General features: G+C 56.4%; 44 protein-coding genes (1 of these 44 only partly in view). 18 read left to right on the top strand and 26 right to left on the bottom strand.

Going from position 1 to position 54,116, the window contains the following annotated elements:
- The 9 genes from ACOVRA_RS12605 to ACOVRA_RS12645 form a co-directional block, all read left to right on the top strand.
- Positions 1 to 419, top strand: partial view of a MurR/RpiR family transcriptional regulator gene (locus tag ACOVRA_RS12605; RefSeq protein ID WP_421720596.1) — the 3' portion only. Its footprint begins 451 nt before the window's first position; the window shows 419 of its 870 coding nt (coding positions 452-870); its start codon lies off the left edge, out of view; the stop codon is at positions 417 to 419.
- Entirely contained in the window at positions 419 to 2,680 is a 2,262-nt protein-coding gene (glgB, locus tag ACOVRA_RS12610) for a 1,4-alpha-glucan branching protein GlgB (RefSeq protein ID WP_421720597.1), read from the top strand. The genes ACOVRA_RS12605 and glgB overlap by 1 nt, the downstream gene beginning before the upstream one ends.
- Positions 2,681 to 2,694: 14 nt before the next feature.
- The gene (gene glgX, locus ACOVRA_RS12615; protein WP_421720598.1) at positions 2,695 to 4,794 is read left to right on the top strand and encodes a glycogen debranching protein GlgX; all 2,100 of its coding nucleotides are present in this window, start codon (positions 2,695 to 2,697) and stop codon (positions 4,792 to 4,794) included.
- The gene (malQ, locus tag ACOVRA_RS12620) at positions 4,784 to 6,307 is read left to right on the top strand and encodes a 4-alpha-glucanotransferase (protein WP_421720599.1); all 1,524 of its coding nucleotides are present in this window, start codon (positions 4,784 to 4,786) and stop codon (positions 6,305 to 6,307) included. The genes glgX and malQ overlap by 11 nt, the downstream gene beginning before the upstream one ends.
- 5 nt (positions 6,308 to 6,312) lie before the next feature.
- Positions 6,313 to 9,261, top strand: a complete 2,949-nt coding sequence (locus tag ACOVRA_RS12625) for a glycoside hydrolase family 15 protein (protein WP_421720600.1) — start codon at positions 6,313 to 6,315, stop codon at positions 9,259 to 9,261.
- Between the two features lie 755 nt (positions 9,262 to 10,016).
- Positions 10,017 to 10,664: an AAA family ATPase gene (locus ACOVRA_RS12630; RefSeq protein ID WP_421720601.1), complete on the top strand. Its 648-nt coding sequence runs from the start codon at positions 10,017 to 10,019 to the stop codon at positions 10,662 to 10,664.
- A 34-nt stretch (positions 10,665 to 10,698) separates the two neighbouring features.
- On the top strand, positions 10,699 to 11,085 hold the full coding sequence (locus ACOVRA_RS12635; RefSeq protein WP_290806900.1) for a ribbon-helix-helix domain-containing protein: 387 nt from the start codon (positions 10,699 to 10,701) through the stop codon (positions 11,083 to 11,085).
- Between the two features lie 294 nt (positions 11,086 to 11,379).
- A complete protein-coding gene (locus ACOVRA_RS12640; protein WP_290806899.1) occupies positions 11,380 to 12,297 on the top strand; it encodes a replication initiator protein A in 918 nt (305 codons plus the stop codon).
- An 84-nt stretch (positions 12,298 to 12,381) separates the two neighbouring features.
- A complete protein-coding gene (locus tag ACOVRA_RS12645) occupies positions 12,382 to 12,858 on the top strand; it encodes a hypothetical protein (protein ID WP_421720602.1) in 477 nt (158 codons plus the stop codon).
- A 328-nt stretch (positions 12,859 to 13,186) separates the two neighbouring features.
- On the opposite strand, the gene ACOVRA_RS12650 is transcribed toward ACOVRA_RS12645, so the two are convergent.
- Together ACOVRA_RS12650 and ACOVRA_RS12655 are read right to left on the bottom strand one after the other, a co-directional pair.
- A complete protein-coding gene (locus ACOVRA_RS12650) occupies positions 13,187 to 14,188 on the bottom strand; it encodes a WD40 repeat domain-containing protein (protein ID WP_421720603.1) in 1,002 nt (333 codons plus the stop codon).
- Between the two features lie 200 nt (positions 14,189 to 14,388).
- On the bottom strand, positions 14,389 to 16,191 hold the full coding sequence (locus ACOVRA_RS12655) for a hypothetical protein (protein ID WP_421720604.1): 1,803 nt from the start codon (positions 16,189 to 16,191) through the stop codon (positions 14,389 to 14,391).
- A 214-nt stretch (positions 16,192 to 16,405) separates the two neighbouring features.
- Between ACOVRA_RS12655 and ACOVRA_RS12660 the strand changes: the two genes are divergently transcribed.
- Positions 16,406 to 16,813 (top strand): GtrA family protein, encoded by a 408-nt coding sequence (locus tag ACOVRA_RS12660; protein ID WP_421720605.1) that lies wholly within the window; start codon positions 16,406 to 16,408, stop codon positions 16,811 to 16,813.
- Here the strand turns inward: ACOVRA_RS12660 and ACOVRA_RS12665 are convergent.
- Positions 16,810 to 17,211 (bottom strand): EVE domain-containing protein, encoded by a 402-nt coding sequence (locus tag ACOVRA_RS12665; RefSeq protein ID WP_421720606.1) that lies wholly within the window; start codon positions 17,209 to 17,211, stop codon positions 16,810 to 16,812. The genes ACOVRA_RS12660 and ACOVRA_RS12665 overlap by 4 nt on opposite strands.
- A gap of 104 nt (positions 17,212 to 17,315) precedes the next feature.
- Here ACOVRA_RS12665 and ACOVRA_RS12670 point away from each other — a divergent pair, with 104 nt between their 5' ends.
- Both ACOVRA_RS12670 and nagA read left to right on the top strand, forming a co-directional pair.
- Positions 17,316 to 18,350 (top strand): SIS domain-containing protein, encoded by a 1,035-nt coding sequence (locus ACOVRA_RS12670; protein ID WP_421720607.1) that lies wholly within the window; start codon positions 17,316 to 17,318, stop codon positions 18,348 to 18,350.
- Positions 18,347 to 19,486 (top strand): N-acetylglucosamine-6-phosphate deacetylase, encoded by a 1,140-nt coding sequence (gene nagA / locus ACOVRA_RS12675; protein ID WP_421720608.1) that lies wholly within the window; start codon positions 18,347 to 18,349, stop codon positions 19,484 to 19,486. Before ACOVRA_RS12670 ends, nagA begins: the two co-directional genes overlap by 4 nt.
- Here the strand turns inward: nagA and ACOVRA_RS12680 are convergent.
- The 4 genes from ACOVRA_RS12680 to ACOVRA_RS12695 all read right to left on the bottom strand — a co-directional run bounded on the left by ACOVRA_RS12680 (position 19,483) and on the right by ACOVRA_RS12695 (position 24,332).
- Positions 19,483 to 20,724, bottom strand: a complete 1,242-nt coding sequence (locus ACOVRA_RS12680) for an NAD(P)/FAD-dependent oxidoreductase (protein ID WP_421720609.1) — start codon at positions 20,722 to 20,724, stop codon at positions 19,483 to 19,485. The two genes, nagA and ACOVRA_RS12680, sit on opposite strands and share 4 nt — an antisense overlap.
- A 57-nt stretch (positions 20,725 to 20,781) precedes the next feature.
- The gene (locus ACOVRA_RS12685) at positions 20,782 to 22,242 is read right to left on the bottom strand and encodes a flavin-containing monooxygenase (RefSeq protein WP_421720610.1); all 1,461 of its coding nucleotides are present in this window, start codon (positions 22,240 to 22,242) and stop codon (positions 20,782 to 20,784) included.
- 98 nt (positions 22,243 to 22,340) lie between these two features.
- Entirely contained in the window at positions 22,341 to 22,895 is a 555-nt protein-coding gene (locus ACOVRA_RS12690) for an ActR/PrrA/RegA family redox response regulator transcription factor (protein WP_290806863.1), read from the bottom strand.
- A gap of 69 nt (positions 22,896 to 22,964) precedes the next feature.
- Complete coding sequence (locus ACOVRA_RS12695; protein WP_421720611.1) at positions 22,965 to 24,332, bottom strand: ActS/PrrB/RegB family redox-sensitive histidine kinase; 1,368 nt, start codon at positions 24,330 to 24,332, stop codon at positions 22,965 to 22,967.
- 192 nt (positions 24,333 to 24,524) lie between these two features.
- Here ACOVRA_RS12695 and ACOVRA_RS12700 point away from each other — a divergent pair, with 192 nt between their 5' ends.
- Positions 24,525 to 27,620 (top strand): M16 family metallopeptidase, encoded by a 3,096-nt coding sequence (locus ACOVRA_RS12700; RefSeq protein ID WP_421720612.1) that lies wholly within the window; start codon positions 24,525 to 24,527, stop codon positions 27,618 to 27,620.
- Positions 27,621 to 27,666: 46 nt separating this feature from the next.
- Here ACOVRA_RS12700 and ACOVRA_RS12705 read toward each other — a convergent pair whose 3' ends face one another.
- The 3 genes from ACOVRA_RS12705 to ACOVRA_RS12715 form a co-directional block, all read right to left on the bottom strand.
- Entirely contained in the window at positions 27,667 to 28,098 is a 432-nt protein-coding gene (locus ACOVRA_RS12705) for a hypothetical protein (RefSeq protein WP_421720613.1), read from the bottom strand.
- Positions 28,099 to 28,136: 38 nt separating this feature from the next.
- Complete coding sequence (locus tag ACOVRA_RS12710) at positions 28,137 to 30,128, bottom strand: alkyl/aryl-sulfatase (RefSeq protein ID WP_421720614.1); 1,992 nt, start codon at positions 30,126 to 30,128, stop codon at positions 28,137 to 28,139.
- A gap of 121 nt (positions 30,129 to 30,249) precedes the next feature.
- A complete protein-coding gene (locus ACOVRA_RS12715; protein WP_421720615.1) occupies positions 30,250 to 31,137 on the bottom strand; it encodes a LysR substrate-binding domain-containing protein in 888 nt (295 codons plus the stop codon).
- Between the two features lie 120 nt (positions 31,138 to 31,257).
- On the opposite strand from ACOVRA_RS12715, the gene ACOVRA_RS12720 reads away from it, so the two are divergent.
- Together ACOVRA_RS12720 and fghA are read left to right on the top strand one after the other, a co-directional pair.
- Positions 31,258 to 32,367, top strand: a complete 1,110-nt coding sequence (locus ACOVRA_RS12720; RefSeq protein WP_421720616.1) for an S-(hydroxymethyl)glutathione dehydrogenase/class III alcohol dehydrogenase — start codon at positions 31,258 to 31,260, stop codon at positions 32,365 to 32,367.
- A gap of 26 nt (positions 32,368 to 32,393) precedes the next feature.
- A complete protein-coding gene (fghA, locus tag ACOVRA_RS12725) occupies positions 32,394 to 33,239 on the top strand; it encodes an S-formylglutathione hydrolase (RefSeq protein WP_421720617.1) in 846 nt (281 codons plus the stop codon).
- A 15-nt stretch (positions 33,240 to 33,254) separates the two neighbouring features.
- Here the strand turns inward: fghA and ACOVRA_RS12730 are convergent, their stop codons facing one another.
- From ACOVRA_RS12730 to ACOVRA_RS12765, 8 genes are all read right to left on the bottom strand, one after another.
- Positions 33,255 to 33,989 carry a hypothetical protein gene (locus ACOVRA_RS12730; RefSeq protein ID WP_421720618.1) on the bottom strand — a complete coding sequence of 245 codons (735 nt, stop codon included), beginning with the start codon at positions 33,987 to 33,989 and terminating at the stop codon, positions 33,255 to 33,257.
- Positions 33,990 to 34,326: 337 nt separating this feature from the next.
- Complete coding sequence (locus ACOVRA_RS12735; protein WP_421720619.1) at positions 34,327 to 34,761, bottom strand: DUF1330 domain-containing protein; 435 nt, start codon at positions 34,759 to 34,761, stop codon at positions 34,327 to 34,329.
- 28 nt (positions 34,762 to 34,789) lie between these two features.
- Entirely contained in the window at positions 34,790 to 35,758 is a 969-nt protein-coding gene (locus tag ACOVRA_RS12740) for a DUF1838 family protein (RefSeq protein WP_421720620.1), read from the bottom strand.
- 24 nt (positions 35,759 to 35,782) lie between these two features.
- On the bottom strand, positions 35,783 to 36,985 hold the full coding sequence (locus tag ACOVRA_RS12745) for a serine hydrolase domain-containing protein (RefSeq protein ID WP_421720621.1): 1,203 nt from the start codon (positions 36,983 to 36,985) through the stop codon (positions 35,783 to 35,785).
- The gene (locus ACOVRA_RS12750) at positions 36,985 to 39,165 is read right to left on the bottom strand and encodes a TonB-dependent receptor (RefSeq protein WP_421720622.1); all 2,181 of its coding nucleotides are present in this window, start codon (positions 39,163 to 39,165) and stop codon (positions 36,985 to 36,987) included. The genes ACOVRA_RS12745 and ACOVRA_RS12750 overlap by 1 nt, the downstream gene beginning before the upstream one ends.
- A gap of 147 nt (positions 39,166 to 39,312) precedes the next feature.
- A complete protein-coding gene (locus ACOVRA_RS12755; protein WP_421720623.1) occupies positions 39,313 to 40,134 on the bottom strand; it encodes a LytTR family DNA-binding domain-containing protein in 822 nt (273 codons plus the stop codon).
- Positions 40,135 to 40,379: 245 nt separating this feature from the next.
- Entirely contained in the window at positions 40,380 to 40,787 is a 408-nt protein-coding gene (locus ACOVRA_RS12760) for a c-type cytochrome (RefSeq protein WP_421720624.1), read from the bottom strand.
- Positions 40,784 to 41,731 carry a DUF1838 family protein gene (locus tag ACOVRA_RS12765; RefSeq protein ID WP_421720625.1) on the bottom strand — a complete coding sequence of 316 codons (948 nt, stop codon included), beginning with the start codon at positions 41,729 to 41,731 and terminating at the stop codon, positions 40,784 to 40,786. Before ACOVRA_RS12765 ends, ACOVRA_RS12760 begins: the two co-directional genes overlap by 4 nt.
- Before the next feature lie 255 nt (positions 41,732 to 41,986).
- Here ACOVRA_RS12765 and ACOVRA_RS12770 point away from each other — a divergent pair, with 255 nt between their 5' ends.
- Positions 41,987 to 43,429 (top strand): flavin monoamine oxidase family protein, encoded by a 1,443-nt coding sequence (locus tag ACOVRA_RS12770; protein ID WP_421720626.1) that lies wholly within the window; start codon positions 41,987 to 41,989, stop codon positions 43,427 to 43,429.
- Positions 43,430 to 43,441: 12 nt separating this feature from the next.
- On the opposite strand, the gene ACOVRA_RS12775 is transcribed toward ACOVRA_RS12770, so the two are convergent.
- Entirely contained in the window at positions 43,442 to 44,545 is a 1,104-nt protein-coding gene (locus tag ACOVRA_RS12775; RefSeq protein WP_421720627.1) for a hypothetical protein, read from the bottom strand.
- The gene (locus ACOVRA_RS12780; RefSeq protein WP_421720628.1) at positions 44,545 to 45,675 is read right to left on the bottom strand and encodes a glycosyltransferase family 2 protein; all 1,131 of its coding nucleotides are present in this window, start codon (positions 45,673 to 45,675) and stop codon (positions 44,545 to 44,547) included. Before ACOVRA_RS12780 ends, ACOVRA_RS12775 begins: the two co-directional genes overlap by 1 nt.
- A gap of 283 nt (positions 45,676 to 45,958) precedes the next feature.
- Here ACOVRA_RS12780 and ACOVRA_RS12785 point away from each other — a divergent pair, with 283 nt between their 5' ends.
- On the top strand, positions 45,959 to 47,155 hold the full coding sequence (locus ACOVRA_RS12785; RefSeq protein ID WP_421720629.1) for an acetyl-CoA C-acetyltransferase: 1,197 nt from the start codon (positions 45,959 to 45,961) through the stop codon (positions 47,153 to 47,155).
- A 16-nt stretch (positions 47,156 to 47,171) separates the two neighbouring features.
- Here the strand turns inward: ACOVRA_RS12785 and ACOVRA_RS12790 are convergent, their stop codons facing one another.
- The 5 genes from ACOVRA_RS12790 to ACOVRA_RS12810 are packed head-to-tail and all read right to left on the bottom strand — an operon-like array spanning position 47,172 to position 52,042.
- Positions 47,172 to 47,939 carry an SDR family NAD(P)-dependent oxidoreductase gene (locus ACOVRA_RS12790; RefSeq protein WP_421720630.1) on the bottom strand — a complete coding sequence of 256 codons (768 nt, stop codon included), beginning with the start codon at positions 47,937 to 47,939 and terminating at the stop codon, positions 47,172 to 47,174.
- Positions 47,940 to 47,960: 21 nt separating this feature from the next.
- Complete coding sequence (locus ACOVRA_RS12795; protein ID WP_421720631.1) at positions 47,961 to 48,746, bottom strand: SDR family NAD(P)-dependent oxidoreductase; 786 nt, start codon at positions 48,744 to 48,746, stop codon at positions 47,961 to 47,963.
- Positions 48,739 to 49,668, bottom strand: coding sequence for an alpha/beta fold hydrolase (locus tag ACOVRA_RS12800; protein WP_421720632.1), 930 nt, complete (start codon positions 49,666 to 49,668; stop codon positions 48,739 to 48,741). The genes ACOVRA_RS12795 and ACOVRA_RS12800 overlap by 8 nt, the downstream gene beginning before the upstream one ends.
- Complete coding sequence (locus ACOVRA_RS12805; protein WP_421720633.1) at positions 49,668 to 50,645, bottom strand: VOC family protein; 978 nt, start codon at positions 50,643 to 50,645, stop codon at positions 49,668 to 49,670. Before ACOVRA_RS12805 ends, ACOVRA_RS12800 begins: the two co-directional genes overlap by 1 nt.
- Complete coding sequence (locus ACOVRA_RS12810; RefSeq protein WP_421720634.1) at positions 50,642 to 52,042, bottom strand: MFS transporter; 1,401 nt, start codon at positions 52,040 to 52,042, stop codon at positions 50,642 to 50,644. Before ACOVRA_RS12810 ends, ACOVRA_RS12805 begins: the two co-directional genes overlap by 4 nt.
- A 113-nt stretch (positions 52,043 to 52,155) precedes the next feature.
- On the opposite strand from ACOVRA_RS12810, the gene ACOVRA_RS12815 reads away from it, so the two are divergent.
- Entirely contained in the window at positions 52,156 to 52,908 is a 753-nt protein-coding gene (locus tag ACOVRA_RS12815; protein WP_421720635.1) for a Coq4 family protein, read from the top strand.
- Between the two features lie 954 nt (positions 52,909 to 53,862).
- On the opposite strand, the gene ACOVRA_RS12820 is transcribed toward ACOVRA_RS12815, so the two are convergent.
- A partial coding sequence (locus tag ACOVRA_RS12820; RefSeq protein WP_421720636.1) for an aminotransferase class III-fold pyridoxal phosphate-dependent enzyme occupies positions 53,863 to 54,116 on the bottom strand: 254 nt, incomplete at its 5' end.

Below are 54,116 nucleotides of genomic sequence, written 5' to 3' on the forward strand. Positions count from 1 at the left end.
GCTGCGGGCTAGAAGTGTGCGATCAAACCACAGCCGATATCAGTGGGCGACGCGACAGCATCTTGGTCATCGCCTTGAAGTCGAGCGTGCGAATCCCTCAGATAGAGCAAAACTTGCAAGATGTTTGCGCGCAGGGCGGACGGGTCGCCCTCATCGGCCATTCGGGCTTGCCCGCCACCCTTTCACTCGGCCAATTTGATACTGGCTTGTCTGACTATATTGCTTATGCGGCAGTCATCGAGGCCATTCGTTTAGGGATTGAGGCGCGCCTCTCCAAAAGCGGTCATTTTTCACAAGCAGATTCCGAGATGCTGCAGTCGCAGCGCGAGAATGCCTATGCCGACGCGCGTCGTCGCGATCGGCAAAGCGCGCAGAAGGCAAACTCGGACGACACGACTTTTTATGAGGATGCGCGTTAATGGCCCCTAAGACGACCCGGGCAAAGCCGGCAAAGGCCGCAGTGAATGGCGCAACAGCCTTGGGGCCTGCGCTGGCCGATCAGAGCGAAGTGTTGGCCTTGGTCGCCGGCACGCATACCAACCCGTTTGCCTTCTTGGGCCCCCATGTGGATGAGGGGACACGCGAAGTGACGGTGCGCTGTTTCCTGCCCGCTGCCGATTCAGTCACGCTGATCAGTGAAGGTCAAAAGCTTTCCGTAAACATGACCAAAGTGCATCCAGACGGTCTGTTTGTCGCCAAACTAACCCAAACAAAGCAGCCGCTTTCTTATCATTATCTGGCAAGCTGGGATAGGGAAGAAGTTCGCCTCGAAGACCCGTATCGGTTTGCCGGCATCTTGAGCACGAAGGAAATCTTGCGCTTCCGCCAAGGCCAGCTTTGGCGGGCTTGGGAGTGTTTGGGTGCTCGGCCGATCACTTTGGATCATGTCGAGGGCTTTGCCTTTGCCGTTTGGGCACCTGCCGCCCAACGGGTTTCCGTGGTGGGTCCTTTCAATAATTGGGACGGGCGTCGCCACATCATGCGCAAGCTGCATGATGCAGGCATTTGGGAGATTTTTATCCCCGGCCTTTCGGCGAACGATATTTATAAATACGAGATCATTGGCGCAAACGGGGACCTCCAGCCCTTAAAATCTGACCCGTTTGGCCAAGCGGCAGAGCTTCGTCCCGCCAATGCCAGCCGCTTGGTAGACCCGCCCAAACAAATCGATAGCGACCAAGCGTGGCTGAAAACACGCCATGGCCGTCATGGGCTAGACGCCCCCATTTCCGTTTATGAAGTTCATGCGGGATCTTTCCGGCGCAAGCCCGAAGAGGGTAATCGCCCGCTGACCTATGGGGAGCTTGGCGATTGGTTGATCCCCTATGTCCGCGACATGGGCTTCACCCATGTGCAATTCATGCCACTGACGGAATATCCGTTTGATGGCTCTTGGGGCTATCAGCCAGTTGGCCTGTTTGCCACCACCAGCCGTTATGGCACGCCCGATGAGTTCCGCGAGTTGGTGGCGCGTTTGCATGAGGCAGAAATTGGCGTCCTGTGCGACTTTGTGCCTGCCCACTTCCCAATTGACGGTCACGGCTTGAACCGATTTGACGGCACCGCCCTTTATGAGCATGCCGACCCACGCCTTGGCTTCCACCCCGATTGGAAGACCAATATTTATGACTTCACCAAACCCGAAGTCGTCAATTTTCTGGTGTCCTCAGCCTTGTTCTGGCTCGACCGCTTTAAAATTGATGGCCTGCGCGTCGATGCTGTCAGTTCGATGCTCTATCTCGATTATTCCCGCGCGGACGGCGAATGGATACCCAACATATATGGCGGCAATATCAATTTAGAAGCCGTCCAATTCATGCGTCGCCTCAATGAGATGTGCTATGGCGAGGCCGATGGCATCATGATGGTGGCTGAAGAATCCACCGCTTGGGCCGGCGTCTGCAAGCCAACTTATGACGGTGGACTCGGCTTTGGATTCAAATGGAACCTCGGCTGGATGCATGACACGCTCCAATATATGAGCCGGGACCCCATCCACCGCGCGTGGCACCATGGCGAAATCACTTTTGGACTTGCCTATGCTTGGTCTGAGAATTTCATGCTGGCACTCAGCCATGATGAGGTCGTCCATGGTAAGGGCTCAATCTTCTCGCGTATGCCCGGCGATGACTGGCAGCGCTATGCCAACTTACGCGCCTATTACGCCTTGATGTGGGCCCATCCCGGCAAGAAGCTCTTGTTCATGGGGGCAGAGTTTGGCCAAGTCGCCGAATGGAATCATGAAGGCAGCCTCGATTGGCACTTATTGGATCAGCCCAGCCATAAGGGTGTTCAGTCGCTGGTTCGGGATCTGAACAAGCTTTATCGCGCGACCTCGGCCCTGCACCAGCGCGATTGCGACCCCTCGGGCTTTGAGTGGGTGCAGGCTGATGCGGCTGACGTATCGGTCTACGGCTTCCTGCGCTGGAACCATGATCGCACAGAGAAAGTGCTCGCCCTGATCAACATGACCCCAGTCCCGCGTGTCGAGTACCGCGTGGGCGTTCCCCATGATGGGGCGTGGCAGGTGATTTTGAATACGGACTCCTCTGCCTATGACGGGTCCAATTTCGACGGCCCGACACGGGTTGAAGCCGAAGCCGTGCCGTTTAATGGCCAGCCTGCTTCCATTGTCCTGACCTTACCGCCGCTTGCTGGCCTTTATCTCGTTCCGGCATAGGAAGCCTAGTCTGAATGTTGCTGCGACTGGAACCAGGCAACCCAAACCAATTAGGGGCGACGCTCGGTGAGGGTGGCGTCAACTTTGCGCTATTCAGCGCCCATGGGGTGCGCGTTGAGCTGGTCTTGTTCTCGAGCGATGGCCAACACGAGATTGCGCGCGCAGACCTTCCGGCTCGCAAAGGCGATATCTGGCACGGCTTTGCGCCAAAGCTTGGGGCGGGCACGGTTTACGGGTACCGCGTCCATGGGCCTTATCGACCAGATCAAGGCCATCTCTTCAACCCGCATAAAGTCCTGCTTGACCCCTATGCCAAAGCTATGGCGGGCAAGTTCCAATGGGGGCCTGAGCATTTTGGCTATTTCTATGAAGGCCATCATCCTGACGCGATGCCAGATAATCGCGATAATGCTGCAACTTGCTGGAAAGCTGTTGTCGTAGACCCCGCCGCCATCGCGCCCCTGCCCCGCCATACAGCAAAGCCTTGGCGCGAGACCCTGATTTATGAGTTGCATGCGAAGGGCTTTACGATGCAGCTGCCTGGCCTATCCGAAAAGGAACGCGGCACGTTCGCGGGCCTCGGCAGTCCGGCAGCCCTCGACTATCTGAGTGCGCTGGGCATTACGACGATCGAGCTCTTGCCCATACATCAGTTTGTCCACGACAAGTTTCTCGTCGATCAGGGCCTGAAGAATTATTGGGGCTATAGCACCCTCAATTACTTCGTGCCGCACGTTGAATATGCCGCTGGCGATCCAATCGCGGAGATGCGGGGGTTTGTTCAAAACGCCCATGCGCGCAATCTCGATGTCTGGATGGATGTGGTTTATAATCATACCTGCGAAGGCAATCGGCACGGTCCAACGCTGTCCTATCGCGGGATCGACAACGCCTCTTACTACCGCCTGAACCCGCAAGACTTAAGCCACTATGCGGATATTAGCGGCTGCGGTGCGACGCTGAATGCTGCCCATCCCCAAGTCCAGAATTTGATCGTGGAATCGCTGGCACATTGGGTGCAATGTTACGGCCTTGATGGCTTCCGCTTTGACATTGCCCCTTCCCTCGCCATTGACGAGGCTGGCCATTTCAGCCGCGAGGCACCTTTCTTTGACGCGGTCCGCCAAGATCCTCGTCTAAAAGATGTCAAACTCATTGCCGAAGCCTGGGATGCAGCAGGGGGCTATTATGTCGGGGACTTTCCGCCGGACTGGGCGGACTGGAACGGTAAAGCCCGCGATTCCATCCGGCAGTTCTGGCGCGGCGACCCAGACAGAGTGCGCGACTTTGCCAAGGCTCTGGCGGGCACCCCTGATCTGTTTCGAAATAAGGGCAAGCCGATTGAAGCCAGCATCAATTTTGTTGCTTGCCATGACGGTTTCCCGCTTCTGGATCTCACCCGCTACGCCCATAAGCATAACCACGCTAATGGCGAGAATAATCGCGACGGTGGTGACCACGATTTCTCATCCAATTACGGCGTCGAAGGCGAAACATCTGACCGCGAGATTGAGGAATTACGCGAGCGCCAAGCCCGCAACATGCTGGCCAGCGTCTTCTTAAGTTTCGGCACACCCATGCTGTTGGCAGGCGATGAGATGGGCCGTACGCAAGGTGGCAACAATAATGCCTATGCCCAAGACAATGCGATCAGCTGGCTGGACTGGCGTCTACCGAGCTCGCGCCTCGGCGCCCAACGCCTGACTTTTACCAAGCAGCTGATTGCGCTGCGCAAAGAGATGTTTGCGGGCTTCCCGGACGGTCATCCCAATGGACCTGGCGAGCGTGAGCCTACCATTGCGTGGTGGAGTGTGTGGGGCAATCTGATGACCCACAAGGATTGGATGGACGACAAGACCCAGTGCTTTGCCGCTGTTTATGAGCCGCGCGGCTGGCTGATCCTGTTCAATGCCAGCCTTGACGATGCGGCCTTCATCCTACCCCCTACCGGGACAGGGGTCTGGCGCATGGCGCTGACGACGGCGGACCCGATCCGTCCAACCCAAGACCAAGTGGCCGCTGGCGGCCAAACCATTCAACTTCCTGCACGAACCCTGATCGTGTTTTCGCGTGATACCTCTCGAACAATTGGAAAGACCGGACATGGCTTTTGAACGCATTAGTGGCATTTTGCTCCATCCCACCAGCTTGCCTGGCCCCTATGGCATTGGCGAAATCGGCGATGAGGCAATGGCCTTTCTGGATGCCTTGGCAGAGTCTGGGCAGAAGTTGTGGCAAATCCTGCCCATCAATGCGACCGGCAATAATGCGAGTCCCTATTCGGCCACCACGACCTTTGCCGCCAACCCACTTCTGATCGACATCGACGGCTTGGTTGAAGCCAAGCTATTGACCACAGTTGAAGTGGCACATCTGAAAGCGCTTCCCCAAGTCAAAGTCGATTATGACGTCACGGTCCCTGCCCGTCTGGAAGTGCTGCGTCTGGCAGGCAGTCGCTTGGCGGCACAAGCCGATCATCCGCTCGCAGCCGGGCTTACAGCTTTCAAGGCCAAGCACGGCGCTGCTTGGCTAGATGATTATGCTTTGTTTGAAGCCATTTCGGTTTCACGCCAGCGCCAAGGCTGGATGCATTGGCCCGATGATCTGCGCCGGAGAGACCCTGCAGCCTTGGCCGAAGCCCGCAAAAGCTTGGCAGATGAGATTGCCGCGATTGAGGCCCTGCAATTCCTGTTTGATCTACGCTGGCAACGTTTGCGCGCGCATGCTGCCTCAAAAGGCATCATGATCATTGGCGATATGGCGATCTTTGTCGCCCACGATTCAGCCGACGTGTGGGCAAGGCCCGATCTCTTCAAGCTGGACGCAGATTTCAACACACGTGTTGGGGCGGGCGTTCCCCCGGACTATTTCAGCGCCACAGGTCAGCTCTGGGGCAATCCCATTTATGAATGGGATAAGATGGCGGAAGATGGCTTCTCTTGGTGGGTAGCGCGCATGCGCCGCTTGCTCGATTTCGCTGATGCCGTGCGGATCGACCATTTCCGTGGCTTTGCCTCGTGCTGGGAGACCCCTGCTGGCGAGACCACCGCGATCAATGGCCAATGGGTTGATGTGCCAGGTGATGCCTTGTTTACCGCCATCATGACGGCCCTACCCGACTTGAAGGTTATCGCGGAGGATTTGGGTCACATCACCGAAGACGTCATCACCCTGCGCGACAAGTTCGCGTTTCCCGGTCTCAAAATCCTTGAGTTCGAGTTTGGCGATGGTGCCCCGCGCGACGACCGCCACCCCTACCATTATCCTGCAGCAACCGTCTGCTATCCCAGCACGCACGACAATAATACCGTGATTGGCTGGTTCAAGAATGACGGCCGTGAAGCCGCCGAGCGCGCCAATGATGCGCCCCGTGAAGCAGCGGCCGCGTTAGAGCTTCTCGGTGGAGACGGCAGCGACCTGCATTGGCGTTTCATTGAGTTGGCCATGCAATCTGGATCAAACCTTGCCATCATTGCGTTACAGGATGTCTTCGGACTTGATGGCAATGGCCGGATGAATACACCTGGCACGATTGAGGACAATTGGAACTGGCGCTTTGAAGCGGCTGACTTCACGCCAGCAGCCCGCAAGAAACTGCTTGATCTCGCGAAAGAATACGGACGCTAAGCCACATGAATGCACAGACCCCGGACATAGAAGCGCGCCTCGGTCATTGGTATGACCATATTGACGCGATCTTTCTGAAGCGTTTGAGCGCTGAGGCCGGCCTTTTGCCGGCCAGTACAGCCAAGACAGTCCATGGGGATTATGCGCACGCATGGGTGCGCGACAACGTCTATTCCATACTTGGCGCTTGGGGCCTTGCTTGCGCCTATAAGCGTTTGGACCCGGGGTCAGAGCGCACCAGCCTGTTGGAGGCCAATGTCGTTCGTTTAATGCGCGGCCTGTTGTCGGCCATGATGGGGCAAGCCGACAAAGTTGAGCGGTTCAAATATACCCAAGACCCGCTCGACGGGTTGCACGCCAAATATGATGCCGCGACGGGCAAGCCAGTGGTGGGCGATGCCCATTGGGGCCATCTTCAAATTGATGCGACTTCCCTCTTCTTGTTGTTTTTGGCGCAAATGACCGCCGGTGGTCTCACAATCGTAGAAACCGCCGATGAAGTCGATTTCGTGCAAAACCTCGTCCATTATATTGGTCCAGCTTACCGTATTGCCGATTATGGAATTTGGGAACGTGGCCGCAAATCCAATGACGGCGTTGTTGAGATCAATGCCAGTTCTGTTGGCATCGCCAAAGCCGCACTGGAAGCCATGGACGGGCTAGAGTTTGGCTGTCAGGCTCGTGGCCCGATCCGCGTGCCCGCCGATGATATCGCACGCGCTCGGGAGACCTTGCAGGTCCTCTTGCCGGGCGAGTCCGCTTCCAAGGAGACCGATGCCGCCCTGTTGGCGGTGGTTGGCTGGCCAGCCTTTGCGGTCGACGACAAGGTGATGATTGCCCACACGCGCGGTCGCATCTTGGATCGGCTGGCGGGGCGCTATGGCTGTAAGCGCTTCTTGCGCGATGGCCATCAGACCACAGTGGAAGACGAACACCGCTTGCACTATCACGCTGGCGAACTCTCGAAATTCGCCAATATCGAATCCGAATGGCCGCTCTTCTTTACTTACCTTCTCGTTGACTCAGAGATGACTGGCGACAAGCGCGGCGCGGGTGCTTGGTCTGATCGGCTGGAACCTTTGTTCCAAATGCGAGACGGCCTGCCCCTTTTGCCCGAGCTTTATTATGTCGAGGCCGATGCTGTTGAAGCAGAAGCCGCAGAACCGGGCAGTCAAGATCGCGTCGCAAATGCCAATTTGCCGCTGCTATGGGCGCAGTCACTTTGGGCACTCGGGGCCATGCTGCAAGAGGGCCTACTCGCGCCCGAAGACATAGACCCCTTGGGTCGTCGCCATCACTTGAATCGGACGCATCAGCCTGAAATCGCCTTTGCTATCGTCGCCGAAGACGAAGAAACCGCAGCCAAGCTGCAAGCCTTGGGCCTCCTATGTGACCAAATGACCAAACTTGGTCCCGACGTGATCATTCGCCCGGCGGGGGATTTGGTCAGCGTTTGGACCCAAATTGGCAAGAATGAACATCTGCGCCTAACTGGTCGTCCGGAAAAGCGCCTTGGGCCACTGGCCAATGCCTATATCTATCAGGCGGATGGCCGACATGCGTTATTCTCAGCCACTTTGTTAGAGGCGCATGACCACCATATCCGTTATGATGCCGCCGCGCGGGCCCGCCGTCTACGCGGCGACTTACGCTATGTCGCCCGCCATTGGCGCGGGCAGGACAATCCAGTCTTTATCCTATGTGTCGACGCAACAGCCATGCAGGGTACGGGCGTGGACCGCTTGATTGATTTGCTCCATGAGGTGCAGCGAGGTCAGGTCGACTTTGCCCGTACGAAGTTGGTCCAGATTGACGAAATCCTGCGCGCCCAGACGAAGCCAAAGTCGATCAGCGCGCTCTTGCCATCAGAATCGAGCACGGATGGCAACCAAGGCTTGCCCGAACCCGTGGCCAACGGGTTTGGCAGAGGTCTGGATGAGGCGATCGCGTCGGGCGACCAGGCCGAGGTCGAGCGCACCTATGAGGCTGCCGGAAGAGCTGGGGATTGGGCGACAGCACGACGGGGCGCGGCGTGGCTAAAGCGCACCGATCCACGTCTGCAAGATTCCGCCAAGGACATTGTGGTGCGTCTGCGGCGCTTGGGTCTTGGCGAAGGGCGCGTCATCACGCGTCCGGTGCCGGAAGGTGAGCTCGTCACCATGATTGAAGAGGGCCTGCATTCCAAACTGCATGCGGTGATCGCCCAAGAAGTGCTCCAAGCTTTGGGGCTATTTTCAAAGTCTGACTCCAATGCCGTGCGCGGAATGCGCACCATTCGCTTGACCGAGATTGTTGGTCGGCTTGGCCAGGAAGAAATAGGCGGCATGGAAAATCTGGTGGCAGAACCCCCGAGTGTTCTTTTTGACCGCGTCAAGGCGATCCTGCTCGAAACGCCGTCGGTGCGGGCGGTCGTCTCCCCTGCCCCGACCTTTGCTTTGACCCCGTCCGCGCAAGCAATTGGCGGTGACTGGGAACAATGGCGTGAGCGTCTGGGCGTTCTGACCCGCGTGGGTAGCGACTTTTTCGCGCGGCTCTGGTCCCTCCTCCATGTTTGCCCGGGGATTGTGTTTGGCGCAAATAATCGACTGGATGCGGCAGTCGCCCGATCGGACCTAACCGCCTGGGAGAAGGATTTCGCGCTGGAGATTGAGGTGCGTCTCGAGACCATCCCCGACCCAGCATATCGTACCTTCTGCCTCGAAGCGCTTAATGTCCTCGCCAACCGCCATGAGCGTGATCCGGACTACCGCGTTGATCAGGACATTATTCTCGATGATCTGATCCATGACGCCGTGGCTTGGATATGGCGCCAAGCGGGAAATGGCGAGCCAGTTTGGAACCAAGCTGACCCCGTCTGGGCTATGGCACGCAATGCCGATGCTCAAACGATGGCGCTGGCGCTTTATGCCAGTTGCGAGAAGTACAAAGCCACTTCTGAACCCGCTTTTTGCTGACGCCACCACCGCATCGGTCACCTTCCTTGTGTGTGTGATCCCCCGACCAGCTAAGGACGCCAATTGAGCGTTGCGTGCGCCGCGTCTTGCCTTTTGTTTGGTGACTGCGGGTCGCTAAACGGGGCTGCGACGCCAGATCTGCGCATGCCCCCTCCCCGATCAGCCGATTTTCTTGCCAACGCGTCCACATGGCGTGCAGGCGGGCGCGTGGACACTTTCAGGACGTTGAGGTGTCGAGGCGTCCGCTTGTGCGCACCTCCGCAATTCGACAATCGGACAGGCCCACAAACCCACGACTCCGCGCGCGGATATGCCTGCGTGTGGACACGTCCGCGATCTGACAATTGACCAACTTCTGGCCTCCAAAAGGGCGCTAGAGCCTCAAAAAGCCCTTCCACTCGCGCGAACGCACGACTCAAGCACAGCCAAGCCCCTCACCTGCCCCTGCTCGGCTCAGAAATCGACCACCAGCCCCCTGTTCGCCCAAAGACGACCCGACAACCGTCCCGCGGCTTAAGTCGTCTCAGGGGCGAATTTTCAGATGGCCGATAAGGAATCGTTAAGGTTTAAAGTCTAGGGCTTCAACATGTGGACACGGGGAGGAAGCGACTTTTCAACAAGTCCAACCTCGGACAGGGCGACACCTCGCCATGTCTCCAATGCCCACTTGTGGGGGCCTCCAAATGTGGGCGCTCCCAAATGACGACGCGCCGAACTTACCACATGGCCGCATGTGGACACGAGGAGGTAGGAAGATGCATGTAGTAGCCATAGTCAGCCAAAAAGGTGGGGCAGGTAAGACCACTTTATCGGTTCACCTCGCCGTAGCAGCCGCTCGGAACGGTCTCTCGGTGGCTTTGATCGACCTCGACCCTCAAGCCACGGCCGCGCAATGGGGCGACTGGCGGGGAGGGGATAATCCCGCCGTCGTCGCCACCCCTTACACCCGCCTTGAGGCAACCTTGCAGGAAGCGGCCCAAGCGGGCGTCGATCTCTGCATCCTCGACAGCCCGCCAGCGGCAGATGCGGCCGCCGTTTCTGCCGCACGTGCCGCAGACCTCGTTTTGGTGCCCACCCGGGTCAGCGCCTTCGACCTGCACGCCATTAAGACAACAGGCGAATTGATGCGCATTGCACAAAAGCCCGCTTACACAATTTTCAATGCCGTCCCACCGCGCGCGGCGAGCTTGGTCGAAGATGCAGCTGCTGTTGTGCGTGGCATAGGCATGCCTTTGGCCCCTGTCTGCCTGACAGAGCGCGCGGCCTTCCGCCATGCGGTGGTCGATGGCCATACCGCCAGTGAATATGAGCCAGGCTGTAAAGCAGCCAGCGAAGTGGATGCGGTCTTTGAATGGATGATGGGCCGCCTCACCAAAACCCAAACCGTCGCCCAAGCGGCTTAACCTAAAAATTCAACCAAGAGGGAAGGGGAGATAGATGGCCAAAGCACCAAGCCTCGCAGCGCGCCTCGCCGCCGTAGCCGCACAGCCCAATACAAGCCCATATCAGATGACCGCGCCTGCCAACCAGGACAGCCAGCAAGTGGCCGAGCCGCAGTTTGCTGCAGCACCAGCCCCCGTCAAGGCCGCTGAGCCTATCGCACCCGCGCCGGTCTTCGCGCCGCCTAATTTTGCGATGCCAGTGGCTCAGAAAGCGAAAGCCCGCGATGGACGCGTAATGGTGGCCGGCTATTTCAGCCCAGAACTTTCGCGTTCGCTGCGAATCTTGGCTGCAGAGCGCGATGTCACGGTGCAGCATCTGGTGGGTGAGGGCCTTGATTTCGTCCTGCGCCATTATGGCAAGCACCCGATGGGTGAGCGATAGTCCAAGACCCGCATCAGGGCAGAGGCGCCGTCACGACCACGTGGCGACTTGAAGACGTGTCCACACGCAGACAGGTCGACGGTTCCACCTGTCTGACAGCGCAAGCCTGATTTATCCTGCACAGCCGCAGAATCAGATAGGATTGTCCAAACACGATCCAAATAGCCCGATTGGCTTGGTCAAAGCTCAGAATCGGGACACGCCTAATGTGCACCCTTTGGTGCGTCACCGGGGATAAGCTTTTGCCCTCTCGCGTGCGAGCACTGTGGCAATATTCGAAAGAGAGAGACAGCTATGTCCGCGCGACGCAAAGATGATCCTCAGTTCGATTTCTTTATCCCGATGGTGCACGACATCCCGTTGAAGGATCAGCGGGAGACGATGGAGCGGCCCTTCTTCTCGCTGCAAAAGCGCAAGCGCCTCAAGCCCATCGATTACCGCAGCCCCGATGGCGAAGTTTGGGTCAAGGTCGAAGCTGTGCCTGCCTATGGCATGGCGAGCATTTGGGACGCTGATATTCTGATCTGGGCCGCCAGCGCCCTCAATCGCCTCAAGCAACAAGGCGTCAATGATCTGCCACGTACCTTGCGCACCACCGCCTATGATTTGTTGCGCGCCATCAAGCGCGACACTGGTGGCAAGGGCTATCAAGAACTGCGCGCCGCACTCGACCGTTTGGCCTCGACCACCATCTTCACGTCGCTCCGCGCCAAGCGGGGCAGGGACCGTCGCTTCTCCTGGATTGATGAGTGGGACATTGAAGTCGACCCCATCACCGAACAGCCGCGCGCGCTTCGCATCACCTTGTCCAATTGGATCTACGAAGGGGTGACGCAGGAAAAGCAATTGCTGACCATGCACCCCGACTATTTCAGCCTGACCGGTGGGCTGGAACGCGCCCTCTATCGGATTGCCCGCAAGCATGCAGGCGATCAAAAGAAGGGCTGGCTCTGCCGCTTTTCGGTTCTCAAAGACAAAACAGGTTCCGATTCCGAGCCCAAGGAATTTGCCCGCATGATGCGAAAGATCGCGCTGCGCGATGAATTACCCGAATATAGTATGACCATTGTAAAAGCCGCCGACGGCTCCCCCGCCGCCCACTTTATTCGTCGCGACGCTGGTGAACGCACCGCCATTTCCGACGCCATCATTGAATTTGACCAATTATACGCCGACACCATCGCCAAAAAGCAGGGCGACCTCCTTCTCTAGGCAGACGGGGTATCACCCACTATGGGGGCGATGAAGTCAGTGAAAAGTATCCTTAGCCAATCATAGGAGGATCAAATACGCGCCATGTCCCAAGCACGCTTGAAAACTTTTATCTGCTCCGCGTTCTCTCTGATTGCGTGGAGTTCCCACGCTTGGTCACAGACACCCACGTCGTTAAAGCCAAATTGCCCACATGCACTTGAAGCGGTCCCAGTTGAAAAACTCTCGGTTGCCGAGATTTCTAAGCTTGGACCGGAACTGATTGTCTCAAAGGGCAATTACACCATGACATTTTGGCCCGTTGATCCTGAAGAGCGGGCGGAAAAGCTCGGCAAAAACCCGATTGGCTTTTCGCTCATTCAAACGCGGGACATGGATACCCCGCCCATCGGCCTCCTCATCCGCTCTACTCAAACCGATGAACTCGGCTTTGTGAAAGATGGCCACCAAATCATGATCGGCAGCCAGTCACAAAGCAGTTGCCCTATCCGCGCGATCCTATCGGTCACCGAAACCGGCGGAGTGGTACTTAGAGAGTTGGCTTCTGAGAAAGCTCGTTGAGCGTGCTTGGCAATAGCCGACCTGAGTGATTTAGCAATTACTTCCAAATCGGAATCTTAGTCTCCCAAACAAACGGGGGAACGCCCACTTTTTGTCGGGGGAACGGGCGCCGGACTGGCGGTGGAACACCCACAGGGGCTTCGGGGTATCGGACGCTCATCCACGGGGGAACACCCGCATAGGGTCTCTGCAACCTTTTGAAGATACAACCTAAAAAGGCACTTTTCAGGCGCTTAACTCTTTAACTCTTCTATTAAGAGTCTTTCTAAGTGGGCTATTGGGCACACATTGAAATGTGCCCAAGCCCAGATTAAGCCGCTTGTCCTAGTTATTGAAGCCATTGATGACCAAAGCTGCCATCTTCGCCCACATAAGCAAAGCGCTTGCCCGATGCATGAAAAGCAAGACTGAGGATGGAGCGGCGCATCTTGCGGGGATCATCGAGCAACTCAGTTCGAGGGCGAGGGCCTGCCAGAAAGCCTGTCTTTCCCGAAGACAGATCAACCTGATCCACCCCACCATCGGACCATCCAACCAAAGCGCGGCCTTCATGGATGGCGACCGCCGTCACCAATCCTAGGCGAGGCCGATAGACACCAGCAGATTGGCCCATCGGACCTTTCCCGGCCACAATCGGCCAAGCGAGTAGGGCAGGACCGCCAGAGGTCATAAGAACTGAGCCCGTCTTGTTCTGGACAAGGTGGCGCGGCTTGGCCGGATAGCCACCCATTTTAAAGGCCTGCCCATCATGAAGCCGCCATCCTGCTAAAGCGGGTTCAGAGAGGCCGACGAACAAAAACGCATCCTCTGCACCATAGGCCACAGAGATCGGCCCACCGGCGCAAGGAATTTCTTGGACCAGATCTCCAGACGACAGCTCAAACAGGCTCACGCCCCCGCTATGGGTGACGGCGAGCTCTTGCCCATCCTGAGCGAAGGCCAGCGCCGTAGGTCCTTTCGGTGGGCGCAATTCTTGGGGACTGCCATCTGGCCCAAGAACATGCACTGTTTGCCCCGCCGCGACGGCGACCAAGCTGCCATCAGCAGAGATCGCTAGCGAGTCGAGCCATTTGCGCGGCACATGAAGACGTTCGTGAACTTGTCCTTGGCTGTCGACCTGTACAAGTCTGCCATCATCGCCTGACGTCCAGATGGATTGACCGTCCGAGCTTGCCTGCATGGCGAGCATCCCACCGTCATGGCAGCGAACCATCGCCTCGCCCAGCTTCATCATGCCATCGCCAAAGCCAAAGGCGGCGCTGTCGCCCAGCCAAGCGGCACCAATTCCGGGGGCGGGATAGGGCAGGGGCCCTTTCTGGCGCTTTGACACAGACTTCTCCAATTCTGAGAGGCTCTTCAACCACGATAGGGCGGCGGTGTGCAATACCCCGAATCAAAACCGCTCACATCCCGATGGTCATATGCTCAGTTGCCCAAGAAAACCTATAGAATCAACGATTTTCTGAAATTAGGCTTATCCCGCAGTGGCCCAGCCTGTGCAATGACGGGGGATCAACCACCGATTCCCAATTAGTCAAGATTGACCTTATAGGCTTGGACGTCAGAGCCTTTGGGCTTTTCAATCGGGGTCAGCCAAGCGGGGATGCGCCCATCGCGCAATTCCACCATCAGGCCTTTGGGGCTTTCCCGCGACAAAATAGCGACCTCGGCCGACTTGGTACAAATAGCGACATAGCTCGCGCCCAAATCCTTAGCCATGGCCTTGGCGACATCGGGCCTTGCCAGAAAGAGGCGGTAGGCAGCCAAATTGCCTGTATTGTTGCGATGATAGGGGACTGCCAAGACCCGATGCGGTGTTGTCAACAAAATGCGTGCGCCCATATCAATAGGGGCGACAACTAGGCCGGGGACTTGGACTTTAAGGGCGCTAAAGGCTCGCTCGGTATAACAGCCTGCGCCGCCTCCGGTCGTAAACTTGCTGTTTTTTGGCTCAAAATATTCGGCGACCTTGGATCCAACGAGGCCGGGGATGATCGGATTAACAATGACGGCTACGATAAGTGCTGTCCTCAAATTGACTTGCTCGATCAGCTTGCCGATTAGGGCAGCGGTCATGATGCCAGAAACCGTGGTCGCAAGGCCAGCCGAACGCCCTTGCCAGAAGACGGCGAGCGCGGCCGAAATGAAAATCGTCAGCGCCGCCAGAATCCATAAGTCCCGCTCTTTATCCTTCGCCCACAAAAGCGCGACAACGCTGGCAATGCCCGCCAAGATTGGAAATAGCGCAAAGGCAAGAATCCCGCTCAACTTGGCCTTCATCATCGGTGCCGCTTCGGTGACATTATTCAGCCATAGGCGCTTCAATAGCGGGTCAATCTGGTTGTAAGGCGGCACAATCACTTCTGGGAAAACACGCACACCAGAAAGAACGACGCCAGCAATAACCGTCAAGAGCACGAGACGCGCGACGATGCCGGCTTTTGGACCCAGACGAGCTGTCGGCAAGAATGTCGCCAAAGCCAGTAGCACGCCCCCAAGCAAGCCCAAAGCGGCATGGCCGCGGCCGATGGCATCATTGACGGGTGCCGCCCATTTCGCCTCTGGGACCGTGGCGACAAAGCAAAGCGCTAAACCTATACCGAGGCTGGCAGCAAACCAGCGCGTTTCACGCTGGACTATCTCGCCGCGCAAGGCCCAGCGCATCGCCACCCAACCAATTAAGACAATCTGCAGCGGCAACGCCTCTAAACCGACGCCAATGCCTAATGCGATTGCGATCCCGCTCACCGCCGCCATTTTGTGGCTACCGGCCACCAATCCCCACAAGGCGGTTGCGAGGAAGATGAGTTGCAGTCCGTGGTGATCGACGCGCCCAGGCAAGAAATAGGTCAAGACGGCGGGCGCACAGGTGATCAAAAAGATCGCTGGCAAGAATGCCTTCTTTCCGCCCAAGCCGACCGACGCCTTTGTCCCGATGATGACATAGATCACCCCCAACCACATGGGGGTCAGAAAGGCTGCAACCTTCTCGCCTAGTGGTTGGCCAAGCATGAGATTGGTGATCAACATGGTCACCGCAAGCGGTAAGTCCGCAATGCGCGACCAATGAATGTTGCTAATTGGATGTTCGGTGAAGCGATGTTGGGAGACGTCAAACCAAGCTTGGCCCGCCAGCCAGTCACGGACCTGAAGAACGCGCATGGCATCATCATTATCCGTCAAGTTCCAAGCAGAAACTCGCGTCCAATAAGGGCCTAGCAACTGATAGGTCGCAAACAGGATCGCGCCGATAAGAATGAGCCGAAATAAAAGCCGGACTGGTGAAGTCTTGGGGGCTGGTTCAGTCGGATTTGAAGATTCAGCAAGAGACATCGACTTGAGACACCGTAAGTTACGTCGGGCCAGAACTGCATAAAGTGTGCTGCGGTCTATGAACAGAACCCAGCATGTGGGAATTCCATCTGACACAGAAGCCTGAATCTGCGATGAAGAACGCAGGGGGCAATACAGTCCGATCCATCTTGAGCTTTACCTCATCCCAAATCCTTCGGCCCAATGATGACCCAAATCATAAGGAAGACCCTGCGTGAAGCTATCTGACCTTTTGCATGCGTCTTCAATTTGGGCGCGCGTCTTCCGCTTTGTGGTGGTGGGTGGCTTGGCGTTTGTTTTGGACGCGGGACTGGTCTTTTCGATGGTCCATCTTGGCTTGGATAAATATCTAAGCCGGGCTTTGTCCCTGTTTGTGGTGGTGCTCTTCACCTTTGTTTTGAACCGGCAAGCAACCTTTGCGGCGAAGGGCTGGCCCAGCGTTCAGGAAGTGGCCGCCTATATTGGGGCAAGCCTCATTGGCCTTTTGATCAACTATTTGGTGTTTGTCGGAGCCAGTTGGATGAAGTTCCCGCTGCTGTTGGCGATGGCAGCCGGCACGATCATTGCCTCGGCTTTCAATTTCCTCGCCTATGGGCGAATCTTTAAAGGCAAACCCGATTAGCCTCGGCTCAAAAGATACTGCCAGTGCGCGTCCGATACGGGCTGGACAGAGAGGCGAGGCGATTTCACCAAGGCAAGCTCTGCTAGGTTTGGATCGGCCTTAATCGTGGTGAGTGAGATGGGCTTAGCCAAAGGCTCGCGCGCCATGACGTCGACGGCAAACCACGCCGGGTCAGTTGGGTCTGGATAGGCGGTCTGGATCACTTCGACGACACCGACGATTTGTTTCTCATCGCCTGTATGATAAAAGAAGGCCAAATCCCCAATCGCCATTTGTTTCAGAAAATTCTTGGCCTGATGGTTGCGCACCCCGGTCCAAGGCTCGCCTTTCGCCCCACGTGCCAGTTGGTCGGCCCACGAGAAACTGTCGGGTTCGCTTTTCAAAAGCCAATAGGCCATACTTACAGCTCCATAGTTCAAAAAACTTTTATCAAGACCATCTAAGAGATAGCTGTGCGCCTGCGTCGAGTCACGTCACATCAGGCCACCTTAGGAGAATCCCCTTGAATCATTCCAGCACCTTGATGTGGTCTGAGGCTCATGAAGCCGGTCAGGTTGTTCGTCGCCAATATCAAGAGAATAAAGTCCTGATGCGGGATTTGGGTGCCCGCTTGCGCGCGCAAAGGCCCCGCCTTGTTTTGACCTGCGCGCGGGGATCTTCCGACCATGCAGCAGGCTTTGCCAAATATGCGATTGAAACAAGGCTTGGCGTGCTGGTTGCTTCGCATGCGCCCTCGACATCCTCAATCTTTGGCAAACCGCTCAGCGACCTAGATGGTGCGCTATTTGTTGTCATTTCTCAGTCTGGCAAAAGCCCTGACATTCTGACGTCCATTGCTTTCGCAAAGGAGGCGGGGGCGTTTGTTGTGGCGATGGTCAATGATGCAAGCTCACCTGCCGCCAAAGCCGCGGACGTGTTCGTGCCACTCTATGCTGGTCCCGAACTGGCTGTGGCCGCGACCAAATCCTACATCGCTTCTTTGTCGGCGATCGTGCATTTAGTGGCTGAGTGGAGCGAAGATACAGGGTTGCTTGCGGCACTAGAAGGAGCCGGCGATCACATCAGCGACGCTTTCGCGCGGGATTGGTCCAAACTGGGTGACGCACTTTTGCAGGCCAAGAGCCTATTTGTGATCGGCCGGGGTCTGACCTTTGGGATTGCCCATGAGATGGCCCTCAAGCTGAAAGAGACCAGTGCGCTGCACGCTGAAGCCTTCTCGGCTGCCGAAGTTCGCCATGGGCCGATGGCAATTGTCGAAGCGGGTTTTCCTGTGATCATGATTGCCCCGATGGATGAAGCAGCGGCGAGTTTCCCAGCCTTGAGTGAAGAGTTCTCAGCGCGTCATGCCCGCGTATTTGCCTCGGGCGGGCCATTTCCCGGTGCCATCGACTTACCAACGCAGGCGGGGCTTCATCCACTCATTGCGCCATTATGCCAGGTTTCTTCCTTTTACGCCTGCGCGGAGGCATTGGCCCGTGCGCGTGGGAGAAACCCCGATGCGCCGCCTTGGCTCAATAAAGTCACAGAAACACAATGACCTCCATTGCTTTTCTGAATGGAAGCTTTGCGCTTGGCGAGCAAATCGTTTCAGGCCAAACCTTACTTGTCTCGCGCGGCACGATTGAAGCAATCGGGCCCGACTTGGCCATACCAGCGCACTATGACCGTTATGATTTAAGTGGGGACATCCTCTCCCCGGGCTTTGTCGACATACAGGTCAATGGTGGTGGTGGCGCGCTCTTCAATGATGCGCCAACCGTTGAAACCATCGCGACCATTGCGAAGGCCCATGCGAAATTTGGTACGACTTCGCTTCTGCCCACATTGATCTCTGACGACCTAGACAAGGTGGCCCAAGCCATCGCGGCTGTTGATGCCGCCATCGAAGCTGGGGTGCCAGGCATTCTGGGTATTCATCTTGAGGGGCCGTTTCTGAATGCCAGTCGCAAGGGTGTGCATGACGCGTCGAAATTCAAAGTCCTTGACCCGAATGCCATCGAACTCCTGACAAGCCTTAAGCGCGGCAAGACCCTGATTACCTTGGCACCAGAAACCGCGCCGCCGGGGGCGATTGCGGAGCTTGTCCGTCGCGGTGCCGTGGTTTTTGCCGGCCATACCGAGGCGAGCTATGAGCAGATCATCGCGGCAGAGGCAGAAGGGCTTCGGGGTTTCACCCACATCTTCAATGCCATGAGCCAGCTTTCCAGCCGTGCCCCGGGTGTGGTGGGGGCCGCCCTTTCAAGCCCAAATTCTTTTTCAGGCTTGATAGCCGATGGTGTTCATGTCCATGCCGCCAATCTGGCTTTGGTGGCGCGCTTGCTTGGGCCACAGCGCACTGTTCTGGTCAGTGACGCCATGCCAACCCTAGGCTCGGATCAAGATTGGTTTGAGCTGAAGGGCGAGAGGATTTTTGCGCGCGGGCTGACCTGCTACACGCCCGATGGGGTCTTGGCGGGCTCTAATCTGTCCATGCATGATGCGCTTGGTGTCATGATGCAGCAGACCGGGATCCAACTGGCTGAGGTTCTACAAATGGCCAGTCATGCCCCGGCACTCGCCATGGGCCTTGAGGTCCAAGTTGGTCAGTTGGCAGTTGGTGCGCAGGCTGACTTTTTACAATTGGATGCCCAAGCCAATCTGGTGAAGGTCTGGCAGAACGGCCGTCAGCTCTAATTGGCAGCGGGACGGACCCAAGCGTCGATGCCCTTGGCGGCATGTTGGGCACTGGAGAAACTGGCCTGCAAAAGATAGCCACCAGTCGGCGCATCCCAGTTGAGCATTTCACCGGCCACAAATACGCCCGGACATGCCGTCAGCATGAGTTGTTGATTGACCGCGTCCTGATTGATCCCGCCAGCAGTTGAAATCGCGCGCTCTAGGCCTGCAAGGCCAGTCAACTCGATCGGTACGGACTTGATCAATCGCGCGAGCCCCATGGCGGTGGTAGGCAGTTTGTTGCCTGTCGCTTCGCGCATCAGAGCAATGGCAGGAGGGGCCAGCTTCAGGTGGCTTTTGAGCGCTGTGGAGATTGACTGACCTGCTTTGGCCTTAACCAGTCGCTGAGCAAGCGCTTCGGTGTCAACGTCAGGTCGTAGATCAATCTGGATCTGACAAGAACCAGTTTTTTGAGCCGCCCGCAGAACAGGCGACAAGGCGTAAATGGGACCACCTTCGAGGCCGGTACTGGTGATAACTAGGTCACCGCGTGAACGCGTATCACCTAGGCGGACCTCTGCATTCTTGATGATTGCGCCGCCAAAACCAGCTTTCAGCGTCTCCGTCCAAGCGGCATGCACACCAACATTGGAGGCTTCCAACGGGGTAATGCCCACACCCAGCTTGCCCAGCAAATTCGTCCAAGCGCCATCTGCGCCAAGCTTGGGCCAAGACGCCCCGCCCAAAGCTAACAAGGTAGCGGCACCGACTTGCTCACTGGTCGATCCGTCCTTGTGGGAAAATTGTGCGGCGCCCGTGTCCGAAAAACCTGTCCAGCGGGCACCCGTTGTGATGGTGACGCCCAAATCTTGCAGCCGCCTGAGCCATGCCCGCAGTAAGGGGGAGGCTTTGAGGCTTCGGGGGAACACCCGCCCACTAGACCCAACAAACAGAGCTTGCCCTAGATCTTCTGCCCAAGCTCTTAGATCATCGGGTGTAAACGCATCCAGCCAAGTCTCTGCCCAATCCTTTGATGCACCATAACGTGGCTTAAACTCGGCAAGCGCTTCGCTGTGGGTGAGGTTCAGGCCGCCGCGTCCGGCCAAAAGAAACTTTCGGCCCACCGATGCCATGCCGTCATAGACATGCACCTTGTGGCCAGCTTTTGCCAAATATTCAGCCGCGAACAGACCGGCTGGCCCTGCACCTATGATGATAACGGGCAGGGGAGGGACTTCGACTGTGGGCTCGATCATGGGACAATCATGACAGGTGTTGGCTGGCCCTGTCCATCCAGACGCCGCTAATAGCCCTTAGGCGGCTTTTGGCTTGGAGAAGTGCATGACATCATCTTCCAACTTTCCGAACCGGAACGCCATCAGATCAAGCGCATAATTTTGATGCACTTTCCACGGGGCGACATGACCTTGCTTTGGGAAGTTTTCCATCGCGCGGGTGACATAGCCCGACGTAAAGTCCAGCCAAGGTGCGGGTTCTAAGACTTCGCTGCCTTTTTCTGGCAGGCATGTCGTCTGACCCGTGGCGTCCAAATGCTTGAGCAAACGGCACATATATTCGGCCGTCAGATCAGCTTTGAGGGTCCAAGATGCATTGGTATAGCCGAATGCAGAAGCCAAATTCGGCACCCCACTATACATCATGCCCTTATAGGAGAAGGTCTTGGAGAAATCGACCGCGGTGCCGTCCACCTGAAACGGTACACCGCTCAAGACTTGCAGTTGTAGGCCCGTCGCTGTCACGATGATGTCCGCATCGATCCGCTCACCGGATTTCAAGACAATGCCAGCGTCGTCAAACCGCTCAATATGATCGGTCACCACACTGGCCTTACCGGCCTTGATGGCGGTGAACAGGTCAGCATCGGGCACCAAACACAGACGCTGGTCCCATGGGTTGTAGCTTGGCGTGAAATGTTTGGCCATGTCGAAATCGGCGGGCAATTCTTCTTTCAATAGGCCCAATAGGCGTTCCTTGACCTGTGCTGGGTGCTTGCGCGCCATGGTGTAGAAATACATTTGGAACAGCACATTGCGCCAGCGGATCAAGCCATAGGCCAGCTTGCTGGGCAGAATTTTGCGCAAGTTATTGGCGAAGGCATCTTCGCCGGGCCGCGAGACCACATAAGTGGGCGATCTTTGCAGCATGGTGACATGGGCGGCTTGGTCTGACATGGCAGGTACCAAGGTGACGGCTGTTGCGCCACTGCCAATAATCACGACTTTCTTGCCGCGATAATCAAGATTCTCTGGCCAGAATTGTGGATGGATGATCTGGCCCTTGAAGTTTTCCTCGCCTGCAAATTCAGGGCGGTGGGCTTGGCTGTAATTATAATAGCCGGTGCACATATAGAGGAAGCTACAGGTCAGCTGTCCTTTCTCTTGGGCCTCGCCAGAGGTGTAATCAATTGTCCAACGCGCGGTAGCAGAATCCCAAGAAGCCGATACCACGCGGTGGTTCAAACGAATCTTGGACTTGATGGCATGTTCGTCGGCGGTTTCATGCAGATAGTTCAGGATCGATGGCCCGTCTGCAATCGCCTTGGCTTCGGTCCAGGGTTTGAACGAGAAGCCCAGTGTATACATATCCGAGTCAGATCGTATGCCTGGATAGCGGAATAGGTCCCACGTGCCGCCAATGGCAGGCCGACCTTCGAAAATCGCGTAGCTTTTGCCGGGGCATTGGCTTTTTAGGTGGTAAGCCCCACTGATGCCAGAGATACCGGCACCTACAATCAGCACGTCAAGATGTTCCAAGGTGACATTCCTATGAGCATGGTTTGGATTCTACGCTGGTTGCGCGATCCTTTTGCCCATCGTTATGGAGCACGGTGCCTACGTCAAGGAATAAAGCTTCAGCGTGGGGCGCGCTTGGCCAAAATCCGCTGCAATGTCCGGCGGTGCATGTTGAGGCGGCGCGCCGTTTCCGACACATTGTGCCCGCAAAGCTCAAACACCCGCTGAATATGTTCCCAGCGCACGCGGTCTGCGCTCATCGGGTTAGCCGGGGGGTCTGGCAAGTGATCGCTTTGCGCCATCAGAGCCTTGACCACATCATCGGCATCGGCAGGCTTGGACAGATAATCGACTGCCCCGGCCTTCACGGCTGCGACCGCGGTCGCAATATTGCCATAGCCAGTTAGCATCACGACCCGCGCATCCGGGCGACGCACGTGCAATTCTTCTACCACCGAAAGCCCTGAGCCATCTTCGAGGCGCAGATCCAAAACGGCGAATGCGGGCGGATCACTGCGGGCAATGGTCATAGCCTCTTCCACGCCCGCTGCCGTTTTGACTGAAAAGCCGCGACTCTCCAGTGCGCGGGCCAAACGATTGCGCAGGGGTGCGTCATCATCCATCACAAGGAGGGAGCGATCGGGCAGTGCGTCAATGACAGTTTCTGTGGCCATGGCGTTTTTTGGACCCAAACGCCCAGCACCGCAAGTGACAAGAAGTCGCAGGGGCTCTTGGGGGTTTCGTCAGGATTTCGCGGCAATCGCTGACAAGGGCCAAATCGTCTGAACCACTGCGCCCTCGCCGCGCTTTATGCCATTCCAAAAAGAGACCTGCCCACCCGAGCGCTCCAGCAGGGTTTTAGCAATGAAAAAGCCCAGCCCCATTCCTTCGCGCGCATTTGCGGAAGGCGAGCCTTGCAGACTGGTCGATACATAAGGTTCACCCAATCGGTCGAGAATGGCTTCATCAAAGCCTGGCCCATCGTCGGTGATGGTCACGCGCACGCTGCGCTCGTCCCATTTGGCCGAGACCGTGACGGCTTGGTTCGCATAATGAAGGGCATTCTCAAACATGTTGCCCAACCCATAGAGGATGGCAGGCTTGCGAATGACCATGAGCTCGCCCTTGCCCTCTGGGCCTTGGATGTCAAACAACACTGCCTTCTGGCCCATTTCGGGGTGCCGCTCTGCGACTTCCTCCAGCAATTGGCCAAACGGCAGGGTATCGGTCACCGATTCTGGAATTTCCTTTTGATTGGTTAGATTGCGCAGAATTTCCCGGCAGCGTTGGGCTTGGGACAGGATCAGTTCAGCATCTTCCATGTCGAGGCTGTTGGGCGGTAATGAGCGCAACATCTCTTTCGCCGTAACCTGGATGGTGGCCAGAGGCGTGCCCAATTCATGCGCAGCCGCCGCGGCAAGTCCACCCAAGGCCGCCAGCCTTTGTTCACGCGCCAGCACTTCTTGTGTCGCAATCAGGGCATCAGCAAGCTGGCTTTCTTCCAGCGAGACGCGCCAAGCATAGCTTGCGGTAAAGATCAGGCCAATGATGATCGCAAACGCCATGGCGAATTGATACAGGGCAGGCATCATGAAGCTGCCGGCTGGAAGCCAGGGCAGGGGATAGGAATAAAGCGCCAGCACACATACGCTCAAAACCGTCACCAAAATAATGCTAAGCGTCCAACGGGGCTGGAGCGTCGAGGCTGCGATGGTGGCTGGTGCGATCAGCAATAAGCAGAATGGGTTCGAGATCCCCCCAGTCAGATAAAGCAAAAGCGCCAACTGCAGGACGTCAAAGGTCAATTGCGCGGCTGCCTCCCACTGTCGCACCAATCTCTGCGGCGGCAGACCAACCGTGATGATGATGTTCAGCGTGATATTGGCTGCAATCGTCACAAGGCAGGCCAGAAGGGGCAGTTCAAACTTGAAGCCGAAATGGACGATCAGAACGGTGATAAACTGCCCAATCAAGGCGAACCAGCGAGAGCCAACCAAGGTGCGCGATCGCAGACGGCCGACAAAAGGCGCATTGACCGCAATGGCGGCGGCGATAATTTCTTGATCTTTCGACAGATTGTTCATGCGATGAGCATAAGCATCCGATGCCATTCGTGTAACGCCTTTTGTTGGATCCTGATGCGATAGATTGCCGCATCTCTTTAGCCACCGATGCGGGTCGCGCGCAAATCACGGGGGAATTTGGTGATGGGGCTCGGAACCAATTTCTCTGCAGGCGCAACTTGCAGAAAACCAGAACTCGTTCAAAATCTCAGATTGAATTATTTGTTAAGGTTTTTGACCGTGAGATTTCCGAAGCAGTTTTTCCAGAGCACTTTGGCGATGTGGCACTTCATGTTGTGGCTTGCAGCTTTTGCCCTAGGCTTAGGTCCCTCGATGGGTTGGGCGCAAGCACAAAGCAAAAATCAGGCGGCCCATCTCGCTCAGGGTCAAAGCGACCTTTCTCTTTTACCGGGGCCGATCATCGTCATGCCACCGGGTGGACTAAAGGTCCAAGCAGCAAAACCAACGACTATCTGGCCGTGGGAAGCCACGGGCGAAACACCAGACCCCGCCATCCGCTTTGGTCGGCTAGAGAATGGCATGCGCTATGCCATCCAGCGTGATGATAATAAGGAGGGCGAAGTTGCGCTGCGCTTTCGGATCGATGTTGGCTCAGCCTTTGAGGAAGATCACCAGCTCGGCTATGCGCATTTCTTGGAGCATATGGCGTTTAACGGCTCGAAAAATGTTCCCGAGGGTGAACTCATAAAGCGCATGGAGCGGCTAGGTGCGGCGTTTGGTAGGCATGTGAATGCCTCAACCAGCACGAATGAAACCATTTACATGTTCGACTTGCCCAAGGCGGATGAAGGGCGTCTCGAGCTTGCCCTCGATCTCTTCCGCGAGACGGCGGATCGGTTGACCTTAGCCCAAGATGCGATTGATCGCGAAAAAGGCATTGTCTCAAACGAGCAGATCAGCCGCGCGTCGCCCATGGCAGACAGGTTCAAAGAGCGCCAAAAGCTATTCTACCCCCGTGTGCGCGACACGCATCGAAGCCCGATTGGAACCATTGCAAGTATTGAGGCAACAAGTTCGGCAAGCCTGCGTGCCTTTTATGAGCGTTGGTATCGGCCTGAACGGGCCATCCTTGTAATTGTTGGTGCAGTCGACGTGGATGCGACTGAAGCTATGATTAAGGAGCGGTTTGCAAGCTGGAAGCCCGCGCTGGACGAGCCAAATCCTCAAGAGCCAAGCAAAGGACAATGGGAAGAAAACAAGCTTGCCGTCTATATTGACCGCTCAAACACCTTGCCAGAAGAGTTCGTCATTGAAGCTGAGCGGCCGGACCCTCGGCTGTTTGAGCGAGGATCACGCGAAGAAGAGAGCATTCGCTCAAGTGTGCGGACGCTTACCTTCAACATTGTGAACCGACGCCTCGGCTTGGCTGCAAAGCAGGGCGATCCACCACAACTCTTGTCAGCTTCCTATGGTGGGCCATTTGCGGGGCCGGACAATGCAGCTGGCATGGGCTGGCGCGCGCAATTTGATTTCGTGCCTCGTAATCGGGACTGGCAAGGCGGGATGAAGGCAATCGCGCTGGAGATGCGGCGCATCTTGCGGGATGGGATTTCACAAGAAGAGAGGGATCGTGCCATCGCAGATTGGACGCGTGAAAGGCCCTCAAGCGGCTTTTCCGACTTTTTTGACGGTACTGGGGGAAAGGCAGACAGCATTTTGTGGGCGCTGTCCTCCAATTGGACCCCGACGGCAAAGCAAGATCGCGCCACTCGGCGCGCACAGCTGTTGCGTGAGTATGAGCAAATCACAGTCGCGCGTCTGAATGAAGAGCTGCGCTTTTATTGGCAAGGCGTGCAACCCCGCTTCTTGATCACGACCCAAGATCCAAGCGTGACAGAGGCCAGTGTCTTGGCGTTGTGGCGCGAGATTTTGGCCGCGCCAATCCCACCGCAGCAAGTGATAAAACCTGTCCGATTTCAACCTGTGAAACTCGGCCCCGCAGGAAAGCTTGCCGGGCGTTGGCGGGAGCCGGGCCTGGATGCCGACTTTGTCCGCTTTGAAAATGGCGTGACCTTGGTTGTTAAACCCAATGCAACAAAGGTGACTGACCCGACACAGCCGAAGAGGCCCGGCCAAGTCGCCCTTACGGTTCAACTCAGCGCTGGTTGGCTTGCGTTTCGCGATGGCGATGCCCTCTGGGCTGGCCTTGCCGAACGGGAATGGGGACTTGGTGGCTTTAGTAATCTCAAAGCGTCAGACATGAGCAAGGCATTCCGGGACTCGGCACTAAGCCCAATTAATCGCGACATTGGCTTGGTGCGAACCAGCCTATCGACAGAAACGCTTCTGACCAATTTCAATGAAACATTGGATGTTGTCTTGGCGCAAATTGTCTCACCCAAATTGGGCACAGACAGTGTTCAATTATACAAAGATCGGTTCAGACAGTTTTTGGTCGGTCGCCAACTTACAGCTCAGGATGTCTTTAGGCAAAAGCGATCCAACCTCTATCAGACGGGGTCGCCAATTTTTGCGTCCCGAACACCAGAGGAGCTCCTGCAGGCCTTTCTGAATATTGATCCTGCCCAAGCCAATGAACGGCTGCTGATCATTTTGAAAGATGCTCCAATCAATGTCATTATCGTTGGGGATATCGATGTAGACACAGCCATAAAGGCGGTCGAAAGCCGCTTTGGTGCCTTACCCAAAAGGCGCGGGTTGGATTCGGGTATTGCAGTCGCGCACAATTGGCGTCTGACGGATGGCGGTGGCCCAACGCAAATCTTTCAGCATGGTGGCAAAGAAGATCAGGCGCTCGTCCACGTAGCTTGGCAAGTCGAAAACATTGAGAAGGGTCCAGATGCCTTTCGGCTCGACTTACTGAGCGAGATTTTTCAAATCCGAGCCAATGATGTGATCCGGGAAGCTTTCGGGCAATCCTATTCACCGTCAGTCGGGACCACTCGCTTGCCAGGCTATGGTGACAATGTCGTTCTGGCCGTGACGGCAATTGTGCTGCCAAAGGATGTTGAGAGTGTGGAAGCCCGCATCCGCACCATTGCCAAGGACCTCGCGACCAATGGCCCCACCGAGGATGAAATCGCCCGTGCCCGCACACCGCTTCTTGAGAACAAAGCCCAAGACTGTGACGCGAATGCGTGCTGGGTCTCGACCATTTCCGACGCGCTGGCCAAGCGCGACATTGGCGAACGCGAGGCGCGCCCGTGGCAGGATCGATCTGACGCTTTGCCCACTCTGCGCGCTTTGACGCGCGAAGAATTGCAAGCCTTGGCGCAACGCTATTTCGTCGATAATCGCCTCATACGGGCTCAGGTGTTGCCTGGCGCGAAGCAAGGTGAGAGCGGCCCTAACTGAACGGGCAAAGTTATCATCCTTGCCCGTTGCGAAGCCTTTGGCTGCCTTAGAAAGGCAGGGGTTGCAGATCGGGCTCAACCCAGTTTTGTCGCGCCACTGGGCTGAAAATGGTTGTCTTGTGCCAATAACTTAAAAGCCACTCGCTTCGACCAAAGGGTCCTCCAACCAAGTCGTCCAATATCTGGCTCAATGAAATCGCGGCGTCATGGGTGCTCAGATGATGAGATGCCGCACGAAGCGACGCCACCGTGATTGTGTGATGATAGCCACTCACATCGGTATTCGCGGTACCCGTGGCCAAATTGAAGCTTGAGATAAGTGACCTCATCTGCTCCGGCTCAGCGAGTTCGGGTCGATGCCGCAAGAGCCACAAGGCGGCAGCGAAATGACCTTTGTGAGTCCATTCGTGCTTTGGCAGTGTGCGGTCCAAGAACTGAAGCGTGTGCTGTTCAATCAATTGGTCTTGGTTTGCAGACATTGACATGGCCCCACACGACTCATTTCAATCCCCCCCCCTTACGGCGTCACAATCGGGAAAGGTGGTTTCGGCTCCGCGGTGTCTAGGCTGCCCATGAAGGCGCGAAGGGCATCGGTTTTGCCATCGATCTTCATGACGCCACGCAGCACAAGGCTCGCAGGGCTGGTGCCTGAAAATAGCATGCCGAGGAAAGCAGGCCTTGGCATGGTCACGGTGGCATCGACTGGTTCGGTGCTGGGTCCTTCATTGACCATCACTGAATTGCGCAGCACCAAGCGATAGCGCTCATTGCGGTCTGGGAAGACAAAGGCCACCGCGATATTCTTGCCCTTGGCTTTTTCCGGATCGACGCGAATGGCCAAGAGGTCAAACAATTGCGGTGAGGAAATCGCGCTGATCATGTCGGGCGCGACGGTTCCTGCGTTCGGTACGCTGGGCGTCTTGCGGGCTTCTTGGGCGCCATTGAGATACATGTTGCGCCACAACATGCTTTCGGCCTGATAACCCATTTGCTCAAAGGATTGGGCCAAAAGCTCGCGTGCGGGTTTGTTGGTGGTGTCTGCAAACACGATGCGGCTGGCAAGTTCAGCAGACCAGCGATAATCGCCGGCATCAAAGGCAGTCTTGGCAATGCCAAGTGCCTTATCGGCCCCGCCCATGGCGTCGACATAGCGTTTGGCCACAGCTTCTGGCGGCAAGGGGTTTAGATTGGCCGGATTGGCATCATACCAGCCCAGATAACGCTGATAGACGGCTTTTGAATTGTGGCTCATCGTGCCGTAATAGCCGTGATTATACCATTGCTGGGTCAGGATCTCAGGAAGCGCGATGGTTTCGGCAATCTCGGTCGCGGTCATGCCTTGGTTCATCAAACGCACCGATTGATCGTGCAGATACTTATAGGCGTCGCGGTGATTGGCGACATAGGTCGCAACCTCTTGCCGCCCCCAACGTGGCCAACCGTGCGAGACAAACATCACCTCGGTGCGCGCGCCAAATAAGTTCATGCTCTCGGTCAAATAGTCCGCCCACGCTTTTGAATCGCGCACCAAAGCGCCGCGAGGCGGCAGAATATTGTGCATGGTGACATTGGCATTTTCCGCCAAGCACAGCGCGCCCAAGTCTGGGAAGAAGAAGTTCATTTCAGCGGGCGCCTCGGTGCCCGGCGTTACCTGAAACTCAATCCGCATGCCGTCGACCGTCATGGTCTGGCCGGTGCGCTCTATTATGTCGGTTGGCGCGATCAGGCCTAGCGCCCCACCAACGGGGACCTCCATCCCGATCCCGGCACCCACTTGACCGGCTGGGCCGCGTTCTAAAGTGGTGCCAAATTGGAAGACGGCGCGGCGGCTCATGGCCGGGCCGGCAATCAGATTTTCGCTGACCGCATGTTCCATAAAGCCCGAAGGCGCGATGATTTTGACTTTGCCGGCTGCGACGTCGGCTTCACTCACAATACCTTTCACGCCACCGAAATGGTCAGCATGGCTATGGGTGTAGATCACAGCGTGAATCGGTTTGTCGCCGACATGCTTTTTCACCAGGCTCATAGCGGCCTTGGCCGTTTCCGCGACGGTCAACGGGTCGATGACAATATAGCCCGTGTCGGTTTCGATGATTGACATGACCGAGATATCAAAGCCGCGCACTTGCCAGATTTTCGGGGCGACTTTGAACAGACCATGCATGCGCAGAAGTGCCGCATGTCGCCACAGGCTGGGATTGGCGGTGTCGGGTGCGGGGCCTTGGGCGAAATTGTATGCAGAAAGATCGAGCACCACTTTACCCGCTGCATTGCGGATCAACGGGTCTTCCAAGGTGGCGACAAAGCCACGCTTGGCCAGCTCATCCTCACTCGTGTTGCTCCAGGGCAGGGTAGCCGAAAAAGCCTTGTTGGCGGCAATTGTCTGGGGCGTTGCGGCACCGACAGTCTGGGCTTGGGCCACGGGCGACCAAGCAACCAGCCCCACACTGAGTAGCGCACTGGCCTTGAGCCAGAGCTGCCGGGAATTGCGGTTTGATGCCAACATGATGTGTCTCCCAAATGCACGCTGCCTTGTCGGCAAGCTTTTATGGTGCCCAACTTGCCTTTGCTCGGGCGGCAACGTCAATCCGGAAACTGGGTCGCGACTGACTTGAAGGGGGCGAGCATTAAGGCTGCGCGATTGCAGCGGCGAGGTCGCGCTTTAACAGGCTGACCGCGCCGCGTACTTTAGGCAACAGATGGCGACGTTGAGGATAGACAGCCCAGATCGGCTCCTCGGCCGGCCTGAAGCCACCAAGAACTTCCACCAATTCGCTAGACCTCAAGGCAGGTAGGACATAAAATTCGGGCAATTGGCAGACACCCATCCCCGCAATGGCCGCCTCTAAAACCCCATTGCCATTATTACAGCGCCACCGCCCGCTGGGCTTAAACTCTAAGGCTTGGCCTTGTGCATCCTTAAAATGCCAATTGCTGGCAGAACCTAATAGGCACGCGTGATCCTTTAACTGGTCGACGCTTTCAAGCGGGGGTGCCGTCTTGAGGTAGGCAGGTGCCGCACAGGTCAAAAGCGCACGCGAACCGACGCGGGTGCGGATTAAGCCAGAGTCGGGCATCTGCCCGGTACGGATGGCCAAATCATAGCCTTCGCCGACCAGATCAACCACGCGGTTCGTGAGGTCTAGTTCGACACTCAAATCTGGATGCTGCATGGCAAAGCGCCGTAACAAGGGCGCGACATAGCGTTCTCCCATGGTGGTAGAACACGTCACCCGCAATTCGCCGCGCGGCTCGCCCTGAGCGGTGACAGAGGCGAGAATATCGTCTCGCTCCGCAAGTATTCTGCGACACTGGTCGAGGATCGCGCGACCCGTATCCGTCAACTTCACACTGCGCGTCGTCCGGTCAAACAATTGCGCCTGTAATCGAGCCTCAAGCTGCACGATCACCCGGCTGATGCGGGTGGTTGAGGTGCCGAGCAGCTTTGCGCCCCCCGAGAAAGAGCCTGCGGTGGCAATGGCCACAAACTCATCCAATCCTTGCCACTGACTCATGATTATCCCGAATATGGTAAGATGAATTGCGATTATGGCTATTTATCTCGGAATTGTAAAATTGCTATGGTTGCTGAGCAAACCTTGCAACCTTTCCCACACCTGATGAGTTTAACCCGCATGAAGACCCGCGCCGCAGTCGCTTTTGAAGCCCGTAAACCCTTAGAAATCGTGGAATTGGATCTCGAAGGGCCCAAGGCAGGCGAAGTGCTGGTTGAAATCATGGCAACAGGCATTTGTCACACAGACGCCTATACGCTGGGTGGTCTCGATAGTGAGGGAAAGTTCCCGACCGTGCTTGGTCATGAAGGGGCGGGGATTGTCCGCGAAGTCGGGGCAGGGGTGACGAGTGTGGCACCCGGCGATCATGTCATTCCACTTTACACACCCGAATGCCGTCAGTGCAAAAGCTGTCTCTCTGGCAAGACCAATTTGTGCACCGCCATCCGCGCCACTCAGGGCCAAGGCCTGATGCCCGATGGCACCAGCCGATTTAGCTACAAGGGCCAAACCGTTTATCACTATATGGGCTGCTCGACATTTTCGAACTTCACCGTGCTGCCCGAGATCGCGGTAGCCAAAATTCGTACCGACGCGCCATTTGAGCAAACCTGTTATATTGGCTGCGGAGTCACCACGGGCGTAGGGGCGGTGGTCAATACGGCCAAGGTCACACCGGGTTCGACGGTCATTGTTTTTGGCTTGGGTGGCATTGGCCTGAATGTCGTGCAGGCTGCCCGTATGGTCGGGGCGGACAAAATTGTCGGCGTCGACATTAATCCAGACCGGGAAGCTTGGGGCGTACGCTTTGGCATGACCCATTTCGTCAATCCCAGCTTGATCACGGGCGATATGGTCCAACATCTCGTCGCGCTGACCGATGGCGGCGCGGACTATACGTTTGACTGCACAGGCAATACCGATGTGATGCGGCAAGCTTTAGAGGCGTGTCATCGTGGTTGGGGTGTCTCGACCGTGATTGGCGTCGCTGAAGCGGGTAAGGAAATTTCGACGCGTCCCTTCCAATTGGTGACAGGACGGGTGTGGAAGGGCTCTGCCTTTGGTGGGGCCCGTGGTCGCACCGACGTACCCAAAATCGTCGATTGGTACATGAATGGGAAGATCGAGATCGATCCCATGATCACCCATGTGTTGAGCCTCGAAGATATCAATAAGGGTTTTGACTTGATGCATGCGGGCGAAAGCATCCGCAGCGTTGTGGTGTTCTAAGTCGGCATTCAATCCGGGGTGAGCGTATGTGTTTAACCATCATCTCATCGGTCAAAGCCCATGGTGGCGAGCAGAGGGTCTATAGCCATCCATCTTCGGCCACCGGCACAGAGATGGTGTTCTCGGCCTTTATACCTGATCATCCGGCGGGCCAAAAGCTGCCCGTCGTTTGGTATTTGTCGGGGCTGACCTGCACCCACGCCAATGTCACGGAAAAGGGCGAGTATCGCGCCGCCTGTGCCGAACTTGGCCTCATCTTCATCGCACCCGATACCTCACCACGCGGGGAGGGGGTGCCCGACGATCCAGAGGGGGCCTATGACTTCGGGCTGGGCGCGGGCTTCTATGTGGATGCAACCCAAAAGCCGTTCGCCAAAAATTATCAGATGCGTCGCTATCTTGAAACGGAATTGCCCGAGCTGATCGCCGAGCATTTGCCCGTCGATATGGATCGACAAGCCATGATGGGTCATTCCATGGGTGGCCATGGTGCCTTAACGATTGCATTGCGCAATCCGGGTCGCTTTGCTTCTGTCTCGGCCTTCGCCCCGATTGTCGCGCCAATGGCGTGTCCTTGGGGGCAGAAGGCATTGACCGGCTATCTGGGCGAGGGCCAAGGCGTGTGGCTTGCTTATGATGCCTGCGCTCTGATTGAAGCAGGCGCACGACTGCCCGACTTATTAGTCGACCAAGGCACGGCTGACCCATTCCTCGAAACACAACTCAAGACGCATTTATTGGTCGAGGCCTGCGATGCCGCCAAGCAAAAGGCGACGATCCGGATGCAAGACGGCTATGACCACAGCTATTATTTCATCTCGACCTTTATGGACGAGCATCTGCGCTGGCACTACGCGCGGCTGGTTGGGTAGTTTAACCGTGCTTAGCTACTCCGCCTTTGCCGGCGAATTGGCTTGGATGGCCTTAATCAAACGCGAATTACCTTTGTCCATCGTCGATTGTAGCATTGCGTGTAAGAGCGGTGAGTGAACGATCCGCATGATGGCGAAATAGGCTATATTAATCTCCGATGACTCTGCCGCGCTTACAGAATAGTCTTGTCCAAATACGTTAACGTCAATCTCGACTGTGAAAGGCGGATAGTTGTTGGTGAGGTCGCTCGGATCAAACCATCCGCTTTGCATCCGGTCGCGACCACATTTCGGAGCGCGCCAGATATTTGGAGACTTCACGTCTGGAGTCCCAGGCGCGCCATAGCCGCCAACGCTTGCTGAGGCTGCTGCCCAACCAACCGCTTTGGCTTCTGCTTCTTGGTTGAGATAAATGTCGTATCGTCTCACAATGAGTGGCCCTGACTTCCCGGGAAATGCCTCAGCAAGCGCATTCTCAAGCCGAGCAATCCGGTCTGCGGCGAAATTGATGTCGCCGAGCTGTGTGACACCAAGGGCACAGGAAAAACCTCCCGCCCAGCCAGTCAGATCGAATTCGTCTTTTGTCGCGTTGGGCTTTCGCTGATCGACAATTGTGAAGGTGCCTGAGAGGGTTGCGGGTGGCTTAAGTCTGCTCGCCACCATCTCCAGTCGGGCAATCTCTTCTGGCGAAAGCGGCGTGGATGCGCAGCCAGCAAGACAAAATGCCAATCCAATAAACCAAAAGCGCATCGGCCCCTCCCAAATTGATGCGCGATAAAACTAAAAGCCAGAACTGGGCTGGTCAACGACCTCCGATTGTCTGCTCGGATCGTTTTGCGTGCGTTTGGACGTGCAAAACACACCGAAGAAAAGGGCGAGAACACGCTTGGAATCCCATTAAATCAGGGCGACTTCATCTTTCTGATACGAGGTTTCGCGGCTAATTTGAGGGCTTCAAGGCATTTCAAATTTCCGTGACCCACGCGTTCGGTAATCGACCTTAGTGCGCGCACCATCTCATTTGATTAGTTCGCATAATATAGATTATGGGACAAAGTGAAGCGTGGAGGCCTAAAATAAAGGTTGTCTATTTGCGCGGTTCAGGCACCGCATTGAACAGCATGATAGAATAATTGCCCGTATTGGCGCGCAAGGGCTTTAGCTTCTCTTGATACTCGGCTGAATTCCACATGGCCTCAAACGCGGCGCGGCATGGGTAATGTTCGACGACAAAGCCGCGATCACTTGGCCATTGTCCTTCAAGCACTAATGTCGGCGCGCCCGATATTTTGTAAGAGCCTTGATTGCGACGCACGATGCCACTTGCCCGCATGGCTTCGGCATAGGGTCTTGCTTTGGTGCGATCAAATTGATCCACCATAATGACCAGATAGACCGGCTTATCACAGCTCGCCCCCTCCCCTCCTTGGCTGGTTGGCGCGGGTGGGTTGGTTACTGGTGTTGAACTTGGGGCTTGGGCCAGTGCGAGCCAAAGGGCGGCGCTGAGAGTTGCAAGATACATAGGCCGCCTTTCTGGTGCGTTGCAGGAATTAGGGCTTGGCGGGCCGACGTGCGGCCATGAAGTGATCCCAATCGGTCTTATACTCCCCTGTCCACGTCTTGGGAGCAGACAGGAATTGCGGCGCGACGCGTTCATAATAATCCAAGAGAACGCGCGGCACCTCGCCAATCGACTTCACCTTATAGGCGATCAGATGGTTATAAATATGCCCAGGCCTTTGCCCCATCAACATCCAGGGTCGCCACTCTTTGTTCGTGTGCCATGCGGCAAAAATGGGCGGGGATGGAATGTCCGGATTTTCAACTTCCGAACGCTTGATGCGCCACGTATTGTGCTCTGAATAGCGCATCATCGCGCCGGTTGATTCAGCTGGCCAAGCGACCGGGTCGAGTGGGTTCTTGCGTTGGGCTTGCGCATCAAGCGCGACAATAAAGTGGCCATCATGCTCCTCAATCGGCATGAAGAAGCCATTAGTGCCATAGCTGGACGGACGCAGAAGTCGCCAGCCACCCGCATTGATCGGGCGATGCGGGTCGAGGCGCAAATTGATTGGCCCTGTCCGTAAATGCCAAACATCGACGGCGCGATTGTCCAAATAGGGGTTCTGCCAAGTCTCGAGCACTTTGCCGGTTGCAAGGTCAGTGAAGACGGCCGCCTCGCTGCCAAGAATGCGCCAGGACGCATCGGGCTGGCGGAACGTGCGGACTGGGCTGAAGCCCAACATGCCATAAAGCGGCACCAAGTCGGTACCATTGGTGACGCCAAATGTCGTGCCCTCATAGACCAGCAGCGTTTCGGCCCCATCTTCTTCGCTGGCAGACATCTTCACATACATGCGCAGATGATCTTCGGGATTTGACAGGTCAAGTGGGCGATTAACGCCACGGCTCGAACCCGCCGCCGTGGCAAGAGCTGGCAGGCTTAAGGCCGCAGCACCAGCCCCTAAGCCCAACAAGGACCTACGCCCCATCATCATTTCCAAATGCGTACCTAGCATCCTAAAACTCCTGACCTGACTATGTTAGTTTGCGCCCGCAAGGATCAAATTGACCAGCTTGCTATTGTCCCACTCACGCGTCACCTCACCGATGCGAACCACAACCAGATTTTTGGATGGAACGACATAGACGCGCTGACCGCCATAGCCATCCACATAGAAGACGTCCTCTGCCGCGAATGGTTCAGCGGATTTGACCACATAGGTCACGCGCGGATCGGTCGCCATGCGCCGCACGGGGGCGAAGGGAGAGCCCAAATACATGAAACCAAAATTAGGATTGGTGGCAGAAGGTTTGCGCATCTCTGCAATGAAGCTGGCCGGGACCAATTGCCGACCTTTCCAGCGGCCATTCTGCGCGAGCAAAATCCCGACGTTTAGCCAATCAGTTGGGGCGGAGAATAATCCCGCGTCGACATGGGCCTCCCCGCCTGGCCGATTGAGCCACATATAGGCCTGCTTATTCCCCAAGGGCTTCCAGAGGTTCTCAGACAAGATCTCATGATACGGCTTGTTATAGACGCGCGAGACGATGATGCTCAAAATCTCTGGAACCATATAATTATAATCAAAGCGCGTGCCGGGTGGATACAAAGCCGGATACTCATTCACGATCACCTCTTTGGTGTTAGACCCCCAATAGGCGCGCGCATCCCTTGAATAGAGCCCGTCTGAAAAATGGGCATCGCGTCTGAGATCGAGCCCAGCATTTTGCTGCAACAGATTTCGGATTGTGATTTTGGCGCGATCATCCTTTTGCCATTCCGGCAAATAGGTTGCGGCAGGTGTATCCAAAGAAGCTATCTTGCCGTCTGCCACAGCCATCCCAACCAACAGGACCAGCGGGATATGCTGCATGTGGTAGGTATGGCTGATCGTGTCTGCTCCTGTCGATGGGGCGTAATAGGCATGCTCAAGTTGACCCTTGCGCCACACCAAAAGGGCCGATGATTTTTGCGATTCAGCATAGGCTTGCGCTTGAGCAAGTGCCTCCGCCGAAATCGTTCGCTTGCCTACCGGAGCGAGTTTGAGGTCGGCCTTATGGTTTCCAGCAACCTCGATCTGAGGCTGGAAGAACGAAATTGGCCATGGCAAAGTCTTTGGCAAATTCGCCCGCCGCGACTCCAGAAGTGGATCGCGTTGTTGAACGGCCTCGCTCTGTGCATGAACATCCCCGACAAGCAGGAAGAAAGCGGCGGCAGCGGCAAGATAGGCTTGGCGTTTCATCAGAATTTATACTGCAGCGAGAGTTCTGCCGCGCGGCTGTTTCTGAGTTTGATCAGATAACCAAAGCGCGACAAGGCAGGTGAGTTTAAGTCTGTGAAGCGGGTCGCAAACTCTGGAATGTCGCTGTTCAACGCATTGTCGATCCGCAACGCAATCCGCAGCTTTTCGGTTTCTACCCCCAGGCTGAGATTCACCAAATGCAGCGCGCCAATATAGGCTTGGTTGACCTCGGAAACATATTGACGCCCGCGATAGGAATAATCACCCCGAACAAAGCCATCCAGTTTGTCGGAAATTTTTCGGGTGTAGGCGGCGCTAAATGAGCTCTGCCACGTGGGCGTATTTGGCAATTGATAGCCGGCGGCTTGGGCATTGCGATAAACCCGCAGGGAATTTGGCGACAGGAAGTTTTTATACTCGGCATCGATATAGGCCAAGGTCGCATTCAGATTGAGGCCTTTCATCGGCACTGCCGCTGCCTCGACTTCAAGACCCTTAATGCCGCTGGCCCCCAGATTGCGCAGGATGTTGACAATCCGACCATCGCTACCGACTGTCTCCGCCCGATAGACTTGGTTGGTCCAATCAATCTCAAACGCGGCCACATTCAGGCGAAGGCGATTGTCGAGGAATTGGGTTTTCGCGCCGATCTCGTAGCTCCAAAGCGATTCCGAATCGACTTTGACAAATTCCACTGGGATATTGGTTCCCGTGTTGAATTGGCCAGGCTGATTGCCCTTAGCAGCCGAGCCGTAGAGCATGAAATTCTTGCTGGGCTTATATTCAACGATCACGCGAGGCAGGAAGGCTTCATAGTCCACATTGATGGCTGGGTTACCAGGAATTGCCGAGCGCTTTTGGTTCTCGGTTTGATAACGCCCATCAACGCTGACCGTCACGGCCTCGCCGACATCAAATTCTACGGAGCCAAATACTGCCTTTGTGCGGACTTCAACAAAGGGGATGGCGATGGTGGCTGAGTTGGCGCGATAGCTATAGCTATCTTCAGCAAACAAATAGCCACCGACTAAGAAGCGAATTGGTTTGTCGGTTGGGCTGCGCAACCGAACTTCTTGGCTGAAGTTCTCAATCTTACCAATGAAATTGGAATGGAACGCGCCCCCTGCGGACACGCGATCTGAATAATCGCAGTCGCAGAATGTATCGCCCCGTTGCAGAGCGAAGGTGGTGACTGCCGTTAGATTATAGTCGCCCAAACGCCAGTCGACATTCATGATGGCGCGGGTTTGGTCGTTCTTTTGATAGCCGCCACCGGTGAGGTTCAGGTTCAAACTAACCTTAGACGCGTCGGGCCGAAGCTTGCCGCAAAAATAGGTGAAGACACCGGCGGTGTTGGGAAAGCAATTGAGCGTCTCTGCACCTTGAATGAAGTGGGGCACTTGGCCCTTGTCATTGAATGCGGTCTGGAACGCTTTTAAGTCGATGGTCAAATCATCCGTCGGCGTGAAGCGCAGTGCGCCTGTGACGCCGAAATGGTTCTGGGCACCCGTCAGTCGCCCATCAAGTTTGTTGCGATATTCCCCAGCGAAAGTCTCGCTATTGATGCTGACCCGGTAAAATAGCTTGTCGTCTACAAGGGGGCCGGTCACCGAAGCATGAACGCGCGCACGCTCATTATCGCCATAGCTGAAGCGCAGGTCACCGCCAAACTCACGCGAGGGTGACTTGGTGATATAATTGATGGCACCGGCAAATGTGGCGCGGCCAAACAAAGCAGCCTGCGGCCCGCGCACAACTTCTACCCGTTCAATATCTGGAAAGAAGACGGTTCGGCCAAGCACCGAGAAATAATTACCATCGACGAAAGATGAGCTGGTCTGCAGCGTGCGTTCAAAGGACGTACTGGACATCCCCCGGATAAAGGGCTGCTCGGTACCCGCCTGAATGTTCTGCATCGAGAAGCCGGGTGTTACCAGAGCAATGTCGCTAATGTCGCGAAGGCCGCGGGCCTGAATGTCTTGGCCTGTCAGCGCACTGACGCTCAATGGCGTGTCTTGCAAACTTTCAACCCGCTTACGCGCCGTCACCACTACCACTTCAACTTCGGCTGCCTCACGTTCGGCTGGCACGGTTTGAGCTTGGGCCGGAGCCCAAGGCAGAGCCGACAGAAGTGCGATGCTGGTTAGTGACGAGGTCCAAAATAATTTGCGTTGAGTCATTCTTATCCCCCTACGATTGCTGCATGCTACACGCGGGTTTGTCGCGCGCATCGCAAAAGTCGGAATTGGCGCTTGGGGACCGCAAATGGCTCTTGGCGCAAGTTGCCATTCGCGTCATCCGCACTTTTTATATTGTAATACAGTGTATTAAATAAGGCCCGCAGCTTTCAACAAGCCTACATTGGTCCGGCTGACTGGGATCTCGCGACCGGTGCGAAGGGCCACGCGATAGGTCTTCCCATCGTGATTGATCCGCTCGATTGCGCTGGTGGCAATCCAATGAGAGCGGTGGGCTTGGATCCCTGGAACATCACGCACCTCTTTCAGTGCATCTGAAAACCGGTAGCGGATGAGCGCATTGCCCTTGGTTGTGACCACACGCACATAATGGTCTTCTGCGCTCAACAATTGGATATCGACGCCCAGGTGAAATGGCAAAAGCGCGCGGAAACCTTTTCGCTCTGCTAAGCCAAAGGCATTCGTGCCGGTAGGGAGGGTTGCAGGCGTAGCTGTTTCCTCGCCCAGTGGTGGCGCAGGATTGGGGTCGGGTTGGTCACTCGCTCTGCCTTCAGACGCCGGCACGGTTGGTGGCTTGGCCAGCACCAAATAGGATGGAAAGTGGAAGTAGCGCGCAAAGAAGAAGGCAACCGTGATCCAATAAATCGGTACGCTGCTATAGGCGACAAAGCGGCGCAAATCCAAAAACGCCTCTGGAAAGGGTGGGTTGACCTGATAGCTCGACCCCGCGGGAAGTTGTGTTGAGAACATCCCGACATAGAGCGGCAAATAGAAGGAGAAAATCGCCATGGCGAGCAAGGAGCCGCCAAAGAGCACAAGCCATCGATGCGGGTGGAGTTTTGCAAATAGCGCGTGGATCAGGCGGCTACAGCCATCCAACAAGACCCACAGCGGAATGGTGATTCCAAGCCAATAAGGAATCGCCCAATAGATGGGTAATAGCCGGGCCATGCCCGCTTCATTCATTGCAAACAGCAAGGATGTTATGGCCGGGACGCCAAGATAGAACAGAAGCCTCGTCTTTAAGCTCTCGCTATCCTTGTCCATGCATCGCCCGAATTAAGTTGACCTAACGAACACAGGTGCCGTGCAAAAACGTGCGCGGCGCAGATCAACAATAGGCGAGACCGTGTCGCCTCGCAACCTATCAGTAGCGCGAGGCTTTCTGGCAAAACCTTGGATATCGGGGCTTTCGGCTAACGGGCTGGTCGAGATGTTCTCTTAAGATAAGCAATCAGGGCTTCGCGGTCGGCTTTACTTGGCATGCCAGCAAAGATCATTTTGGAACCGGGAACAGTCGCATTGGTGTGCTCCAGCCACGCGTCTAAGGTTTGATCGGTCCAGACGATGCCGGATTTCGACAGCGCCGCAGAATAGGTATAGCCCGTTCTGGTCGCTGCCTTGGTCCCCACGATGCCATGCAGATTGGGCCCAAGCTTATGGGGTGCATTGGGTGTGATGGAGTGACAGGCTTGGCATTGCAAGAATAAACGTTGCCCGCGTGCCTCTTTGGCCGTCGCGTCATCTCGTTTTGGGCTCTCCCCCCGTGTCATGCCACCGAGAAGGAAGGCAAATGGGACCAAAAGAATAGCTAGAAATTTCATTTTTGTGGCGTCCGTGTTGCTTTATAAATCGCTTGTGCCGTCACATATTGGCCGGTCCACTCGGCGGGTGCCTCCATCCAAGCGCTGAGATGTTGTTTGGCATAAGCCAAGCTTGGTGCCGGTAAGACTTCGGGGCCGGACACTTTCTGGGCAACCATGCGGGCAAAAACGCGACCCAGCCGCTTGCCCATCAGCATCCAAGGATGCCAAGGCTTGATGCTTTGAAGCGTTGCAAAGAAAGGCAAAGACAGAAGCTTTGGATTGTTAAGGTCGCTCAGCAACATGGAGTATTGGGAATGCTCGGTCGTTGGAATGGTCTCGCCACTGGATTCTAGGGGCCAAGTGGCGGGATCGAGCGCATTCTTGCGGTTAGACACAACATCTAAAGCAAAGGTGGCGAATGGGCCCCGGATGGTCCAGGGGAGTTGGAAGCCTGTATTTGTCACTCCATCGGCGCGGACAAACTGGCCAAACATCGCTTTGTCGGGCGCAATCTCGTAATTCACCGGGCCATTGCGCTGGTGCCAGACCTCAACTTCTCGCCCCGTGATGGGATTGGTCCAGCGTTCTAATGGCAGGCCGGTCTTTAAATCCAAGTAGAGCGCAAACTCGCTGAACAGAAAGCGGATAGCCCCGTTTGGCTGTGGCAGGGCCCGCAAGGCACCGATGCCATCAATGTCATAGATCGCAACATTGCTGCCATTCTCCAGCAAGGCAAAGGCGCGCCCTTGATAGCGCACATAGCCTGTCTTCCCCGGCTCTAAGGTAGAGGTTAGGCGCGCCATCGTGCGCACATTTTCCATGGGTGTATCAAAGCTATATCCCGCACCCGATGAAACGGGATTGGCTTCGGCAGCCGCCAAAGGATTGGCGAGGAGGGTCGATGTGCCCAATGCCCCGAGTGATCCAAGTAGCAGGCGACGATTCTGTTCAATTTCCAGCATGGCGAGACTCCTGAAACGGCTTGGCTGTGTGCGGCAATCACACAGCCCCCGCCAGCGATTTGACGTCAGGTGTCGCTTCAGGTCGGAAATGACGGGTAACGGCACATTTGGACGTGAGTTGCGCTTCGCGCAGCAGGCTTCCGCGACCCGCCAAACCCGTTAGGCGCAAGGCAGTGCACGGCATTTCGGATGACAACAATGGCGCAATCACCTTGGAGTGTTGGGTACGGACAGACAGGGGAAAGAGGGAAATAGATGTCGGACAACAGGCTCACACGTCGAGGCTTTTCCGTAGGAACCAGCGCAGCCTTGGCGACGCTTGCTTTGCCGCGCACTGCCCGCGCCAACACGGGGGATGATGTCATTGTCATCGGTGCCGGCCTCTCGGGTCTTTATTGCGCCTTTTTGTTGGAACAGGCCGGAGCAAGAGTGACGGTTTTGGAGGCCCGAAAAAGGCTGGGCGGGCGGCTCTTCACCTTACAAGATGTACCCGGCAATCCAGAAGGTGGCGGCAATGGTATTGGGGCAGGCTATGCCCGTGTGATCGATATGGCGCGTCAATCGGGCGCTGAGCTCATTCCCGTTCGCCAGCGCACCGAAACCACCCAAGCCAATACGTTGATCAATCTCAAAGGCCAGAATATCATGATGGCAGACTGGCCCACTTCGCCCCTCAACCCTTTTCCGGCTGAGCGTCGCGCGAAGATGCCTTGGGCTTATCAATGGGACTTGTATGCCGCCGCCAATCCGCTGAAGCTTGGCGATGTTTGGACCGATCCCAAGTTTGCCCAATGGGATATCTCGCTTTACGACTTTATGAAGCAGCAAGGCCAAGACGAAGCCACCATCGACCTCGCTTTGGGCACGGGGATGCTCTACGGCAGCAACCCCTATGATTTTTCGCTTCTGGCACTCTTTCACAGCCTGTCTTGGGGTGCGCAGCAGCTCGCCTTTGGTCGGGAAGCCTATGCCATCAAAGGCGGTAATCAGCGCCTGCCAGAGGCGATGGCAAAATTGCTGAAAGGACGGATTGAAACAGGCTGTGTTGTTACGTCGATTTCCACCGATTCTTCAGGCGGCCGTGTGGCCTGCGCAGATGGACGTATGTTTCGCGCCAAGGCGGTGGTAACCACCCTGCCCTTTACGGCCATGCGATCGATTAGATTTGATCCCGTCCTACCCGCACTCCAGGCCGAAGCGATTGACCTGCTCGGCTATTCAACAGCGTTCCAAGCCCATTTTGTTGCCGATCGCCCCTTCTGGCTCGAAGATGGCTTACCGCCAAATATGTGGACCGACGGGCCAGCAGGCCGCTTTGCCGCCTTACGTTATGGCGATGATCCCAATGCGGTGACGTCGTTTCTTGCCTTCACCAATGGGGCGCAAGGCGAGCGGCTAGACCGGATGCCGCCAGAGGCAGCAACGGCTGAAATTCTGGCCTTCTTGGAAAGGGTCCGCCCCTCCACCAAGGGCGCGCTTCGGGCTGTAAAGACGCTGTCTTGGCAACGCGACCCTTATGCGGGTGGGATTTATTCCGCGTGGAAGCCGGGCCAAATCACGCGCTATGCCGCAACGATTTCCAAACCGCACGGCCGCATCTTCTTTGCCGGTGAACACACCGCTATGCTGAACCGCGGCATGGAAGGTGCTATGGAATCTGGTGAACGTGCGGCCCTTGAAGTTGGTGATGTGCTTTAGCCGTAACTTCAGCTATTCTGAAGCTTTCGGGTTGCCCCGTTTGAGTGCCGCTTGCAGGTCTTGCAGACCCGGACCAAGAAAGATGAAGCCCATCATCAATAAGGGCGAGACCAGATAACCCCAATAGAAATTATTGGGTCGGCCTGTGATGGCAAAAGCCAGCATATAGCCTAGCAGCAGCAGTAAGCAGAACAGCCCTGTTTCCGTGCGCCAACAGACCCAGCCAAAGAGGCCGATGATGATCATGGGAAAGGCAAGAATGGCGGGTAATTCCGACAGCGGCAAGGACTGCCATAGGAAGTGGAGCGCAGCAGCAGGTCCATTGGCCAGCATCCAAGACGGCGCGCTGGGTTCATTGGGCTGAACAACGCTGGCCACCCCTTGGGCGTGCAGGAACATATAGCCGAAAAATGCGAGGATGAGGCCCGACCAAGCGCCTGTCTCGATCCAACGTCGCTGCAGCAATGCAAAGGCCGCCATGAGCAAAACAAAGGGCAGGACGAGCTCGCGCAAAGCCAAGGCACAAGCGGCAATCAAAAAGCTCGGCAGCCAAGCCTTGGGCCGATACAATCCGATCGATAAAGCGATCAAGGCCCCGGCCCAAATCTCATGCATATAAATGATCTTTGGGTTCACAACTGGCGAAAGACCAGCCGCCAACAGCGCAATCAGCGCCCAGCGCCGCCATTGAATGATTTTGTACGCGGCAAGCTTTTGATACCAGACATAGAGGGCCGCGAGGGCAATCGCGATCTCAAGAACATGGCCCCACATCGTTCCGAGGCTGGCGAGGACAAAAGCAAGGGTGGGCAGTCGCACCGTTACAAAGGGTTGGGTAGGAAAGCCGCGGGCGCGCTGTTCTTCGACAGCAACCGCATAATAATTCTCCCCTGCCCGCATGCGCTCTACAATGGCTTTGTAGAGGCGAATATCATCGCCGCCCACTTCTTGCGTTTGGGCTTGTTGAACCGACTTCACAATAGCGATGGGCTGGGCTTGTAGACTGGGCTTTGAGACCGCGAACCAAACACTTGCGGCAACAAGGAGCAAGAGCAGAGCTAAAACCCATGTCGCGCCACGACTGGAGATCGTGGCAAACCGAGACTCATCGCTCATTACTTTCGCCACGTCACAAAGGAGGATGCGGCGAAGTTCCAGACAGCGCCAACCACGACTCCGGCAATGCCCGCGAGCCACCATTGGCTATCCATTTGATGGACCCAATTGCCGATCCCGATATTGGCCACCGCACCCACGGCCGACACCAAATAGAAGCTCAAAAGACCCGTCACCAATTTCCAGCCCTTCAGGCGGCGGTCGCGATAGGTGAAGCGATTATTGAGGAAGAAGTTGAACGCAATCGCGGTCGCCACAGCTGCAAACTGGCCGTTCATGAAACTCGCGCCGAGCGCCAGCATGGTGCCCAGAACTGACAAATGCACCACAACGCCCAAACCGCCAACGGCAAGGAAGGAGACCAGGCGCGTCGGGATGAAGCGGCCAATCGTCTTGTCGAGCAATAAGGAGATGTATTCGAGCGCGATCATGCTGTCGGCTTTGCTCTCCCCATTCAGGCGGGAGCGAAACACATAAGGCACTTCGGCAACGCGGGGTGGTGTTGGCAAAGACGCCACAATGTCGAGCAGAATTTTAAAGCCAACGCCAGATAGGCGCGGCAGGGCCGCCATCAAGGTCTCGCGGCGAATGGCCATAAAGCCACTCATGGGATCGGATAACTCAACCTGCAGGATTTTTTGTCCAAGCCACGTCGCGCCTTGCGACGCGCGGTGGCGTAGCTTGTTCCATTCCCCGACACTACCGCCTTTGGCATAGCGTGTGCCAATCGCAATGTCTGCTTGGTCGGTTTCAATGGCGGCAACCATTTTCGGCAAGGCCATCTCATCATGCTGAAGATCGCCATCAACAACGGCAAGGATTGGGGCAGACGTGGCGAGCATGCCTTCGATAACGGCGCTTGAAAGCCCCCTCCTCCCAATACGGTGGACCACGCGCACACGTGTGTCTTTTTGCCCGATTTCGCGGACGAGGTCTGCGGTTCCATCGGGCGAGTTATCGTCGACAAAAATCGCTTCCCAATGATGGGCGGCAAGCGCTGTGGAAAGATTATCAAGCAATGGCACAACATTGCCTGCTTCATTGAAGGTTGGAATGATGACGGCAAGCTCTAATGGGGTGGCTGCATCAGCCAGCTTCGCTCGCTCTGGGCGCGCCAGTTGCATCGACATACTAAAATCCCCGATCCGAAAATTCACTAAGTAAAGAAATCTATAGCAGCTGCAGAGTTAATCTATAATTATTGTTCGGGCTAGTTCAACCTTCTGATTGGCGCAATAGGTCGGCCCAGAGAGCGAACATTACAAAAAATCAGGAGACTTTAGAGGCGAGGTTTCGTCTCCGAGCCATTGTCCTCGCCCGCCCTGCCCTTAAAAATTCAAGAGGGTGACAAGGCCAGCGGGCTTCTTCTAAAGTGGTCGCGTTCACGCACCGTGACTCGAGGAAGGCTTTTACATGAGACGGGCAGCCATCATTAGTCCAGTTCGAACCCCGATTGGCAAGTTTCTTGGCGGGCTGAGTTCTGTGCCGGTTGAAACCCTCGCGGCCCATGTCGTCAAAGCAGTCGTGTCGCGCAGTGGCATTGACCCGATGCTGATCGAAGATGTCGTGTTTGCGCAAAGCTATGCCAGCGGCGAGACGCCGTGTGTGGGGCGTTGGGCCGCTTTGGCGGCAGGTCTGCCAATTGAAGTGCCCGGCATTCAAGTCGATCGGCGCTGTGGCGGCGGGCTTCAAGCTTTGGCGAATGCCGCTATGATGGTGCAAACTGGGGCTGCCGACGTGGTGCTGGCAGGCGGCGTCGAGAGCATGAGCAATGTCGAATTCTATACGACCGCCATGCGCGGTGGCGCGCGCGCTGGCAGCGTGACCCTCTATGATCGTCTAGAGCGAGGCCGCGAACGGTCGCAACCCGTGGAGCGCTTTGGCGTGATACCGGGCATGATCACGACGGCAGAAAATCTCGCTTCGGACTATGCCATCAGCCGAGAGGCTTGCGATGAGTTTGCCGCACAAAGCCAAGTCCGTGCCGCGCGTGCTTGGGCAGACGGCCGCTTTGACGACGAGATTGTCGCCGTTCCAATTCCCCAGCGCGGCGGCGATCCCATTCAGTTCGCCATGGATGAAGGCATTCGCGCCGATACCACGGCCGCCTCACTGGCGAAATTAAAGCCGATGGTGGCAGGCGGCGTTTGTACGGCTGGTAATTCCAGCCAACAAAATGATGCGGCCTCTGCCTGTCTTGTGGTGGCTGAAGATCGCTTGGCAGAGCTTGGCCTAAATCCCTCGGCCTTCTTCGTCGGTTGGGCAGCGGCCGGGTGCGAGCCTTCGCGCATGGGGATTGGCCCCGTCCCCGCCGTCCACAAGCTGTTCGCCAAGACAGGTCTTTCATGGGGCGACATGGGCCTTGTTGAGCTCAATGAAGCCTTTGCTGCGCAAGTGCTTGCTGTTCTCAAAGGTTGGGACTGGGATGATCGGTCGATCCTGAACGTCAATGGTTCCGGCATTTCTCTCGGTCATCCGATTGGCGCAACAGGCATGCGGATCATGACCAGTCTGGTGCATGAGATGCAGCGCAGACAGGTTCGCTATGGCCTCGAGACCATGTGCGTGGGTGGCGGCCAAGGCATTGCCGCCATCCTTGAGCGCGCTTAAGGCCGACGGATGCCGATTAGAAATTGGCCGTGCGGATGGCTCCGCCATCAATGCGGACATTTGTCCCCGTGATGTAAGAGGCTGCAGGGCTGAGGAGGAATAGCGCGGCCTTTGCCACTTCATCTGGCGTACCATGTCGGCCAAGCGCTGGTAGCCGGGCCGCTGCCTCAAACAGCTTGGGATTGCCCTGTCTAATCGTGTCCCAAGTCCCGCCCTCGAAGAAGATTGGTCCGGGCGAGACGGCATTGACGCGAATGCCCTTATTGCCCCAGCGCGCGGCAAGTTGGCCGGTATAATTGATCAAGCCTGCCTTCATCACGCCATAGGCCAATTCGTCAGGCGGCAAATTGCTTAAGACCGAAGCGATGGAGGAAATGAAGAGAAGCGCGGGCTCGCGCCCGGCCTTCAAATGCGGATAGGTGGCTTCTGCCAAGCGCGCGTGCTGCAGGAAGTCGGTCTCAAAGCTCTCGCGCCACCACGCTTCATCATGGCCGCTCAGCCGTGTGGAGACATTGGACACCACGCCATCCACGCCACCCAATTGCTCCGCCGCCGTCTGCACCCAAGCTTGAAACGCGGCTGCGTCGCGCACATCCAAGGCTTGGCAGAACAATTGGTCCTGCCCTGCCCCGAGGTCGCTGACCAGACGGTCGAGCCCGGCCTGTCCGCGTGCGCAGGTGGCGACGATCGCCCCTTCGGCCAGCGCATGGGTGACGATGGCACGGCCCAAGCCTCGACTGCCGCCGGTGATCAACAAACGCTTGCCTTTAAGTCCCAGATCCATCTTGGCTATCCCCTTTGAAAACTAACGCGCCATACATCCGCCATCGACGGGCACGATGGTGCCTGTCATGAAAGAGGCCTGATCAGAGATCAGGAAAGCAAAGACATTGGCGATCTCTTCTGGCTCCGCATAGCGGCCCATGGGCACACCTTGCGTGAAGATCGGGCGGGCAGCTTGTGGGTCGCCTGGCATGACGGAGCGCTCGGCATAGGCCATCATGTCGGTATCGGTTGGCGATGGGCAAACAGCCAAGACGCGAACCCCATTGGGCGCATAATGCACGGCTGCGGATTTGGTCATGCCGACAACGGCATGCTTGCTGGCGGTATAGGCAAAGATATTGCCGCCGCCACTCAGCCCGCTGATGGACGACACATTGACGATCACCCCCCTGCCCTGTTGGCTCAAGTGCTGGCCGACATGTTTGAGGCCGAGATAAACCCCGCGCGCATTGATCGCCATAACGCGGTCGAAGTCAGTATCCTCATAGCGCGAAACGGGCAGAGCGGGCCCAGAAATCCCGGCATTTGAAAACAGAAAGTCCAAGCGCCCAAATTGCGCCAGTGCGCTTTCAACTGCCGCTTGCCACGCGGCACTCTGTGAGACATCGCCGACAAAAGCAGCGATTTTGACGGTGTCTGGCGTCGCGATGGCTTTAATTTCTTCAGACCAAGCCGGATCAATATCCCATGCAAGGACATGCACGCCTTCCGCCATCATGCGATGCAGGGCTGCCCGTCCAATGCCACGTGCGGCCCCTGTAATGATCGCAACCCGACCTTCTAATCCAAGACTGACTTTAGACATGATGCTTTCCTTGATCGAGAAATATGTGGATGGCCTCGGCCACCGAAACGGGATCATCCCGCAGTGGGTTGTGCCCAATCCCGGGCAAGCGCGTGACGTTCAATTGGGTAAAATAGGTCGCCATGGAGTCTCGGGTGTTGGTGGTAAAGACCGTGTCCGCCTCTCCCCAAATCAACAGGGTCGGTGCCTTAATCGTCCAATCTCTTTCGTTGATCCAAGCGGGCATTTCTGGGCCTGCCGCAAGATCAAAGGGGCTGGCCCGATACCAATCGATGGCCGCCCGCCAGCGATCCGGGTCTGACCAAGCGGCTTCATAAAGGGCGGTCTCAACTGGCCCCATACGGCCATCGGCTTGTGCCTCGTGATACCAGTTCTTGAACGGATTGCTGGTGGGATCCTTCAGCCAAGCGGCCTCGAACGCACCAGACGTCAGCGCCGGCATATAAGCAGAAGCTGCTTTCTGGGCCGGGTCTGTCATCAATGCCATTTGTAGGGCTGCGGGATGAACCGCATTGATCAGGATCAGCTGGGCGACATGCTCTGGATAGATGGCGGCAAACCAAGAGGCGATCACCCCGCCCCAGTCATGGCCAACCAGCACCACTTTCCCGCCCGGGGAATTGGCGAGGATCAGCTGGCGAATATCTTCTAGAAGAATTTCGGCGGCATAATCCTCAAGCTCTTTTGGCTTGTCCGAGAGATGATAGCCGCGTTGGTCTGGCATCACATACTGACGGTCTTTTGGCAGGTGTGTGATCACCCGACACCAGACAGACCAGATGTCTGGAAAGCCATGTAGGCACAGCATCGGTATCTTGTCGCTATCGGCTGCTCCTGTCCGCACGACATGCAATGTCAGTCCTTGAATGGACTGGAACCCAGCGTCGAATGACGACCAATTGGGTTCTTGCGCGGTTGCCATTAGTTGCTTTGTCCCTGAGCGCGAGAGCGGTAAAACTGCGCAACCAAGCGATCAATCTCTGCCGGTAAATCCCTTCCAGTGACTTGGCCTAGGGACAGATGTTCATGGCCGGGCAAAACCTGGAGAAGTTCGAAAATATTGCCGTCGGGGTCGCGGCCATACACAAAACGCACCGCTCCGTTGCTCATGGGCGCGCTATGGAAATGCACGCCCGCTGCCAATAGGCGCTGATACTCGCCGTCCAGATCATCCACTTCTAAAGCAAAATGGCTCCAGCCATGTTGTGACGCATTGGCGAGGGGCCTGCTCTGTGTTTGCGGCTGATGATACTGCCAGAACTCTAGCGTCAAAGGACCAGCTTTCACCCACGCCCCATCAAAGACAATGTTTTCAAGGCCGGCCACCACATCATATTTTGCCTCAGGCCCGAAGTGACCAGAGCTATGCACGGGGGCACCTGTCACAAGGGTATAGAAAGCCGTTAGGCGTTTGATATTGGGGGTCACTAAGGCAACATGGGCGAACCAAGGCGGGCTGGTGACACTTGCCGCATAAGGCAGGCCCTCCAACTCCAAAATATTGTCTTCAGGGTCGCGGATATAGCAATAGAGATTGCCGGTCCCTAGACCTGATGGGCGGGCATGGCTCTTGGCCCCTGCCCCGACAAAATCATCATAGAGGTGATCGCCATCTACGGCTTGGATACAGATATGGCGAATGCCGGCGCGATACACCTCGGGCGGTCCATCTGGTGCCAAGGGGTTGGCGAAGTGAAAGAGTTCTAGAAAGCCCGTCGGGCCGCGCAATAGAGCCACTTCACAGGCACTATCGTCCACCGCCATCATGGCGCGCAGATCGGCGCGGTTGGGAACTTGAAAGCGGCTGATCACTTCAAAAGCGTGGGCGGTTTTGTAAAAGCCAATGGCGCGCTCGAGATCGGCAACGCTGAGGCCAGCATGGTGCAATCCCTTGATCATGATGATGCCTTTGAACGGTCGTGATAGACATTGTCTTGAAGATAGCTTGGCATGTCGGGCGTCAAACCTGCCTCCTTCTGCGCGATATAGTACCGCAATTCCTCTTGCCGCTCGGCAGTCAAGGAGTAGCGGGTCAATAGCATGGCCGCAATGGCGACCAAGACGCCAGGGACGACGGCGTAGAAAATTCGCATCCAGAACAAGGCTTCTGCCTCGCTGCCGCCTGCGGCTTTAAATCCGACAGCATCCAGCAGAATAAGGGGCAAACCGCCACCTAAGGCAAAGCCTAGCTTTTGCACCATGGCAATCGCTGCGAAATAGACGCCTTGCTGGCGATCTTGGGTTTGGGCGGTATCGAGGTCAACCGTGTCTGCCACCATCGCATTGGGCAAAATGCCAATCGCGCCATAGCAAATCCCTTTCAGCACAAATAAAGCGATGAAGAGATGACCTTGCCCCTGTTGCAGAAAGCCCATCGCAAAATTGGTCGCCGCAACGATCCCTAAAGCGAGGATCAATGCGCGATGCTTGCCAATCGCCTTGCTGAGCCAGCCCCAAAGGGGAACAGCGCATAAGCCGACTGCAAAATAAACGGCATAAACGATGCCGATGTTTTTGACGCCCACAATGTCGCGCGCAAAGAAGACCGTAATGGTCTGTCGGAATACCTCGCCAATTGTCGCCAATAGAACCACCACGACCAGAAGGCTGAAGGGCTGGTTGGCGCGCATCAGGCCCACGGCGCGCTTCAGATTCAGCGGTGCCTTTTCGATGGGTGCATCAGGTTGCGGCACAGTGAAAAAGACCAAAGCGGCGCTGAGGGGCAACAAAATCAGGACCGCTAGAGCAATGGCATGGAGCACATCGCCGCTTCCAGCGCCGGGATGGCTTAAGATATAGGCGGGAATGGCGGTCGCCACGACAAGACCTAAGATACTAAACCCTTGCTTTGTTGCGGCGATTTTGGTCCGTACATGATAATCGCCCGATATCTCGCCGGCCCAAGCCTCATAGGGGATCTGCAAGGTCGTATAGCCCAAATAGACCAGGGCCACACTCAGCCCGAACCACACCACACCGACTTCTGGCGGCGGTCGAAGCAACAGTTGAACGCCCGCCATCATGATCAAGGTGCCGAAGATCAGCCAAATACGCCTTCGGCCCAAAGCAGGCCGCCAACGGTCGGTAATCAAGCCCATGATCGGGTCGGTCACAAAATCGCTGATCCGCGCCAGCACCAGCGCGGCCCCCACCAGCGACAGCGAAAGGCCTAATTGGCCAGAATAGAAGGGTGCCAAATAGATCGCCATAGGCAAGCCCAGCATGCCTAGCGGCAGCGCCACGGTCGAAAATGCCCAGATTTGCGACTGGGCCAATGGCTTGCTCTGCGGTTCCAAATCGGCCCCCAATTTATTATTGTACTTTTCGTCAATAGTAATGCTAGACTGCGCGGCGTCAATAGCAAAAGCAGGACTGAAACAGGATGGAGGAAAGACCTATGGCGGGCAAAATGGACCCTAAATTTGGGGCGAAATTTTTGAAAAGTGTCGAGAATTTCAATGAATATGGGATCCATTTCTTGTTCAATGATTGGTGGGAAAGCGCCCCGGCTGACGCCATTGAGAAATATGTCGCCTTGATCGAAAACGATCCCGTGCAAGGCCCGTTAGCGGCCGAGCGCTATTATGCCCCGCCCCTGTCTCTGGCAGCATTGGAAGTTCATGCGCTTGGCACGTTGGGCGCGCATTATCTGGCGTTTGTCCGCGACCATAATCTGATGGAATCGCTCGCTGTCGGGTATCGCGACCTGCATGAGCAATTTGAGGCGACCGGGGTTTTGAAAAATTTGCCCGATGTCCTCAAGCATAAGGTGTTACGCGGGTATCAAACCCATGATTTGCATCATGTGATTACAGGCTATCCCCCAACGCCATTGGGCGAGCTGGCGGTTCAAGCCTTTCAACTTGCCCAAACACAATTCCCTTACGCCTCGATGTGGATTGCGGTCGTCACGGCGCATATGACTTTCATCGATCCGCATCTGACCGTGCCCGCCATGAACGCCATCACGCACGGCTGGTCACACGGCAGGGCGGCAAAAAGCCTGCAGTTTGTAAAGTTTGAGGAGCAATTGGATGAGCCCCTGGAACTGGTTCGCCGCCGGTTCGACATTCGCGCGGCCACCGCAGCAGATTTTGTGACGCCGGAGCGTCACACGCCCGATTTGTTGGTTGCTTCCACGCCCCCGGGGGATCTGTCCTAGAGGGACTGAAGGGGAACGCCCAAACTCACTAAGGTCCCCGCTCTTCGCTAACGCTCCGCCGGGGATAAAGGACCGCGCAACAAAAGTTGCGCTTGTCAGCGCGTACCGATGCGCAACTCGTGTTGCGCGGTCCTTTTGGTGGGTTTTCTGTCTCGCTGACAACGATCCAGAGGGAAAAACCCCTTCAGTCCGCTTCGCGGCCAGCTTCCCCGCTCGCGGGGTATCGGCGCATGCGCCGATGTCCGGCGAAGCCGGTGAAGGGGAACGCGCAACAAAAGTTGCGCTTGTCATCGCGTTGACAGGCGCAGCTCGTGCTGCGCGGTCCTTTGCAAGCATAGATAAAAACTTATCCCCCACCCATCAAACACGCAGTAACCTTCCCCCATCTCCAACGAGAGGGCGTTGTTGCTGCAGCGGCGACACCGGTTGGGGATGGTAAGCGGGATTAATCGAGGTTGAAGTGGCGACCTCGTGTTTCATTGGGATTAGCTGTCCTGATGCCCGAGTGTGCTTGTGCCCGACTGCCGTGTGAAGCCCTTGGTCAAGAACTTAGGCGATGCCTTTGAGACGCCTTGGGGAAGCCTTATGTATTTTTAGGAGCACGCGCTTCTAAAATGAGGCCTTTACGTACTAGGCGGGGGAAGAACCAAACCACAAGGTGGCCTCGTTACCCACCCCGAGCACACACACTTATTCAGCCGGGGCGCACGGTTTGCGTCGTATTCCGGGCCAGTCCGTTAATCTGGCCCACCTCATTTGGCGCATACCACGCGCCCCGGCCCCTCTTTATGGTGCACCCTCGCAAGGTTTTCCTTGGCGGGGATGGTGGTGTTGGTGGCGGAGGAGCGCGCAACAAAAGTTGCGCTTGTCGCCGCGTGTAGAGCCGCACCTCGTGGTGCGCGATCCCATCGTCAGTCCCTTCGCGGCCACATCGGCGCGTGAGCGATGAGCGTCCTAATCCACCGCGTGCAGCGCCGCGCCAATTGTGTCGACCAAGCGGTCAATATGGCTCTCTTCGATGATCAGAGGCGGTGACAAGGCGATAATGTCCCCCGTCACGCGGATCAGCGCACCCGCCTCATAGGCTTTGAGGAAAACATCATAGCCGCGCGCGCCCACGACGCCGTCACGCGGTGCCAGTTCGATCCCGCCAATCAAGCCCAGATTACGGATATCAATGACATGGGGTGCGCCTTTGAGTTCATGCA

Source organism: Aquidulcibacter sp. (assembly GCF_049239865.1).
In the GTDB taxonomy this organism is placed as follows: Bacteria; Pseudomonadota; Alphaproteobacteria; order Caulobacterales; family Aquidulcibacteraceae; genus Aquidulcibacter.

Coding starts and splice junctions, on each gene's coding strand:
- ACOVRA_RS12730 (WP_421720618.1), bottom strand. CDS start 33,989: ATGCGCTTTTGGTTTATTGGATTGGCATTTTGTCTTGCTGGCTGCGCA.
- ACOVRA_RS12795 (WP_421720631.1), bottom strand. CDS start 48,746: ATGTCTAAAGTCAGTCTTGGATTAGAAGGTCGGGTTGCGATCATTACA.
- ACOVRA_RS12765 (WP_421720625.1), bottom strand. CDS start 41,731: ATGCTGGAAATTGAACAGAATCGTCGCCTGCTACTTGGATCACTCGGG.
- ACOVRA_RS12645 (WP_421720602.1), top strand. CDS start 12,382: ATGTCCCAAGCACGCTTGAAAACTTTTATCTGCTCCGCGTTCTCTCTG.
- ACOVRA_RS12630 (WP_421720601.1), top strand. CDS start 10,017: ATGCATGTAGTAGCCATAGTCAGCCAAAAAGGTGGGGCAGGTAAGACC.
- ACOVRA_RS12815 (WP_421720635.1), top strand. CDS start 52,156: ATGGACCCTAAATTTGGGGCGAAATTTTTGAAAAGTGTCGAGAATTTC.
- ACOVRA_RS12790 (WP_421720630.1), bottom strand. CDS start 47,939: ATGGATCTGGGACTTAAAGGCAAGCGTTTGTTGATCACCGGCGGCAGT.
- ACOVRA_RS12775 (WP_421720627.1), bottom strand. CDS start 44,545: ATGAGCGATGAGTCTCGGTTTGCCACGATCTCCAGTCGTGGCGCGACA.
- glgX (WP_421720598.1), top strand. CDS start 2,695: ATGTTGCTGCGACTGGAACCAGGCAACCCAAACCAATTAGGGGCGACG.
- glgB (WP_421720597.1), top strand. CDS start 419: ATGGCCCCTAAGACGACCCGGGCAAAGCCGGCAAAGGCCGCAGTGAAT.
- ACOVRA_RS12665 (WP_421720606.1), bottom strand. CDS start 17,211: ATGGCCTATTGGCTTTTGAAAAGCGAACCCGACAGTTTCTCGTGGGCC.
- ACOVRA_RS12720 (WP_421720616.1), top strand. CDS start 31,258: ATGAAGACCCGCGCCGCAGTCGCTTTTGAAGCCCGTAAACCCTTAGAA.
- ACOVRA_RS12755 (WP_421720623.1), bottom strand. CDS start 40,134: ATGGCCCGGCTATTACCCATCTATTGGGCGATTCCTTATTGGCTTGGA.
- ACOVRA_RS12750 (WP_421720622.1), bottom strand. CDS start 39,165: ATGACTCAACGCAAATTATTTTGGACCTCGTCACTAACCAGCATCGCA.
- ACOVRA_RS12805 (WP_421720633.1), bottom strand. CDS start 50,645: ATGATCAAGGGATTGCACCATGCTGGCCTCAGCGTTGCCGATCTCGAG.
- malQ (WP_421720599.1), top strand. CDS start 4,784: ATGGCTTTTGAACGCATTAGTGGCATTTTGCTCCATCCCACCAGCTTG.
- ACOVRA_RS12740 (WP_421720620.1), bottom strand. CDS start 35,758: ATGCTAGGTACGCATTTGGAAATGATGATGGGGCGTAGGTCCTTGTTG.
- ACOVRA_RS12640 (WP_290806899.1), top strand. CDS start 11,380: ATGTCCGCGCGACGCAAAGATGATCCTCAGTTCGATTTCTTTATCCCG.
- ACOVRA_RS12745 (WP_421720621.1), bottom strand. CDS start 36,985: ATGAAACGCCAAGCCTATCTTGCCGCTGCCGCCGCTTTCTTCCTGCTT.
- ACOVRA_RS12735 (WP_421720619.1), bottom strand. CDS start 34,761: ATGTATCTTGCAACTCTCAGCGCCGCCCTTTGGCTCGCACTGGCCCAA.
- ACOVRA_RS12785 (WP_421720629.1), top strand. CDS start 45,959: ATGAGACGGGCAGCCATCATTAGTCCAGTTCGAACCCCGATTGGCAAG.
- ACOVRA_RS12635 (WP_290806900.1), top strand. CDS start 10,699: ATGGCCAAAGCACCAAGCCTCGCAGCGCGCCTCGCCGCCGTAGCCGCA.
- nagA (WP_421720608.1), top strand. CDS start 18,347: ATGACCTCCATTGCTTTTCTGAATGGAAGCTTTGCGCTTGGCGAGCAA.
- ACOVRA_RS12760 (WP_421720624.1), bottom strand. CDS start 40,787: ATGAAATTTCTAGCTATTCTTTTGGTCCCATTTGCCTTCCTTCTCGGT.
- ACOVRA_RS12705 (WP_421720613.1), bottom strand. CDS start 28,098: ATGTCTGCAAACCAAGACCAATTGATTGAACAGCACACGCTTCAGTTC.
- ACOVRA_RS12710 (WP_421720614.1), bottom strand. CDS start 30,128: ATGTTGGCATCAAACCGCAATTCCCGGCAGCTCTGGCTCAAGGCCAGT.
- ACOVRA_RS12625 (WP_421720600.1), top strand. CDS start 6,313: ATGAATGCACAGACCCCGGACATAGAAGCGCGCCTCGGTCATTGGTAT.
- ACOVRA_RS12800 (WP_421720632.1), bottom strand. CDS start 49,668: ATGGCAACCGCGCAAGAACCCAATTGGTCGTCATTCGACGCTGGGTTC.
- ACOVRA_RS12695 (WP_421720611.1), bottom strand. CDS start 24,332: ATGGCATCGGATGCTTATGCTCATCGCATGAACAATCTGTCGAAAGAT.
- fghA (WP_421720617.1), top strand. CDS start 32,394: ATGTGTTTAACCATCATCTCATCGGTCAAAGCCCATGGTGGCGAGCAG.
- ACOVRA_RS12690 (WP_290806863.1), bottom strand. CDS start 22,895: ATGGCCACAGAAACTGTCATTGACGCACTGCCCGATCGCTCCCTCCTT.
- ACOVRA_RS12680 (WP_421720609.1), bottom strand. CDS start 20,724: ATGATCGAGCCCACAGTCGAAGTCCCTCCCCTGCCCGTTATCATCATA.
- ACOVRA_RS12780 (WP_421720628.1), bottom strand. CDS start 45,675: ATGTCGATGCAACTGGCGCGCCCAGAGCGAGCGAAGCTGGCTGATGCA.
- ACOVRA_RS12770 (WP_421720626.1), top strand. CDS start 41,987: ATGTCGGACAACAGGCTCACACGTCGAGGCTTTTCCGTAGGAACCAGC.
- ACOVRA_RS12715 (WP_421720615.1), bottom strand. CDS start 31,137: ATGAGTCAGTGGCAAGGATTGGATGAGTTTGTGGCCATTGCCACCGCA.
- ACOVRA_RS12655 (WP_421720604.1), bottom strand. CDS start 16,191: ATGTCTCTTGCTGAATCTTCAAATCCGACTGAACCAGCCCCCAAGACT.